Genomic DNA, 42,683 nt, shown 5'->3' with positions numbered 1-42,683 from the left:
AGCCCTTCGGGCATCAATAGGGAGAGTAATTTACGTTCGGCTTCTTGCAAGGGATATCTGTATTAAAGATGCTAAACTAAGAAATTTTTAACATTCCCCCCAAGAATTCAGCTTGGTCCATAGCTTTCAACTTTAAAGGGTTGGATAGATGTTTTGGGACCCTATTTTAGGGTTAAATACAAAAAAGGAGGCCTTTTGGACCTCCTTTAACCGGGTAAGTAATGGGGCTCGAACCCACGACCCCTAGAACCACAATCTAGTGCTCTAACCAACTGAGCTATACCTACCGTGATTTTGTGATACAAAAGTATAACTATATTCTATATCCTCCAAATGTTTTTGTGCTATTCATGGCTTTAATTATCGAAAAACCTCATTTCTAATAAGATATTTTTATTTATAGTTCTGATCAATGGAATAAATGGCCATATTATTAATGATTTTGTCAAATAATTGCTAGAATCCTTTAATACTTGATTCGGGAAACTCAGTGAAGAAATGGTATAAGGGTAATTTTTCGGTTGTATGGACTGTCAAGCATCTAGGATTCCAATAGACAATAAAAGGTTCATCTTGAGGAATGAAATTTAGGTGGCCTGACTCAATATTGTTGAATATTAATTAATCCTTATTTGATTTTCAAAAGATGTTTAAACTTTAATTTTTAATGTTTAAACGGGTAAATTTATTTTTATTTATGTAATTTATTTAATAAAAAGGAGTTGTGAGTTAAAAATTTCAATAAAGTATGCACGAAATTGCATCTGAATTGTTAATTTAATAAGGACTTACCAAAAGCCCTTGATCATTTAGTAGATAAACATAAGTTAGAAAGGAGAATCAAATGGATCAAAGTCAATTAGTAAAAGCATGTATTGAGGAGTGTAAGAGATGTGCAATCGCTTGTTTGGAATGTGCACATGCATGTTTGAACGAAAAGGACGTTTCTATGATGCGAGAATGCATACAAACTGATTTGGAATGTTCTGAAATTTGCCATACGACAGCCAAACTGCTGTTGTTTTCGAGTAAGTTTAGCAATGAAATTGTTAAACTATGTCAGTCAGTTTGTGAAGCATGTGCCGAGGAATGTGAAAAGCATGCACAACATGGAATGGAACATTGCCGCAAGTGTGCTGAAGCATGTAGGGATTGTGCTGAAGCATGTAAGAAATTAGTGGCTTAGATTTGTATTAAAATAAGATTTATCAGGGTTAGTGAAATTTCTGTTTAAAAAATTAATAAAGATATAATCTGGATTTCACTAACTCTGTTTGACCAAATTATTAAATTAAACCAATTAGTTTTTATGGAACATGTCATTTGCTTTTCCATAAAATGAGCGTATTAAGATCTTAAATTGTGAAACTATGATTAGCAAAAACATACTAGTAGATTCTGCGCTGGTAGGCACCATCCACTTTTATGCCTATGTATTCAATACAGATGATGGTGTTACAGGTTTCGGTTTTTTTCCAAACAACGGACCACGCCCCATATTTTTTCTGCTAAATTGTAGCGGAAATAAGATTTCCCTACATTTTGATGAAGAATTAATCATGATGATCTGTCAGCAGAGTAAATTCAGTACCCAGGAGAAAAGAATGTTGTTTACTGAGTTTTTGGAATATGCTTCTAGGATGGAACGAAAAGCAGCGCGTTTAGTTTTTAGAGATTCTAAAATGAATTATTTGGCGGATTCTCGAGAAATGGTCAAATATAAAAGAATGTATGTTCATTATAAAGATCCTTTACAAACAACGGAATCTAATCGAGTCTTTGCGGGATAGTTTCAATTTCTTGGATTGATTTTTTAAGGATTTTAATGATAGTTTCCATTTCAGAGAAATCCAAGTTTCCGAATCCGATTCGCATTGCTTGCATATTTTTTTGTTGGTATAATAGTGTCTTAGGTATAAAAAGATTATTTTTTGCAGCTTGATTGCTTAATCGCAGAAGATTGATTTCTTTTTTCCATTTTATCCAAAAAGCTAATCCACCATTTGGTACATGAAAGTCAATGAGAGACCCCAGCTCTTGAGTCAACAGATTGGCCATAACATCTCGTCTTTGTTTATATATTTTTATTGATTTTTTGAGGTGCCTATGGATAACTCCTTCTTCAAGCATTTCCCCTAAGGCTTGTTCCATTAAAATATCTCCTTGCCTATCTATAATTCCTAATAGTTTTTTCATTTCAACCATTAAATTATTTGGAGCAACAATAAACCCTGTTCTAAAACCAGGGGCTAAAGATTTCCCGAATGAACTAACATAAATAACCATTCCTTTCTGGTCGGTTGTGGCTAATGGTAGTAGTGGTTGTCTGTCATACTGAAAGTCGTAGTCATGGTCATCTTCTACGATAATAAATCCGAAACGCAGTGATAGTTGTTGTATTTGCATTCTTTTTTTTGCGGATAAGTTTGCCGTAGTGGGATAGTGATGCTGAGGAGTAATATATACCATCCGGATGGTTTGTTGTTGACAAAGATTTTCCAAAGCATCCACATCAATTCCATCATCCTCCAAGGGGACTGTTTTTATTTTGCTGCCAGACTTTTGAAAAATCATATTTGCCGCAAAATAGCTTAATTCAGCAACGACAATTGTATCACCTTCAGAAAGTAGAATTTCAGAAATTATGAAAAGGCTCATTTCTATGCTTCGACTGATCAGGAGATTAGACTTTTCGATTTGCAATCCTCTGGAGCTTTGAAGATAGTGTAGCATCTGCTCCTTAAAATATTCGCTGCCCTCTTGGTTATAATAACCCATTTTCGAACGATTAATCTTTCTTTTCATATTGGAACTATAAAACCGAGATTGGTCTTCAAGATGAGTCAATCGAATATCGGGGCTGCCGTCATTTAAGATATATTCACAGTTTGTATGTTCAAATGGGCTATCTAGCAGAATTGATTTATTGAAATGATAACCTGTTTCAGTGGGATACTGTTTCTTAGTGTTGGATGCATTTTCATGTTGTGTTGGAATTTGAGAAGAAACAAATGTTCCTTTATTCGGTAGTATTTCAACCCAGCCTTGAGCAAATAGCTCATCAAAAGCGGCAGAAATTGTATTTCGATGAACTGAAAGCAATTCACTTAAAGCCCTGCTGCCCAATATTTTGGTTTTTGGGGTTAATTTTCCAGTAGCAATAGCCTGGATGAATTGATTTGCTATCTGGAGGTAAATGGGAGTGGAAGAGTTTCTATCGATGTGAATGAAACTTTTAAAGGGAATATCGACCGGACTATTCATTTTATCAAAACTGGTACCTATTAACCATCCGACAAGGTAGTATTTTTGGATTTATTTTAAAAATATGGAAGAAATTATTGAGAAAATAGTGCTTAATAAAGATTTGCATGCAAAATGGCTAAACACATTATCCTTTATGGAAAATGCAGGTGCAAGAAAGATTTCTGCATGTGAAGATAAGATAGCTACCAGTCTCATTCAATTGAAGCATGCAGCTGAAGAACATAGACATGCATATTATTTAAAAAAGCAGATTTCCAAACTGGAGGTAACCGGCTTTGACTTTTATAAACCAGAAACGCTTTTGGGAGGACAAATTTCGCAACAGTACCTACATCGTTTGGATGTCTTAGCTAGTAAGTATCTAAAAAGTCAATTTAGCATAGTCGGACAGGATTTGAAATATGCAGCTTATTTATTCGTAACCTATGCTATTGAGGTCCGAGCAGATGAGCTATATCCGATTTATCAAAATATTCTTTCAAAGCATAATTCCAAGGTCATGGTCAAATCAATAATTCTAGAGGAGGAAGGTCATCTCGAAGAAATGATCTTGCAATTAAATGAATTCGATAAGAATTGGAAAGTGCATTCATCTATTGTCAATGGGATTGAAGAGGTTTTATTTCGGAATTGGATGGATGTAATTTCTGACGAGATAGGGTTGCATGAATTTGCTGAATAATCGATTGCTTCAGGAGCTGAAAAAGCGAGAAGAAGAGGGAAGATTGAGGAAGCTTTCTGTTGCAAATCAAGGAATTGATTTTTGGTCCAATGATTATTTGGGATTCGCTCGCAACATGGATCTTCAAAAACGCATTTTAGAGTTTGTGAATAGTCATTCTGAAGTATGTTCTGGATCAACAGGTTCACGATTGATTTCTGGAAATACGGCCTTTGTCATGGATGTTGAGGATTATATTGCAAGGAAACATCGAGTAGGTTCGGTATTATTATTTCCATCGGGTTATGTCTCGAATCTTTCATTTTTTTCCAGTATTCCTCAAAAATCAGACTGCGTGCTTTTAGATGAAAAGATTCATCGATCGGTGATAGATGGTTGTCGTTTATCAGGTGCAAAGCGATGGAAATTTAGACATAATGATTTAAATCATCTGGAGGACTTAATTCGAAGGAGTTCGGGGCAAGTTTGGGTTGCTGTGGAGAGTCTTTATTCTATGGATGGTGATTTTGCACCATTGAGAGAGTTGGTCGGATTATGCAAGAAGTATGAGGCTTCCTTAATTGTGGATGAAGCCCATGCCATCGGAACTTTTGGTTTAGGGCTGATTTCGAGCTATGGGTTGATGGATGATGTTTTTGCATGCATAGTAACTTATGGGAAAGCCATGGGACAATCCGGGGCAGCTATTTTGGGTTCCCATGAATTGAAATCCTATCTGGTCAATTTCGCTTCACCCTTTATCTATAGTACAGGCATGCCTGATTTTCATGCAGGAAGCATTAAGCTCAGCTATGAGTTTTTAGAGGAAAATGGGTCTTATGGACAGGCTTTGCAGCAAAATATTAATCGGTTTTTAAATGAAGGTGCAAAGGAAGGGAAACTAGAAAGTCCTATTAGGCCGATTCGTTTTGAAAATATATCCGATTTGGGAAAAGCGATGGAATTATTGTCGGAAAATAAGATTTTGAGTTATGCTGTCAAATCGCCCAGTGTAGCGAAACATGAAGAAATGATCCGAATTAATTTGCATTCATTTAATCATCCAGATGAAATAAATCTATTGAAGGAAATAATTAATGAGTTTAAGAATGAATAGGCGTTATTTTATTACGGGAATTGGGACATCAGTAGGAAAGACCATTGCTTCGGCGGCTTTAGCAAAGTTCTGGGGGGCAAGTTATTGGAAGCCAATACAATCAGGTGATTTAGAAAATAGTGATAGTCAAATTATAAGGATTTTAGTAGGCAGGGAAGTCGTCATTTACCCAGAACAGTTTAAATTAAATATTGCCGCTTCACCACATTATTCGGCAGAGATCGATGAGGTTCGGATAAATTTAAATGATTTCAAAATCCCACTTCAAAAAGGAGATTTAATTGTTGAAGGAGCAGGCGGAGTATTTGTACCGATCAATGAAAATGAATTTATTATTGATTTGATTGAATATCTAAATCTTCCGGTGATTTTGGTCTGTTCAGATTATTTAGGAAGCATCAACCATAGTTTAATGACATTTCAGGTTCTCCAACAAAGAGGAATTGAAGTTTCATATATTTTATTGAACGGGGATTTTAAAGATTCTACCAAAAGAATCTTATTAAAAAATAAACCAGAAGGCAGTCGGGTAATTATGTTGTCGAAGTTGGAGGAATTAAGTTCAAAGGGATTATCTGCGGCATTGGAAAATATAATAATTGAGAATTAAATAAGAAATGAAAGATTATAAAGAATTGAGACACGATTGGACTAAGGAAGAATTATTGGCCATATATAACAAGCCGCTCTTAGGGTTGGTATATGAAGCTGCAACGGTTCATCGGCATTGGCATAATTTCGAAGAGGTGCAAATATCGACTTTGTTATCTGTTAAAACAGGAGGATGTCCAGAGGACTGTTCATATTGTGGTCAGGCGGCAAGATATCATACGGACATCAAAGTTCAAGCATTGTTGCCAAAGGAAACGGTTTTAGCTCATGCTCAAAAGGCGAAAGATAATGGATCAACTAGGTTTTGTATGGCAGCGGCATGGCGCGAAGTTCGAGATAATCGGGATTTTGATAGAATCCTTGAGATGGTAAGCGGCGTGAATGCTATGGGATTAGAGGTTTGTTGTACCTTGGGTATGTTGACCGAGGATCAAGCAAAGAGGTTGCAGGAGGCGGGATTATATGCATACAACCATAACCTGGATACGTCCGAGGAATATTATAATGAGATAATTTCGACTCGAAAATTTGATAACCGGATAGAGACGATAAAGAATGTGCGTAAAGTAGGTATTACGGTATGTTCAGGAGGTATAATAGGATTAGGTGAAAATGTTTCTGATCGAATCTCGATGCTACGAACATTGGCAAATATGGAAACACATCCAGAGTCTGTACCCATTAATGCTTTGGCCAGAGTAGCAGGAACCCCATTGGAGGATTTACCAAAAGTTGATATTTGGGATATGGTTCGGATGATAGCTACGGCAAGGATTGTGATGCCGGGATCAATGGTTAGATTAAGTGCAGGTCGGATTGAAATGACAGAAGAGGAGCAGGCGTGGTGTTTTATGGCAGGGGCGAATTCAATATTTACTGGGGAAAGGCAAACTTTGTTGGTGACACCAAATCCTGGGGTTAGTGAGGATATGGAAATGTTAAAGAATTTAGGATTGCGAGCAATGGATAAGAAAAAGGAGGTGAATTGCAGCAGCAATGGATAGACCGTGATGTAGCCGTTAACTGGCATCCTTATTCTCAAATGAAGACAACACTTCACCTTCCCATAAAAAGTGCTAAAGATGCGTATTTATTTGATATGGAAGGAAAGCGTTATTTAGACATGATTAGTTCGTGGTGGGTGACACTGCATGGGCATTCAAATTCGTATATCGCAGATCGAGTATATGAACAACTGAATACCTTAGAACAGGTGATTTTTGCTGGTTTTACACATCAATCGGCCATTGAATTATCTGAAAGGTTATTAGCTTTGTTGCCTTCCAATCAAAAGAAAGTATTTTATTCTGATAATGGTTCAACGGCCATTGAAGTGGCATTAAAGATGTGTATTCAATTTTCTTTTAATCAGGGTAAGAAAAAAAATAAAATCATAGCATTTAAGAATGGGTACCATGGAGATACTTTTGGAGCGATGTCGGTCAGTGCTCGGGGACAATGGACATTGCCTTTTACAGACCTGTTGTTTGATGTCATTTTTATTGACCCTCCGACATCAGAAAACTTAGGAGAAAGTAAGCGTATAATATCAGAAAATGCGGAAGATATAGCCTGTTTTATTTATGAACCTTTGGTTCAGGGGGCAGGAGGGATGTTGATGCATGCTGCAGAAGATTTATCCGAATTGATGCGGTATTGTCGGACTTTAGGGATTAAGATGATACAAGATGAGGTTTTCGTAGGATTCGGTAGAACGGGGACCTTATTTGCTGCAGACCAATTATCCGAATCAGCTGACCTTATGTGTTTTTCAAAAGGACTTACAGGAGGTACCATGCCTATGGGAATTACAACATGTACAGATGAGTTGTATCAGGCCTTCTATTCAGAAGATAAAAAACTGGCATTATTTCACGGACATTCATTTACTGCTAATCCAATTGCATGTGCAGCAGCATTGGCAAGTCTTGATTTATTGATGTTGGATAGTACAAAGAAAAATATTTCTAGGATTGAAAGGTCGCATTCGGAATTTGTAAAAATTTTGAAAGGTACACTTAAAGTTGAAAAGGTTCGGCAGAAAGGTACTATTTTAGCGTTTGATTGGAACAATGGTCAAAAAACTTCCTATTTTAACCAAATTCAGGACAAGTTATTTCATGTTTTTATGAATAAAGGCATACTTTTGAGGCCTATGGGAAATGTAGTTTATTTATTGCCCCCATATTGTATAAAACAAGAGGATTTAGAATATACCTACAAAACTATTCTGGAAGTATTGGATCAAGATATTTAAAAAACTATTTGATAATAGTAGTGTGACTGAAAAGGCTTGCTGGGGAAACTCAAGCAAGCCATTTTCTTAAATCTAATTAATTTTCTTTTCTGCAATCATATTATAGGCATTACCATCAAACTTAAAGGTTTCTTGCTTTTTGGATACTTTAAATTTAATTTCATCTGCAGGATTATCGAGCTCATATTCTTCAGCTTCGCCTTCTTCTATGGTTTTGAGAATGATATCATTTCCTAATTTATGGTCTTTGGGAAAGATTAATTCTTCTACATAATAGAAAACTCCAGCATCAGAGACCCCTGTCAATTTTGGAAGGCTTCTAAACTGAGTTCCATCCCATGAAAAAAGATTGTTTTCAGTAGCTATTCCACAAGCTTCACCCATAAAATTTATGGCATATATATTTTTAGCATGATCAATCCCCATAGGTTCTAACACTTCCCCAGAAGTATAGGATTGTTCCCCGGGATAGTATGCAAATCCTTTATTTCCAATTAATTTGCGATGTTTGTCAAGTACCTTCGCTTCAACCCAATAGTAGTTAGATTCTTCAGGAGACTTCCATGCAAAACCATACATGAATGTTTGGCCTGTGCTTGGATCGATGGTATAATCAAGACTCAATAAACCGATCCATATATATCCAATTTTCTTTTCAGAATTAATATTGAATTCAACTTTATGCCAAGGAAGGTACATTCCACGCAGTGATGTTGGATTCAATCCTTCCTCCTCAATGAATTTTACTTCGGTACCTAAAGTTAGGGAATCAATCAATGAGCTTTTGGAAGATGGTTGGGAACGGATATAGGCTATATTTGAGAATATCAATGCCGTACTATCTTTAGTCGTATGATATAAATTAAAATCACTATTTACTAAATATGCAGCAGGTTCTTCTTGGGATTTTGCCTTCATGCTGAAAAGTAAAATCAGAATAAAAAGGGTTAAGAGGCGTGGAGTAAATTTCATATAATCTAAATGCTATTGATTACAAATTTAAGAACATAATTCATGTTAAAAAATGGCTGAAAACAGCTAAAGTTGAATTTAAATTTATTGTTTTAAAAATATTTGACAATTAGATGTATTTTGTATGTTGTTGATTAACAGTGAAATGCTTGGTGTTCAGTTTGAGAATTAAAAATGTCTATTAAAAAGATATAGTTTTTTATGCCGGATGTAGTCTACTAATTAGGTAGATTTTATATATTTGCAAAAGAATTTAAAGAACATGTATTACACTTTTATACAAATATCACAACGAATGTGCTTAGGGGATAGCTAAGATAAAAGGAACTATCTCCAATAATTCGCTTTTTCAATTTATTAATCCAACACAAATTATTTACATGAACAGGACGACATATTTATATCTCGTAGGGCTATTATTTGCTTTCGGAATTTCGCAGGCACAAGCTCAACATATTCAAAGGGGAAAGGTACTGGATGAGCTAAATAGGGCAGTATCTGGTGCAACGATTGTTGAAAAATCTTCACAAAAACAAGCACAGACAGATGGCCAAGGCCAATATACTATTGAGTCATCCAATCCACAAGCCCAGTTATTAATTAGATTTTTAGGATATAAAGATCAAAATGTAACAGCTACATCCGGACAGGAGCTGACAGTTATATTAGAACCAAGCAATGATGTACTCGATGAGGTAGTTGTTACAGCATTAGGTATTTCAAGAGAAAAGAAAGCATTAGGATATGCTGTTCAGGAGGTCAAGTCGACGGAATTGCAGACTAGACCAACAAATGCTATGGCAGCCTTGCAAGGAAAAGTTGCGGGTTTGCAGATTATTTCATCTGGTGGAAATATGGGAGGATCTACCCGTACATTATTACGAGGTATAAACTCAATTGCTGGAAGCAATCAACCATTATATGTGGTAGATGGTACTCCGATTGACAATTCAGATTTGAATTCGTCGGCTACGATTAATGGCTCCGCAGGGAAGGATGTCGGAAATATGATTCAGGATTTAAACCCTGATGATATTGAAAATATTTCAGTGTTAAAGGGGCCATCAGCAGCAGCATTGTACGGATCTAGAGCTTCGAATGGAGTAATTTTAATAACTACAAAACGTGCGGGAAAAGGTGAACAAGTAAGCATAGATTTAAATACAGGCTTGGAATTTGAAAATATTACAAGGCTTCCAAAACGTCAGCATTTATATGGACAGGGTTATTCTGAGACCTTTCAAACAGTTAATATTGATGGTAAAGATTATAAAATTGTGGACTATGCCGCAGATGAAAGTTGGGGTCCAAAATTGGATGGTACAGCAGTTTTACAATGGTATAACTTAAACCCGGAGGATGCTGCAGATTATTTAAATCCATCAGCATGGGTATATCCGGAACATGATGTTCAGTATTTTTTCAACACAGGATTGGCAAATACCAATAATGTTGCGATTTCAGGAAATTCAGGAAATACAAACTACCGTTTTTCGTATACGAATAAAAATGTCAAAGGAACTGTTCCGAATTCTACATTAGGAAGGAATACGCTGAATTTTTCTGGAGGGACCAAGCTTGGAAAATTAAGTATCAATTCTAGTATAAATTATATTCATAACAATTCACTAGGAAAACCATGGACAGGGGCATCAAACCGAAATATAATATTAGAGGCATTTCAATGGGGTGCTGTTCAGGTAGACTATAAACGTCTTGAAAATTACAAGCGCGCGGATGGAACCCCATTGGCATGGAATAGAACAGGCTGGCAAAATACTCCAGCCGCCGAAGCTACTCGCTTTATAGATAATCCGTATTGGTCAGCATATGAAAGTTATTTAGAAGAGAAGAGAGATAGGTTTTATGGGAATATTGGTGCGCAATATGAAGTTACTGATTGGTTGCAAATTGGAGCCAAAGTACATGGAGATATTTATCAATTCAATACCCAAGATCGTATTGCTGTATATTCAAGGAGTGCATCCCAATACGAGGAGAGTAGCAATAAATTGAATGAATATAATTATGAATTTTTAGCGACTGCCAAAAAGAATTGGGATAAGATTTCATTGGTTGCAAATGCAGGGGCAAACTTAAGAAACCAAAGTAGGAAAGTGGACTATGGAATTACACAAGGAGGCTTGATCGTTCCAAATTACTATAACTTAAAAAACGCTTCTACGGTCAAAGTTGAAAACTTCACATATAATCGAAGAATCGCATCCCTTTATGGAAGTGCTTCATTAGGATATAATGATATTTTATTTGTTGATGCTACAGTTAGAAATGATTGGTCATCAACATTGCCAACACACGCGAATTCTTTTATTTACCCATCATTCACAGGAAGTTTTGTCTTTTCTCAATTGCCTGCCGTCCAAAACTTAGGCTGGTTGTCATTTGGTAAAGTTAGATTAGGTTGGGCACAAGTAGGAAATGATACAGATCCATATCAATTGTATAAAGCTTACGATGTAGAACAGTCTTTCGATGGGAAGCCATCTAATAAATTGCCAGCAACCTTAAATAATGCTGACTTAAAGCCAGAAATTACCAGCTCCTGGGAAACAGGTTTAAGTTTACAATTCTTTAAGAACAGATTAGGATTAGATGTTACCTATTATAACAATACATCAAGAAATCAGATTTTGCCAATTCCAGTTTCTTCCGCATTTGGATATGAAGCTAAGGTGCTGAATGCAGGGAAAGTTGAGAATAAAGGGGTAGAAGTTATTTTAAATGGTACACCTGTTAGGAATGATAATTTTGAGTGGAACAGTAGTTTGAACTGGTCTAGAAACAGGAATAAAGTTTTGAAATTAGATGAGTTGGTAAATACGTTGACCTTGAGTTCTTCCTTAATCAATTTGGTTGCTAGAGAAGGTCAGCCATACGGGCAATTATTGGGTTATGACTTTGTCTATGCAGAAGGGGAAAAAGTAGTTAAGGAAGACGGTACATATATGAGAACATCACAATTAGTGCCATTAGGTTCTGTATTGCCAGATTATTTATTTGGATTCCAAAATAATTTCAGGTATAAAAATTTCAATTTTGGGTTTTTAATTGATGGACGTGTAGGAGGAAGCTTCTATTCACAAACGTATAATGTGGGAATGTATTCGGGGATATTGGAACGTACTGCGGAAAATAATGTCCGTGAGGAAGGGTTGATTTTAGATGGGGTGAAGGCGGATGTCGTATTCAATGCCGATGGAACCTACTCTACAAGCAATGTCCGTGAAAATGATACTAGAATTACAGCTCAACAATGGGGCAGAAATGAATCTACAGGTCCAACTACCTTTTCAATCTTCGATGGAACATTCATTAAGCTTAGAGAGGTGACATTCGGCTATACGATTCCATTGAATCAGCCAAAAGTTATCAAAGGAATTAGGTTATCCGCTTATGCGCGTAATGTTTGGAATATTTATACAAAGAGCAAATACATCGATCCTGAGTTTGCAAACAGCAGTGGAAATGTTCAAGGTATTGAAGGTGGAAATATCCCTACTCCATTGACCTATGGATTTAATGTTAACCTTAAATTTTAAGCTAGATACTTATGAAAATTAAACATATTCTATATACAACTCTTTTGGGCTTGAGCTTTGTATCTTGTTCTAAAGAAACATTCAATGAGATTAATACGGATCCTAATAGGCCGTCAAAGGTACCTACGCCAAGCTTGTTTTTATCCGCTGAGCGTCAGGTGGTCAATGCATTGAGAAGTGAAAATATTCATTTTAGAGGAGCGCAGTTATTTGCACAATATTTCAGCCAAAATATCTATACGGATCAATCAAGGTATTTAATATCAGCCAATTATTCAGATGATTATTGGACCAGTACGTATAAAGCATTGAACAACTTAAATGAAATTATTGTATTGAATGAAGATGCAAGTACCAAAGTTGAAGCTCAAGCAAATGCTGCGGGATTGAATTCTACTCAAATCGCTATTGCAAGGGTATTAAAGTCTTTTACATTTCATTCACTAACGGATGTCTTTGGGGATATTCCTTACGAGTCTTATGGTAATCAGGATGCAGATTTTGAGGCATTAAAACGTAATCCCGATATTTTGACACCTAAATATGCGTCACAAGAAAAGATTTATAAGGACATTTTGAATGAGCTCAAGATCGCTGCGGATACTTTAGGTAAATACAAATCGGGTGTGACTTTTGGAACATCGGATATTATATATCAAGGAAAGAATGAAAACTGGTTTAAGTTTGCAAATTCATTGCGTCTTCGATTAGCAACCCGTATTTTAAATAAAGATAAGGCATTGGCTACACAGCATATAGAAGATGCAATAAAGAAAGGTGTATTTACATCCAATGCAGATAATGCAGGATTTGTTTATTCTCAGTCTTCGCCATACGAGGCTCCACTTTTTAGAGCAACCGTTACAGCTAACAGAAAGGATTTTGCAGTATCTCATGTATTGATTGATGTTTTAAAAGGAGATCGTGGGCCATTTAAAATTGCGGATCCACGTTTGAGCAAATATGCTAAGCCAAATAGTAAAAATGTCTATAAAGGTCAGCCGTATGGACTTCCATTAGCGGCAGGGAATTTATTTCCTTTGGACAGTATTTCTCTACCGAGCGAGATCATCAACAAAGCGAATGCAAATGAAATTTTACAGGAATATGCTGAGGTGGAATTTTTAATATCAGAGTATAAAGGTTGGGATCAAGGGAACTATGAGAAAGGAGTTAAAGCAAGTTTAGAGCGTTGGGGAGCGAGTACGAATGAAGTTAGTTCATACCTAGATAAATTACCAAAGGCGAATAAGGAGAATGTTCTTTCGCAAAAATATTTAGCACTTTATGGTCAAGGGATTGAGTCTTGGACCGAGATTCGAAGAACAGGTTATCCACTGTTTTTGGTTAAGAAAGGAGATGTTGTTTGGAGTGGAAATGTCCAGGGTAAACCAGTTTCCTATACCTTTAATCCAGAAGTCGGAAATGTAATTCCAAGTCGCTTAGTTTATCCATTAAAGGAACAGAGTACCAATAAAGCAAATTATCAATCTGCATTATCTCAGCAAGGTGACGATGTACAGTTCACTAAGTTGTGGTGGAATAAATAAAGAATTGCTGATTAGCAGAAAAAAATAGTCCTTTTTAAAAGGACTATTTTTTTATTGCAGACAGTGCATAGACCATTGGAATAATTCCTTGTAATTCCTTGATCTGAAACTTTCCAGGTTCAAATTCTACGGTATTGTTAAAGCAGTTGTATGGAGAATAGTCGAATTCTTCAAAAGATTCAATAGAAAGTCCATTGTTTAATAGTGCTTTGAATACATCGGATAAGGGGTGGTTCCAAGAGATTTCTTTAGCTTTAATGGGAGCATTTCTGTCAGCATAAGTTCCTTCATTTGTTTCAATAATAGCTCCATCATTGAAATATGAATATTTGAATTTGCTGAAGTCATATTCAAACATCCAAATGACGGGGTGAAATTCAACAAAAATAAGTTTTCCATCAGGTTTAAGGCATCTTCTAATTACGGCAGCCCATTTATTCAAATCTGGGAGCCATCCAATAGTTCCGTAGCTAGTAAATACAATATCAAACTGTTCATTTAAGCTATTTGGAGCATCAAATACATCCGAGCAAATAAAAGTAGAATCCAGGTTTAATTGTGTGTTTAGTTGTTTTGCTACATCAATTGCTTTATCGGAAAGGTCGAGACCGGTAGTTTTTGCTCCCATTCTGGCTAGGGAAAGTGTATCCTGTCCGAAATGACATTGAAGGTGGAGGATCGATTTATCCTCGATATTACCTAATAGGTTCAATTCAATAGAATTTAAAGAGTTTTTACCTGCTAAAAATTCTTTATTATTATAAAAATCACTATCTACATGCGCTTCTGTTTTTTCATTCCAAAGTTGCTTGTTAATTGATTTATAGTCTTCTTGGTCGTTCATAATTAATTATCGGATGTGTTTGCATTTCTTTTTTCAGCAGCCATCTCTTTGTCGTCGGCTGTGGCATCTAACTGGTTGTTCTCTTGTTCGCTTTCGGCAGTTTTTTCAAACTGTATATGCACAAATATAGGATAATGATCAGAATCGTAATTGTCTAATTTTCTTAAATCTCTCAGTTTGAAGTCGGCAGAAATAAAAGCATGGTCTAAGGGGAACTGCAAAAGAGGCTGTTTGGCATGAAATGTATTGTAAAACCCTCTTCCACGACGAGGGTCAAGGAGTTCACTCATTTTGAGGAATAATTCGGTGGTATAACTCCAAGCGACATCATTCAGATCCCCGATGACAATTACCGGTAACTCACAATTTTTGGCTTTCTCTGCCACCATCAATAATTCCTTATCTCTTTCAGTTGATCGAGGGTTTTCGTTTGGTACGGGAGGTGTGGGGTGGACTGCATAGACTTGGATTAACTGACCGCTTGGGAGTTCAACTTTGCAGTCAATACTCGGGATCTCCGATTCAACTAAATATTTTACTTCCGCATTATGAATTGGGAATTTACAATATAGCAGCATACCATAGGTGTTATCTATTGGGATTTTAACATGGTTAGGATATTCTTTTTCAAGAGAAATCGTTTCCTGATCCCATTTATGGCTAGTTTCTAAAAGAAGTAACAAATCCGGATTGTTTGATTTTATAACATTTAAGCATCCTGTGTAATTCTTATTGTCTTCAAACACATTTGAGATCATTACTTTGATGCTGTTTTGGTCATCAATATTTGTTGCTTTGTATACTTGTTTTTTACCGATTGGTGTAAAAGGTAGAATTTGATAGAGTAGATAAACTGTATTTATTGATAATAAAATAAAATAAATCCAGAGGGTTACATTATTAAAATCAGCATGAATAGCCCAAAGGCAAATCCATAGAATGGATAGGACAAGTTTTTGAATCCTAGGGTATTCGAAAACTCTGAATGTCCAAAAGTCATTTCTAATGAAAGGTAAAATAGTAAAGATGATGAGAAAACTACCGAAAATAATAAGTGCAATATCCATTTCACTAAAATAACAGAAAATAATAATTTGTTTGAGCTGTGCATAAAAACTATTTTCAGTTGGAAACCCTTTTTCCTAAAATCATCAATCCTCTTTCGTTTTCATCTAAGGTTGCAATATTTGGTAAGTTTGCCCATTCTTCGAAACCGAAGTATTTAAAAAGTTTGAGACTAGGTTCATTATGGGAGAATATAAATCCTAATAAGGTTTTAATACCATAGGCAGGTGCTGTAGAAATTGCAAATTCTAGGGCAATCTTTCCTATTCCTTTTCCTCTTACATTTGGGTCTAAATAAATACTTATTTCGACGGTTGAATCATAAGCAGGTCTTCCATAAAAGGATTGATAGCTGATCCATCCAATTATTTCGTTTTTAGATTCAATGACCCATAGGGGCCTTTTATTTGGGTTGTGTTCGGCGAACCATTTTTCTCGGCTCTCAATAGATACAGGATCTAAATCGGCTGTTACCATTCTTGATGCAATAGTTGTATTGTATATTTCAACTATCCTTGGTAAATCTGCTAAAACTGCATCTCTAAAGATAAATTCAGACATCCTATTTTTATTTGATTGTAAATGTAAACTTTTCTTCGTTTAACATTGAGAATAATTACAAGAACGGGATTCTAGAGGAATGTATATGATTTGACCTAATTATGTTTATAGTTGTTAAAGATTTTATTAAATTTCATTCAATCAAAATAGAATCAATTATTTAGGCAATAAATCATTTTGTTATGGAACCAAGAAGTCGAAGAAGTTACGATACATTGAGTGAAGCAGTCAATGATCTACAGAAATCAGGTTATGTCGAAGATTTTCAAGTTCAAGAAGATGGAGAATGTTTGTTCTGTGTAGGACATTCTATGGAATTGTCTCCAGAAGAATTTGTCATAGATGAGATATTTAGATTTGAAGGTATGACAGATCCTGCTGATGAAAGCATCTTGTTTGCGATCTCATCAAAGGATAATTTGATTAAGGGATTAGTAGTAAATAGTTTTGGGGCAGAATTTAGTTTTAGGTCATCAAAATTAGTTGAAGAGCTTAATAAACGAAATAGGGAGATCTAAAATTTTCATCAATAAATTTTCGGAATTTTTAAAATATGCTGATTTGCAGGATGGTACAGGATGGATAAAATTTTGTTTCTTATTAGATTTGGTATAGGGCATTGGTACTGCTTTAAAAATAAAACCTAAACTCAACCTTAGTGAAGGGTTATAATTAGGCTAGGAAAAGCCTAACCTAGTTATAACCCCTAACTTTTAAAACATTCAAGGCGTATAAAATTATATATAACATAGATCATCATTAATTAAATTGGTTCATATGGGTTTTCAACACCCGTTTCTGTAAATTCCCCAAAGCCCTTTGGGGAATTTTTTTATTTAATATTATTTTAGAAGTAGTACATACTTGCTACATTTGAATATGTCATTAGAACAATTTTCAGCATTTACATTTAGAAAGGCGATAGCATCGGATGCTAATTCTATTTGGGGAATTATTAAAGAGGCCATTGATAAAAGGAAGTCGGAGGGAAGTAGTCAATGGCAGGATGGTTATCCAAATTTAGAAGTTGTAAAAACTGATATCGAAAAAGGAAATGGATATATTAGTTTAAACAATGAGGGTAAATTGACGGGATATCTGGCATTGATTTATGATGGTGAACCTGCTTATGAAGCGATTGCAGATCAATGGTTGACAAATAGGCCATTTTCTGTGGTTCATAGGATAGCTGTCAGTCAGGAAAATTATGCTAAGGGACAAGCTACCTGGATGTTAAAAAAGGCTGAAGAGCAAAGTTTACAAGATGGTTTCTTAAGCATAAAAGTAGATACGAATTTTGACAACACAGGTATGTTGCGCGTTTTAGAGAAGTTAGGCTACGTTTATTGTGGAGAAGTTTACTTTCGAGGTAGTGCCAGAAAAGCATTTGAAAAGAAACTAGATGCGTAAATAAAAACGTAAAACTTCTTTATATGTAAGATGTTTCATATTGATTTTTTATAATTTAACTAGGTAATTTTCCTACTCTCATAATTATTTTCCAGGTTACCTGTTTAGCCTCTTCCTCATCTTTCCAAAAGGCAGCTAACTCATCTTTTAGCTTGAATAGTGGATTTTTTTCTTCTTGCTGAATATATCGTTGAGTTGCGGACCAGCTTAAAAGGTGTCCTAGGAAGTCTTGAAGTTTATATTTTTTTCTGATATAAAACTCTGGGGGTTCAATTTCTCGAAAAGGAAATGGTATGGTAGTATATCCTTGTTGAAGGAGTTTAATTTCAGAAGGCCAATATGGTCCTACTATTTTATCGTGGAAATGTTGAGTTATTGGGTCAATATCTTTATTGACCATGGGTACAGCATACGCCCACACTGCAATTATTCCATCTTTTTTAAGCACCCTTTTTGCAGCTTGATAAAATTTATCGATGTCAAACCAATGAATAGCCTGTGCAACCGTGATAATATCGACGGAATGTTCAGTTAATTTAGGTTCTTCGGCTTTTTCAACGTGGTATTGGACTTTTTCATGTTCAAAAGCATTTTTGATTTGAGCTTCGCTCGGATCAGATGCATAGACCTGATTATAGAAATCAGCTAGATGAATGGCAGACTGACCATTTCCGGTTCCACAGTCCCAAGCTAAGTCATGTGCAGGAGTTAAGCCGCTAAGATAATCATACAATTCATGAGGGTATGATGGTCTAAACTGAGCATAAATAGATGCTTGTTTAGAGAAATTGTCGCTAAAATTTGCCATAGTACCTTATTTTACATCTATTTGTCTCTTAAATTTACAAATAATTGATGAGCAAAAGCTATTATAAAAATTAAATTTTATCGTGTTTTGATGAAATAGATTTGATTCGGTAAGATATTTTAAACCTCACAAACCTATCATTTCTCCACTTTGAGTTAATATTACGGCTAATCTTCCTGTTCCATTCGTACGATATTGATTTTGAATATGTCGAATTGCTTCGTCGATCTCAGTAATCTCTTTTACTGGATTATTGAAAATATATTGATGAACAAGAGGGTCAGAATCCATTTCGAACATGTCCAATCTATCAGAAGTGTGTATTTCACGGATTAACAGTTGTTTTGTTTCTAAAATTATATTCATTTGATTTTAATTGTTTTCATGAAATGTATGTATTTATTGATTAATAAATACAGAAAAGAAATTTTTATTTAGGATTACTGCGGTTAATACATCGATTAGTTAACATTAATTTAATATCGTTTTATGATAATTTTATGAAAGAATAAAATATTTTATATAAAATTTAATTTAAAATATTGACAGGGTTTTGTGGGAAAATGTGAAAAAAATATTTTTAAAGTGTTGAAATTAAAATAAATAAGCCAAACTATATAATTTTATGTATATTGAATTGCAATAAATCCTCGATTTTACTTTATTAAAAAAATAATAAAAAAAATATATTAATATTAAATTAATTAAAATATAGTTATTTTTGTAATGGTAATTCCTTTGGGTAATAAAAAGATTTTATTGCGGATTTAATTTGATTTAGCAATGGATTTGAGATTCTATCATTGATATGGATGGATTGGTAATACATTGTGCTAAGAGCAATTACAAACATGATTTGGGGAGGAGTAATAGGCTTTTAAAAATATCATAATTATTAAAATATGGAAATACCAAACAATACCTTGGAGGGGCAGGACCTTGAGAGGAGATTACAGGAAGTTACAGCTAGTTGTTTTACAACAAGTAGTAATCTTGAGAATTTAACAGAGGAGCAGCATGTTCAGATTGTTAAATTATATGATCGAATAAAATATAAAGATATTATCGATCAAGGATTTTGGAGTTTAGGAGGTGGACTTAATCACTACAAATTAAGTTTGAATGAGATCAAGTTAACATTGTTGGAGATTTTATCATCCTGTTCAGATGAGAAAGAGCGTTTAATATTAAAGGAAATATTTTTGTTTCTAAATATTCTTGAGGAACCAAGTTTCTATCAATTATTTGCCTTAAGACAATTGCTTCACTGTCCGGAAGAGATTTTTGACGACAAAGTAAGCGAAATTAAAGGCAATTATTTCAGTTAATCATTTAATATATCAAGACTTTTCGAAAGGCATAAGAAATAAGAGAATTTTCTTAAAATTTAATCTCTTAATTCCTATGTCTTTTGTGTCTTAATTTGCCTAGTTATACTAAAATTCCTAAATTTAGAATGGTAATTACATTGATAAAATCTTGAACAATGTATTGCTGTAGTGAACCAAATAAACTTATATGCTAATAACAAAATTGAGTCCTGAACATGAGGTTTTCAGGGAAAGTCTGCGTTTGTTTATTCAAAAAGAAATAATTCCTCATGTTGATTTGTGGGAAAAGAAGGGTGAGATCGACAAATCAATATGGAAAAAGATGGGTGATATGGGCTATCTAGGATTAATATTTCCAGAACAATATGGTGGATTAGATCTTGATTTTTTTTACTCTCAAATATTTTGCGAAGAGCTTTCACAATGTTTTTCAGGAGGATTTACGATTTCAGCCTTAGTTATTCAATATATGTCTGCACCGTATTTATTGAAATATGGATCAGATTTATTAAAGGAAAAGTATTTACCGAAGGTAATTGCAGGGGAATTGGTAAGTTCAGTTGCGATTACAGAACCAGGTGCTGGATCAGATGTTAAAAATATACAGACTACGGCTTTTGATCATGGGGATTATTTTTTAGTAAATGGATCGAAGACATTTATAACCAATGGCTATTACGGAGATTTTTTCATTACGGCGGTAAAAACTGACCCACAAGCAGGGGCGAAAGGAATTAGTTTATTGGTAATTGACAGAAATACAGAAGGGGTCAGTTCGAATAAAATTCAAAAAATGGGTTGGCTAGCATCGGATACAGCAGAATTGGCATTCGATCAAGTTAAAGTTCCGAAAGATAATTTAATTGGGGAATTAGGTGAAGGATTTAAATATCTGATGGGGGGACTTCAATTGGAGCGCCTAACAGCGGCAATACATAGCTTGTCAACTACTGAGTCGGCGGTTCAGTATACTTTAAAATACATTGAGGAAAGGTCGGCATTTAACAAACAATTGAAGGATTTTCAAGTTATTCGTCATAGAGTAGCTCAGATGATTGCGGATATTGAGGTACTTAAAGCATTTGTATCCCATTGTTGTTCAATGCAAAATCAGCATGTTTATGCGGTAAAGGAATGTTCCATTGCCAAGCTACAATGCAGTGAACTCGCAGTAAAGGTTGTTGGAGAATGTCTTCAATTATTTGGGGGCTATGGTTTTACTGAAGATTATAAGATTTCTAGGCTATATAGAGATGTCAAGGTTGGGACGATTATTGGTGGTACATCAGAGATTATGCTTGAAATCATATCTAAAATATGTATAGATGAATTAACATATAACACATGATTGGAAATCGATCTAAATTAATTGAGCATGAGTAAAATAAAGGAAAGAATTAAGGAACAGATCAGCGTTAGTAAGAATGCTGATGGTGTTTATCAATTAAGATGGATCAACGTCCGTAACAGCCCACATAGTCTTTCGGTAGATGAGTTTAAATTTTGTCTTGAACTCTTAATTTCGGTTTTGAAGAAAAAAGATTGTAAAAGTTTACAATTGATTTTGGAAGGGAAATTTGAAAGCGCTGACTATGAGGAATTAATTGAAGCAGCTAAGAAGGAAAGCTTTGGGAATAAGTTGAACCTCATTAACAAGCTAATTATTGAGTTATCGGAACTTAATAAGCCTACTGTAGTTTTATTTGATAAAAGGTGTACGGGATTAGCGGCAGCCTTTCTTTTGTTATTTGATCGTCGAATCGGGATAGGTCCTAAAGCAAAAATTGGATTTCCCGAAGGAGCATTGGGTATGCTGGCAGGAAACGGGAGTTTTACGAGGCTTATTAACATCATCGATGCTGAGTTAGTTTTTGATTATTTAAGTTCAGGACGAATGATAAAACCTGATGAAGCTGAAATTTCCGGTTTAATTGATGGAAGGATAACTTCATGGGAGCAGGTACAGTTATGGTTGTCTGAAGATTCGAGTAATGGAAATTCAATAAAAAAAATATGGAAAACTGATTCAAAAAATATAAGTTCTGCGCTAGAAAAATTAAATGCAAAGCAACATAAACCATCTTTATTGGTTGAGGTCCTATTAGGTCTACTCCAAAGTTCTTTGGCATTGAAATTTGATGAATTATTATCTAGAGAGCAAACTTCATTTTGTGCATTATTAACTGCAAAGGAAACAACAGCAAGGGTAAGAACCTTTTATTATGCGGTTCAAGATGCGATAGACAAGACCATAGATTTAGAGGATAAGAATAGTATTAGTAAAGTTGGGATCATTGGTGCTGGGATGATGGGTGCTGGCATAGCTTATGAGGTTGCAAAAGCAGGGATAGATGTTGTTCTAAAAGACGTAGAATTACAAAGGGCAGAGAAGGGACGAGCTTATTCAGAAAAAGTTTGTAATAAATTAATAAGCATTCATAAAATGAAGGAGGAGGATAAGCCCAAGATTTTGGAGCGAATTTTACCAACAGAACATATTGAGGATTTAGATGGTTCTGAAATCATTATTGAAGCTGTTTATGAAGATAGACGATTGAAATCTGAAGTTATTAAGGAGGGTAGAGATTATTTGCAGTTAAGTGGAGTTTTCGCATCAAATACAACCTCACTTCCTATAAGTAAATTAGCAAAGAACTTTACTGATCCGAAGCGATTTTTAGGTCTGCATTTCTTTTCTCCTGTCGATCGGATGTCCTTAGTTGAGGTCATTCGAGGGAAGGATACTTCTGAGGAAACCTTGGATAAGGCTCTACATTTTGTAGGCAGATTAAAGAAGATACCTATTATTGTAAATGATGGACATGCATTTTTCACATCTCGAATATTCTTTAATTATCTTTTGGAAGGGATAACGATGTTGTTAGAAGGGATTTCAATGGAAAGAATTGAAGAAGGATCAAGAAGTGCAGGATTTGGTATTGGACCTTTAGCTGTATTGGATGAGATTTCTTTACCGCTTATGGTACATGTATATGACCAATTGCCTGACATGAATTTCAGTCAGAGACGAGTTTATAACTATTTACAGCGAATGATTAAGAAGGGTAGAACTGGTCGTGCATCAAGTCGGGGATTCTACAATTATCCGGATAATAAGCCTAAACAATTTTACCAGGATCGAGAATTAAAATCATTAGATTCCCAGATTTCATCGAAGGATATTCAAGACCGATTGCTGTGTGTAATGGCACTGGATAGTTACCGATGTTTAGAGGAGGGGATAGTAAATAATCCTATTGATGCTGATTTGGGTTCCGTTATGGGTGTTGGCTATCCAGCGCAAACAGGCGGATCAATAAGTTATATTGATACTATCGGGCTGGATGAGTTTGTTAAGAACTGTACAAACTATGCGCAATATGGAGATGAGTGGGAATTACCTGAATCCTTGCTGAAGTTAAGGGATGAAGGCTATCGCTTTTATGATGGTTTTAAATCTAATTGGCCATTAGGATAATAGAGAAGGAAATCATTCTGCAATGCTTTGGAAAAATAAAAAATTTCTCGGCATTACAGAATGATTTCCTTTTTTTAATTATACCATTTCGTCCACAAGTTCATGTACTGGGATTTGAATGATAGTATCATAATCCAAAGTTTTTTGAAGGATATTCTTTTGCTGTTTTTCAGCAAACACCCTTGCAAGATTGATTTTATACTTTTCAATTAATTTGGGGATCCCTTCTTCTCTTCTTGTTCGATGACCAATCGGATACTCCACAATTACCTCATTTAAAATACTGCCATCATTGAGTTCTACTGTTAATGCATTTGCAATAGATCGTTTTTCAGGGTCATGATAATCCACTGTAAATTGAGGGTCTTCAAAGCAGGTTATTTTTTCTCTTAGCTTATCAATTCTTGGATCGGAAGCAATATTATCTTCATAATCTGCTGCGGTTAGGCGTCCAAAGATCAAGGGTACTGCGACCATATATTGAATAGCATGGTCCCGATCGGCAGGATTATGTAATGGACCTTTTTTGTCAATAATTCGAATTGCAGCTTCATGAGTACGAATCTTAATTGATTTTATATCTTCTGAAGACTTTCCTAATTCTTTTAATTTTTGATATAGGGTCATTGCAGCTTCAACAGCTGTTTGGGAATGGAATTCTGCTGGGAAAGAAATTTTGAATAATACATTTTCCATGACATAAGTTCCATAAGGTCTTTGAAATTTAAATTGGTTTCCTTTGAATGAAACATCATAGAAACCCCATACGGGGGCAGTTAATACGGAAGGATATCCCATTTCACCTTTTTGGGCAATCAATGCTAATCTAACTGCTCTAGAAGTAGCATCGCCAGCAGCCCATGATTTTCGGCTACCCGTATTTGGGGCATGTCTATAAGTTCTTAAGGATTGACCATCGACAAAGGCCAATGAAATTGCATTGATTAATTCTTCTTTATTTAATCCAAGAAGTTTACCTACTACGGCAGTAGAAGCAACTTTAACTAGGATTACATGGTCTAGACCTACTTTATTAAATGAATTTTCTAAAGCTAGAACTCCTTGAACTTCATGGGCCATAACCATTGCTTGTAGGACTTCAATCATTAAAAGAGGTTCTTTACCTTCAGAAACACGGTTTCTAGAGATCCAATCAGAAACCGCTAAAATTCCGCCTAAATTATCAGAAGGATGGCCCCATTCAGCTGCCAACCAGGTGTCATTAAAATCCAACCACCTTACCATTGCTCCAATATTGAAAGCAGCTTGGATGGGATCCAATTGATAGGAAGTACCTGGGACTTTCGCGCCATTTGGTACTTGAGTACCTGGAACAATAGGTCCTAATAATTTTGTGCAAGCAGGATAGGTTAAAGCTTCAAACCCACAACCAATTGTATCTAAAAAACAATAGTGAGCAGTTTTTAAAGCTAATTCGCTTTTTATTTCATATCCAAGGATATAATCTGCTATATCGATAAGTACTTGATCCGGATTAGGTCTGTTATTCGAAATATGTGAAGACATTTTAATATATAAATAATTTAATTTTTACGATCTTTTAAAGGTATAAATTCTCGGTTTTCAGGTCCGATATAATGTGCGCTAGGTCGAATGATTTTACCATCTTCCCTTTGCTCGATGATATGTGCCCCCCAACCTGATATTCGTGACATTACGAACAATGGAGTAAACATAGCTGTAGGAATTCCCATGATATGATAAGCAACGGCAGAGAACCAGTCTAAGTTAGGAAACATCCGTTTTTCATTCCACATTACGGTTTCGATTCGTTCAGCAATATCAAATAACCTCATATCACCGGCTTCCTCGGAGAGTTTTTTTGCTATTTTTTTGATTACTTGATTTCTTGGATCTGCTACAGTATAGACAGGATGGCCAAAACCAATGATTACTTCTTTATTTGCCAATCTTTTTTTAATATCAGCTTCAGCCTCATCTGCATTCTTATAACGTTCTTGAATTTCGTAGGCGACTTCATTTGCACCGCCATGTTTTGGTCCGCGCAATGCACCAATTGCTCCAGCAACGGATGAATATACATCAGAAGCAGTACCTGCGATAACACGTGCTGTAAATGTAGAGGCATTAAATTCATGTTCAGCATAAAGGTTTAAAGACACTTGCATGGCATGGACCCAGGATTGGGAGGGTTCTTTTCCATGTAATAGATGAAGAAACTGACCACCTAAGGTAGGGTCTTTGGTTTCAACAGAGATCTCTTTTTGGTTGTGACTATAATGGTACCAATATAATAGGGAGGATCCCATGCTTGCCATTAGTCTATCAATAATATTTCTAGTAACTTCAATATCATGATTTAGAGGTTCAGGTTCAAGGGTTCCAAAGACAGAGACAGAGGTTCTCAGCACATCCATTGGGTGTGCGAATTCAGGAATTAGCTTTAAGACCTCTTTCAATACGGATGGAATTCCGCGATCGGCGATAAGTTTCTTTTGATAATTTTTAAGTTGGCTTTCTGTAGGTAAATTTCCATGGATAAGCAGATAAGCAACTTCTTCAAAGGTTGCTTTTTCAGCAAGGTCCAAAATGTCATAGCCTCTATAATGAAGGTCATTACCGCTTTTGCCCACTGTGCATAAGCTGGTATTTCCTGCTGGTACACCGGAGAGTGCTACACTTTTTTTTGGTTTAAAACCTGATTCATTAGCTTCTTTCATATCATTTGTTTTTGAATAGTTGGTCTAATTCATCTTCATAACGGTAATAATCAATGCTTTTATAAAGCTCTTCCCGAGTCTGCATTGTATCTATGACATTCGCTTGAGTACCGTCATTTCGAATATGTTGATACACATTGAGTGCGGCTTTATTTGCGGCTCTAAATGCAGATAATGGATAAAGAACAATTGAAACGCGAGCTGATCTTAATTGATCTACTGAGTATAAGTCTGTTTTCCCAAATTCCGTGATATTCGCTAGGATAGGAAGGCCAGTAGCTTCAGCAAACCTTGTATAATCTTCTATGTGGGTAACGGCTTCAGCAAAAATAAAATCAGCCCCGGCAATTTGGTAGGCGACTGCTCTTTCTAAGGCTTTATCAAGACCTTCACTTGCAATTGCATCGGTTCTAGCTCCAATTAGAAAATCAGTATCAACTCTTGCATTGACAGCAGCTTTTATCCTGTCAACCATTTCGTCTATTGAAACAAGTTCCTTACCTGGTCGATGGCCACAGCGTTTTGCGCCTACCTGATCTTCCATGTGTATTCCAGCAGCACCAGCTTTTTCCAAAGATTTGATTGTTCTTGCAATATTGAAAGCAGAGGGCCCGAATCCGGTGTCAATATCTACAAGAAGCGGTAATGAACAAACATTGGTAATTCGTCCAACATCAATCAATACATCATCAAGAGTAGTTATTCCAAGGTCTGGAATTCCCAATGACCCAGCTGCTACACCACCTCCGGAAAGGTAGATGGCTTTAAAACCAGACTGTTCAGCTAATAATGCATGATTTGCATTAATAGCTCCAACAATTTGTAATGGAGATTCAGATTGAAGTGCCGACCGTAATTTTCTACCTGGAGAATCCTTCATATGAAAAGGGTTTTATGTTTATAATGCTTTTATAAGGACAGAATGGGGTAGGGATTTTCCCCTTTGCCTCTCTTTTAAAGGTAGGAAAATTTATGGTTTTATTGAATTTTTAAACCTGGAAATGTTGAATAAGATATTGACTGAAAAAGATACTTGTATAAAAGCCTTGGGACTCTTCAAAACGAGGAGTTTTATTGGTTTTATGGGGTGAAAGAAAATCTGTCATAAACAAAATTAAATATAATAAATAGTATTATAAGGAAATGAAAAACAATAAAATAGATGGTTTAACATATAATGAATTAGTAGTTATATAAAACTTTAATTTCATTCAAAATTTGTTAACACTTAATTTTTTTTTATTATTGGGTTAAATAAACCTATAATTCTAACTAAACCTATCTAACTGATGAAAAAACAGACTAGTTATTTTAGGACGTTGACCAAGATTTTATTGTTCAGCGGATCCCTCAGTATGGTTCCAATTTCACCGTTATTTGCGAAGGTTGCAGTTTATTCTGCTTACCAACAAAAGATCACAGGAACGATCAAAGATGCTAAAGGAGAAATACTTTCTGGAGCTACAGTAAGTGTTAAAGGAACACAAAACAGAACTCAAACAGATGTAAACGGAAATTTTGAATTGTCTGAAGTACCTAATGGTGCGACCTTGACGATTACGATGATTGGTTATCTCAACAAGGAGGTTCCCGTTACTGGAAGTACAGTTTCAATTACCTTGGAAGAAGATCCCCAAGGACTGGATGAAGTCGTAGTTGTGGGATATGGATCCTTGGACAAGAAGGAATTGACGAGTGCAGTAACAACGATCAAGCCTAAGGATTTTGTTCCTGGAACCGTTTCCCCAATTTTGGCTATGCAAGGAAAAGTTGCAGGATTAAACGTATCTTCTAATAATGGTACAGATCCCAATGCCGGAGTAAGCTTACAGCTGCGTGGAGTAAACTCCGTTAACGCATCACAAGGTCCTTTGGTTGTAATTGACGGAGTACCTGGGGGAGATGTCAATTCAGTAGCAAAAGAAGATATTGAGTCAATCAACGTATTAAGAGATGCGTCTGCTGCTGCCATTTATGGTACCCGTGCCTCAGGAGGGGTAATTTTAATTACTACTAAACGGCCTCAAATTGGAAAACCTTCTGTTAATTTTACCTCGGAATATTTTATGGAAACTGTTCGGAAACGACCTCAGGTCCTTTCAGCGGAAAAATTTGTAGAAGTTGGTCTAGGTGATGACTTGGGCTACAGAACAGATTGGTATGATGAAGTGACCAACAAGAATCCATTTAGTCACCGTCAAGTTATAAATGTAAGTGGCGGTTCTGAAGATGCGAATGTATATGCCACTTTTGTCAAACGAGATGCTAAAGGTATTGCTTTAGGGTCAAAACGAGGAGAAATTGGGGGCCGAATCAATACAAATTTCAGATTTTTTGATGGATTTGCTGAATTATCAACCAATGCAAGTTATAATCAAGTAGATGCAGATTTTACCAATAATGACATTTTTAATATGGCTATGGTACTTAATCCGACAGAAACTCCATATAATGCTGATGATATTACTGGTTATAATGTTTTGACGGGAGGCTATGATTATTGGAATCCTGTTGCGGAAGTAATGCTACGTGATGATCGGAGACAATATCGTTATTTATTGGCGAATTCAACTTTGAAACTAAATCTTACTGAGCATTTAAGTACAAGTGCGACTGTAGGAATCAAGAGCAATTCGGAGCATGGATCATTCTATCGATCGGCACAACATAGGCTATCACGTCAAGATGGAATTGACGGATACGCAAGTCAAGATATGAGACGCAATTTAGATCGTGTATTTGAGTGGACGGTAAATTATAATAAGCGTTGGGAAGACCATTCTGTAAATGCAGTAGGAGGCTATAGTTATCAAGATTTCAACGGACAGGGATTCAGTGGGAATAACTCGGACTTTCCTGTAGATGGGATAAAAGAAAATGATATGGGGACGGGAAGTTTTCTACCAGATGGCCGTTCGGGCTTAGGTTCATGGAAAAATCCATGGGTTAAATTGGCTGCATTTTTTGGACGTGTAAACTATTCTTATTTAGATAGATATATCGTAACAGCTACTGCACGATATGAGGGGTCATCAAAATTTGCTCCAGAAAATCGTTGGGGATTTTTTCCAGGAGTTTCGGTTGGATGGAGAATGTCACAGGAGCCATTTATGAAGGATGTTACTTTTATTAATGACTTGAAATTTAGGGCTGGATATGGTGAAACAGGGAATGAGGGTTTTGGAGCAGAAGTTTCAACACGGATGTATTCTGCCGATACATGGTTCCTTCAAAATGGGCAATGGTTCCGTACCTATGGTGTTAGACACAACCAGAATCCAGGGATTAAATGGGAAGTGAAAAAAGAGTATAACGTAGGTATGGACTTCACAATTTTGAATAATAAATTAGGCGGTCGCGTTGATTTTTATAAACGTGTTATTGATGATTTAATTTATGATATATCAGTTTCTCAGCCACCGGCAATCCATGATAAGACGACTATGAATGTGGGAAGTATGCAAAATACGGGTTATGAATTTGAGTTGAATTATAAAGCAGTTCAACAGGATAACTTTAGCTATACTACTTCCATAGTAGCATCACATAACAAAAGTAAATTGAATTCATTATGGGGAAGTCAAACATTCTCAGACCGTAAAGGATTTCCGGCACCAGGTTCTCCAGGCTCTGCAGTACGTTTATACCCGGGTGAAGAAATTGGAAGATTCTTCTTATGGCAATTTGCAGGATTTACAGATGATGGATATTGGCAGTTATATGATAAGGACGGGAATATATTCGATGTTCGAGATAAAAATAAAACAGTAGGAGACAAAAAATTTGTTGGACAGGCAATTCCAACCCTACAATTGTCATGGAACAATGAGTTTACCTATAAAAACTGGGATGCAAATATTTATATGAGAAGTTGGATTGGTCATGATGTTTTTAATATGATCAATATGTATTATAGCTTACCTAATGTGAAAGGACAGAATGTATTAGATGAGGCTTATGAAGATCACAAGAATATAGTAGGAGAGAAGGAGCTATCAGACTATTGGTTAGAGAAAGGTTCATTTTTAAAGGTTGATGCGATTAATATAGGATACACCTTTAATCGCGAAATGATTAAGCCATTTAAGAGTTTAAGGGTTTATGCAACAGGAAGGGACCTATTTGTATTTACAAAGTATAGTGGATTAGATCCGGAAGTAAATATAAACGGTTTAGAGCCTGGATTTGAGGAACGTAATGTTTATCCAAAAACGAGAACATTTATGTTTGGTTTACAACTTAATTTTTAATGAATACGACCATGAAAAAATATATCATATTTCTATGTGCAGGTCTAGGATTGTTGACAACAAATAGTTGTACGAAACTAGATCAAGAGTTTTACAGTTCAGTAACTCCGGAGACATTTTTTAAGAGTGAGAAAGATATTCAGGCGGCATTATTTCGTCCATTTACGCATGCTAAATGGTATGTTGGAGAAGATCGCTGGAGACTACAAGAATATACGGCTGATAATTTTGCTATTACCACAAAAGGTAGGCACTGGTATAATGGAGGTGAAAATGAGCGGTTCCACTATCACCGCTGGACACCCGATGACGGATGGATTTGGGGAAGTTGGAGAGGAACCCTTATGGGGGTTGCTTTAGCATTAGATGCAAAAAGTGATTTGGAAAAATTAGATTATTCAAAGTTTGCATTGACAGATGAGACTAAGGCTTCTCACTTAGCTCAATTAGATGCTTTGATTGCATATTTTTACTTAAGGGGATTGGACTTCTTTGGAGGGATGCCAGTATTTGAATCGTTAGATCAGGAAGCATTGCCTAGAAACACCGATGTTGAGTTGTTTAATCATATAGAGAAGTTATTGAAAGCTGCGCTAGAGAACATACCTGCAAAAGCCGCAGGCAAGGCGGAGGATGGAGCAATTACAAAAGGTGCTGTTGCAGCAATGTTGGCTCAATTGTATTTTAATGCTGAATCTTATATTAATAAACCGATGTATAATGAGGCTAAAACCTTAGCACAGGCAATTATTAATAATCAATATGGAACATACGCATTGGATAGTAAGTGGAACGGGCCACATAATTTTGTGAATGATAAATCGCCAGAATTAATATGGTCAATGCCATCTGAATTCAAAAAATTGGAATATAACTGGTTCTATGCTGATTTCTATCATTATAATACACGTCAATATTTCAATCAAGATATGGGAGCGAATAATGGTGCACACTTAACACCATCCCGTAAGCCAGACGGTAGTTTATATAGTACCGATTTTAAATTGGGATCACCATATGAAAAATTGTCGACTGGAGATTTAAGGAAAAAACCTTATAAATATTTAGGAAGTGGTAATTACGAAGGAATGTTTATTATAGGACCTCACCTTACACCTGATGGGAAAGCAATAGTTGGAGGTGAAGAGTACAAGGATAAGCCTTTGAACTTTGTTGATCAGGTTGCAAGATTTACAGAGGTAGGAGCAGGGAAGAAATATTCAAGTATTAGCCAATTGCCGTCAAAAATGTCGGAAGGAGAAGAAAATACAGGAATTCGTTTAGTAAAGGTTCCTATTCCAAATCTGAATGATAATACATTGAGATGGGGTGGGGATATGCCAATCATACGGTTAGCGGAAATATATTACATTTTAGCAGAGTGTAATTTTAGGTCAGGTAATTTGGCAGAGGCTTCAAATCTGATTAATCAGGTTCGCAAGCGTAACTTTGATGGAGGGAAGGATCCAAACCCTTTAACAACAGCAAATTTAGATAAATATAGGCTACTTGATGAGTGGAGTATTGAGTTTATTGGTGAAGGAAGGAGAAGGACTGATTTAGTACGTTGGAAAGCATTCACTACAGAAAAATGGTGGGATCATGCAGCAAGTAGCTCTGCACATTTAAACAGATTTCCTGTTCCCAATGAAGCGATCGCTGGGAATAATAATTTAAAGCAAAATCCGGGGTATGAATAATACCTAAGGAAAATTGAAAATTAGAGTGGTCATTTGGCCACTCTTTTTTTTGTTAGTTACCCAATTACAGGTATATAAAACCCTTTAATTCGGGTAATTTAAGAGCTATTAATTGTTGTTATTTTCGAAGGATGAAAAAATCGATACATATGAAAAAAAGTTTTGGAATACTTGCAGCAACGATAGCAACCTCCTTTTTTCTAATTTCCTGTGATAAGGAGGGGAATGAAATAGAAGATGAGAAGATTCAGACGGAACGTATAGAAGATATAATACCCCAACAATATTTAGATTCATTAGCAAAATTAGATTTCAAAATCAATAAAGGCATTAAACCACCTACAATTAATGGTAAATTCTCTGTTAAACCCCATAAATTAAGTAAGAGTAATATTCCTAATGATCCGATCGGACATGTTTTCTCAGATGCGGTTGTAAGTTTATTCGGACAAAACGATAAGGATTTTAGTATTAAATTACTAGGTGAGAATTTTATCAATCTTCGGGATACAAGCATTTCCACGGCAATTTCTGGAAGTGGTAATGACTTTACAATTTATGGAAAAGTTAAGTCGAATCGTGGAGAAGCATATGGAATTTCAGCCTTATTGATTTCAGGGAGTTTAGAAGGAGATCATTTGAAGAATGTGCAGACTGGAATTATTATGGTGGATGCTTCACATGGTGATGCATGGATGATCAAAGAAGGTCAGGCAAGAGTAGCTTTTGATTCTGATTTTATCAGCGAAAGAATGGGTGAAGTAGAATCGAAAGCTCAGCGTTTTCGCATAAATAAAAATACTAAAACTACATCAACTACTTTAGGACAGCAGATTAGTTCGTATTAAATAATCTTAGATGGATTGGATTAATTTGTACTATAAGTATTGATCAAAATAGAGCGGGATTAATTCCCGCTCTTATTATTTATAAATTCTAAATAGATCTTTTTTTGGAGATCTAATAACAGTTTTTTCTGAATAAAATAAGCTCTATTCGTGAGGTCGTAGAAGAGATGTATGGCATTAAAAAGTAGGGTTAGATTTTCGTCATTATATGCAGTTGCATAGAAATAGATTAAATCTTTTTCAACAAAATCATTTAGCATTTGAAGGGTCTCAGGATGCTGTTCATTTCTTAAGATATCATTTTTTAAAAGATCAGCTATTTCAGCTTTAAGCCTTTTCTCTTTAGGCTTATTATTACTTAAATTAATAACTATATCTGCATATTCTAACTGATGATAAATAAAAGCATAACTATTAGTGAGGTCTACATAGAATTCAATTTTTTCATCAAAATTGTTATCTAATTCTTTCATTTCATGATAAGAATTATGTAGATCGATTTCTTTGTTTGAAAATTTGGACATATGAAAAAAAGATTCATATATCTTAATGTTCAGTTGGTTAATTTGAGCTTTTTTATCATTTAGTTCATTATTTACAATGTTTAGGATATTTCCTGCTTCATTAGCCTTATATTTAACGCCATCATAATCAAATGTTTTTAATTTGATTGATCTATTCATTATATTTTCTAACACCTGTTTATCATTTAATAGGGAATTGATTTCCAAACTCAATTCCGAATTTCTGTCAGAAAATAATTCGTTGATATCGATATACTGTGGATTAAAATCTATCTTATCAAAATCAGAAATAACAGGATTATTATACATGTAAAAATCGTTATAGATTTCATCAAACTCGTTATTGTTAAAGTCAATTTCAAAATGTTTCAAGGATTGCTGTGAATCAAGTTCAATAATTTCTCCATTATGTTTTAAAGGACCAAAAATAAAATTTTGGACTTTGTTGAATAGTTCTTCTTTATTACGTAGAATTTCGATTGCAGGACTGATTTCGGGATCCTCGATATGAATATTTAATTTGTTAATTGCTTTAACACGGTCTTCAGTTGATGGGTGGGATGCCCATTGATTTTCAATCACGAGTTTGGATTTATTATATTTTGTTCCATCATCAATGGAGACATTTGGGAAACCATTAATCAAATTATATTTATTTTTTTCAGCTAAAAAAAGACTAACAGCATGTTGGTTTTGATAAATATCCAAAGGCAAGAAATTTTCTGCAGATTTTCTTTCGTAGAAAAATATTGCCCTGTCCATTGCATAATTTGCAAAGTTTAGTCTTAGAAGACCATCAGCCAATGCTTTTGAACCTGCAACATTTGCAGATATTTCATCTGCATGGAATTCCATTTCTCTTGAGAGAGCCATATAATTAATGTTAACATAGTCATATAGTTTTTGAAGGATCTTTTGAATTCCATTAATAGAGATAGATGATAGTCCTAAGGTTAAGGCCATGTACCCGCTAAGACCACTTAGGGTATTTTGAATTTTTGTCAAGGATTCGTTGTTATATAACATGTTGTAAATTACAGAGTTGACATTATAGACGTAACTTCCAACTTTCATGCTTCGCTGGGAAAAGTGACCAAATTCATGAGCAAGAATTGCTTTAAGCTCTTGCTTTGTCAATGAGTTAATTAATCCAATACCAATTTGAAGATTTTTTCGAATTGGAAAAAACATACTCCAAAAACTTGAATTATAAAACACGGATGCATTAACATTATGGGATAGAAATACCTTTTTTGGAAAGTCTGTTTTCACCTCTTTTACAAGTTCATCAATCATACTGAATAATTCAGGTTGATCTTCTTTTTTTACTTCAATTAAGTCACTTGTATCATTTTTGGATGATGCAAAAATAAATTTGATCATAAAATACAGAATAGTTAATGCAGATGCAATTAATCCTAATCCTAAACCAATAGTAAGAACATTTGGATAATTGATAATTGCCCATATTCCTATATAGGTACATATTCCAGCTAACGCTATGGTAGATAATAAAAGGATTAAATAAACGAGGATAAAAATAAAGATTGAAAAAAGAGTTTTTCTTACGTGTTTTTGAAAACTACTTGTTACTTGAACATTCATAATTGATTCGGATTTATAAACGAATATAAAAAATTAATTCAATAGAAAAATGTGTGTTTAATATTGTCAATTTATTTCAAAGAATATCAACTTGTATTATATCGTTTCCTTATTTCGGTTTTGGGATTACACCTATTAGTTTGGCCTTCGATATCACAAATGGCATTGCATGCAATCGATGGTTAAACTTTAAAAATTTAAAAAAATGGCAATTATTTCAAAAGGTATTTTAGGAGGCTTTCATGGGAAAGTTGGAGAAATTGTAGGATCAAGTTGGAGAGGAATTAACGTAATTAGATCTTTACCAAAACGGGTAAAGCGCGCCTCTACGGAAAAACAAATAATTCAGAGAGCTAAGTTTTCGCTAGTAATAGCATTTATCAAGCCTCTTCGTGAATTTTTATTAAAAAGTTATAATGACAGGAGTTTAAAACAGCTTACTTCGACAAATCTTATTTCAAGTGAAATATTAAGGGAAGCTGTAAAGGGAGAATACCCGAATTTGATTCTTGATTATTCCAAAATAACGATTAGTAAAGGTTCATTAACTCAATTGCCTGACCTAAATTATGTTAAAACTGAGAAAACGCTTGATTTAACATGGAAATCAAACGAAGGATTACTAGGTGAGACGAAAGCCTTGAATGTTTTCGGGATTATTTTTTCGGAAAAGAATAGGAATTTCAGTTTGATTAAAATTGGTACTTATAACCTTCTTAAAGGGTCGATTAATTTGGACACCTATAAAAAAGGAGAAAAGGTTGTGGTCTGGTTATTTAATTCTGACGAACCGAATGTAAAGTTCTCAGATAGTATTTTCCTTGGAGAATTTGTATTGTAATGATCGAGTTAATTCGCGTTTATGAAGGTGCAAATAGTACTTTATCGCATTTATATATCGATGGTTTGTTTGCGTGTTATGTCCTTGAAGATCGTATCAGAAACAAGAAGATTTTTGGCAAAACCTGTATTCCGGAGGGAGTTTATCCTTTAAAGGTGAATCTGAGTGCCGGAATGAATCAAAAGTATGCTCCTAAATTTGGGAAAAGACATATGGGAATGATAGAGATCAGTAAAATTCCAAACTTCTCATTAGTCTTTTTTCATATTGGAAACTTTCATAGTGATACAAATGGATGTCCGTTAATGGGAAGTTACTTCAAAAAGGAGGATAATGATTTTATGGTTCTACAATCCGCAATGGCCTATAAACTCTGGTATCCAGTAATAATGAAAAAATTATTGTCTGGTAACCCTAAAATTAAAATTGTTAATCGCTTAAAAAGATTTGTTAGTTAATAAATCTGAGGAGCAAAATCTAAAATTAAAATGAAAAGTCTTTTGAATTCTATATCTCAACTTTTGACTTTATTAAGGTCCTCACCGGGGAAATTACCGGTAAAAGTTATTTTATTAATTAGAAATCTAGGGTTTGTAATTGAAATTATAAAGCAATGGATTGAAATGAATAAGAAGAATGGCAAAGGTCCGCAGATTAATAAATTTGGTTTGGGATAGTAGATTATCTTAGTAGAAGGGGCATTCGTAAGAGTGCCCCTTTATTTTTTTAATTTAAGTGATAACTTTGATTTTGGAATTCCATGGAAGCATAGTAATTGTATTTTTCTTTATCCAGTGGGTAATCCCAGCATCCCATTCTATGGAAAATTTCACCACCAAAGCCCGTTTTAAATCTGTAGAGACCATATAAAGGGTGTGATTCTTCTGCATTTGGAGATATACCAAAGAAATCATATTCAGTACAGCCTTTTTCTTTAGCAATTTTCATAGCATTCCATTGTAAAGCATAGGTTGCCATATAGTTTCTGTTTTCAGTTGCTGAAGCACCGTATAAGTATGTTCCTCTATTTCCTGCTAAAACTAAAAACATAGCTGCTAAGGGTTGTGCATCTACTTCAGCAACTAAAAGAAAAACATCTGCAGGAGACTGGGTGTCATTCGCTCTTGCACTTAATATTACTTTGAAATAGTTAATGTCATGTAAAAAGAAATTATTTCTTTGAGCAGTTTGACGGTATAGTTCATACCAAATTTCTAGATTATCAATACCTAATGATTTAATTTGAACCCCTTTTCTTTGAGAAAGGTTGACATTATATCTTGTTTTGGATTTCATATTGGCTAATATTTCATCCTCATTATTTTTAAGGTCTATAAAAATAGTATTGGAGGGAAGAATATCCGTGTTTGCTTTTTTTAAATTCCAATTTTCGGTATTGAAATTAAGTCTTAATTCTTGTATTCTTTTCTCTGGCACGCCAATCCAATTTCCATGAATATCATAACAGTCATCTTCCTTAGCCCACAGAGATTCCCATGAAAGGTCAAATCTAATCATGATGCAAGTAGGAGGAAGGAAGTTTCTCAAGCTTTCGGATAATTGTTCAAGAAAGAAGCCTTGGTTTTCAGGGTCAGGTTCTACTTCTGGACCATAAGGTACATAAGCAATACAATTTTCAGCATCTAAATGCTGGATAATAATTAATAAATCACCAAACAAATAAGTTTCATCTGAAACATCTTGAAATAGATCGGCGTTTTTAACTTTAAAATTATAAGCAACGCTCTCTATTCCTTGTAATTTTTTTACTTCAGACCAATAAGCAGTCTGCTGGATTATGGAAGTTTTAAAAATTTCCTTAATCTTTTTGTCTTCTAAATCTGCGATCATGATTGTATCTCTTTCACAGACTTTGATGAAATTATTTCCATTGTCTGTGCTAAAAAGAGGCAAACATAGCCAATTAAAAGGGACTAAACGAATTACAATGTCACGTTGTTGTTAGAATGCTATTAATCTTCTTCTAAAATCTCAGCTACCCTACCAATCTGACCATCAGTAAGTCTAACTTTAATGCCTCGGCTATGGTATGGTGCTGAGGTAAGAATGTCTTTAACAATTCCTTCGGTAAGATTTCCAGATCTTTGGTCCTTTTTTAGGATAATATTGACAAGGATTCCAGCTTTAATATTTGCTCTTGAATTAGGGTCACTCATAAGTCTAAATTTGAAAACACGAATTTACGCTAATTTAATTGTAAAGGGTTGGTATTTGCCTGTTGATAATCTTTGAAAGATGTATTTGCGGTTATAAATGTATGTTTTCATTATGAAATACATCAGCAAAATTATAAAAGGTTTTATTAGCTATTTCAATTGCATTTGTATGATTTAAATGATTATTTGCGTGTTGATTTAGTACAGAAGTGAATGCATTCCACATATTTTGACTTTGTTCAGCATATCCTTCAAAAAAAGAGAAACCTCTTTGAATGCCTGCCTTTTTTAGCATTTGAATTATATAAGGTCCTCCCATTATTGATCCTTCTAATACATACATGGAGCTTAGTGCTTCAAGAACTGAATTGGGTTTAGGGGCATTCGCTGGGGGCAAATTATCAATCTCAAACCCTAAACTTTCGATGTCTTTTTTGATAAAAGTTGAATTTCTTCTATTTAATTTATCTGGTAATATTTCAGTGCTGATATAAGGTTCAGTTTCCGCTTCAACAGCAGAAAAAAAAGCATAAAAGCCTTTTAACAGATCTGCATATTCAGCTTCATTTTTAATCGCTTTAATTTGTCTTACTATCTTGGCTTCAACCTGTTGATGTGCAGTTTTAGTTTCTTCTTTAATGATTTTACTAAACATAATGGATGTGTTTAAGAGCTAATATTTAAACCTTTTGTATTTTATTTAACAGAAAGGTTTGTAAAATTTGGACTGATTATCAAAAATTATCAAAAACATTCATTAAAACTAATTTTATGATAGAATCTGATAAAGAGATTACAAATATAGATGAACCAGTAAATTGGAGAGTATTGTGAGTTATATAATATGCTTAAACTATTTAGCTTTTGAGTTTATTGAGCTATAACATATTGAATTAAATTATTAATTTGCAAATAATCAATTCCAAAACCTATGTTAAAGAATCTTTCATTTACAGGAGTATTAGGCGTTTTACTGTTTTTCATACAGATCTCAATAGGCAATTTATCTCAAGCACAGTCTAAGGCAAGTATCGCTGGAGATTATCCAGATCCGTCTATCATATACGCAAATGGAAAATATTACGCTGTTGGCACTTCAAGTGAATGGGCGCCCCATTTACCAATTTTCTCATCAAAAGATTTAAGAGAATGGAAGCAAGAAGGGTTTGTTTTCAATGAGACACCAGAATGGGTAGGATCTTCGTTTTGGGCACCGGAGTACTTTTACCACAACGGGTTATACTATATGTATTATTCGGCAAAGCGCAAAAGCGATGGTGTTTCCTGCATTGGAGTTGCTGTTTCTAAATATCCGGATAGAGAGTTTGTAGATAAAGGAATTGTAGTCGCCTATGGTACAGAGTCTATAGATGCCTATGTTATTCAGGAAGGTGAGGATCTATACATGACTTGGAAAGCTTATGGGTTGGATAAGCGACCGATCGAACTTTTAGGAAGTAAGTTGTCAAATGATGGATTGCAGTTGGAGGGAGAACCATTTAGTTTATTATTGGATACGGCTAGAATTGGGATCGAAGGACAGAGCTTTATAAAAAGGGATGGTTATTACTATATGTTTTATTCAGCAGGGGCATGCTGTGGTCCAGGTTGTGATTACCATGTTCAGGCAGTTCGCTCAAAGTCACTTCACGGTCCCTACGAAGATGTTGGTGAGACTGTTTTACTAGGAAATAATGAGGATTGGAAATGTATGGGGCATGGAACTTTCGTTCAAGATAAACAAGGAGAATATTATTATCTATTTCATGGGTATAGCAAAAAAGACCACGTTTATACAGGTAGGGAGGGACTCATAGCAAAATTGCTGTGGTCTGACCATGGTGATCCAGTTTTTGAATTTATTCCAAACCAATCAAATAATCGAGGAAATGGATTCTCTTTTGATTTTAGAAAAATGAATAAATCTGGAGTCTTTGCCCAATGGGATTTTAGATATTCAGACCCAAAGTGGGATCTCAATCAAAATGGATTGGTTCTGTCGGGGAAATTAATTGGTGACAATAAAATTGGAACTGTGTTAACTTGGAAACCTGAAAGCAAGAAATATGAAATAATAAGTAAAATTGATTTGGTAAAATCCGCCCCAAATGCTTTAAAAGGAATTGTAATTTATGGAGATGTTAATAAAGGAATTGGGGTTGGGGTTCAAAATAATCAGCTTCAAATTTGGCAGGCAGAAGAAGGTAAATTTAATATCTTAAACAAGATCGAACTTCCTAAAATATCTCAAATAGAACTTAAGGTAAAAACTGAAGAAGATTTTAGTGTTAAGGTTTATTACAGATTTGGATCAACTGATTGGAAATTGATTACGGGTTATGACAACGTTTCTTTTAGCATAAAAAACTTAGCACCATGGGATAGGAGCCCACGACCAGGAATTCATGTTAAAGGAGAAGAGCAGGAAAAGGCAGTTTTTCAAACTTTTGAAATAAAATATTAATTGTTGCAATAATAATTAGGCATAATTATTACGATTCTATCAAGCGTTTGATATTAAATCATTTCGGGCTCATTTTCAGAAATTTTCGCTATATTGAGATAGCTTAAACGTTTAATTTTTTTAAAACACCAATCTAAATCCAAGTTTATGATTAGAATAAAACCTTTATCAATTGCTTTAACCATTTTCTTCGGTTTAATATTTTCTATAGGAGCGGTTGCCCAAAAGTCAAGCTATAGTTTTACAACAGAATTGGAAAATTTAATTCGGGCAGATTTATTGCCAAATTTTCGAACTGGGGAATATCTAGAACAGATTTCAAGTTATGATAGAACGGGAAAGAATGATGACGGGTTTGGAGGGGCATATTCGTTTATTAGAAAGGAGGGGAAAGATTTGGTCATAGCTGATTTTTCAGGACCGGGAGTTGTCAATAGAATTTGGACTCCTACACCTACAGATGATACTGTTTCATTTTATTTTGATGGAGAGAAGAAAGCAAGATTGAGATTGCGTTTTTCAGATTTGTTCTCAGGGAATGTATTCCCTTTTGTAAAGGGGATATCTGGGAATGAGGTAGGAGGCTATTTTACCTATATGCCGATTTTATATAAAAAATCTTTAAAGATTGTTTTTGAAGGGGAGAAGATATTATTTCTTCAAATCCAAAATCGGAAACTAAATCATAAGAATGTGGATTCATACACTGGGAATTTTACTCCGGAAGAAAAGCTAAAAATTGAGGAGGTATCCAAAATATATACGGATGTAAATCCAAATTCAGCATTATTTTCAAAAGGGAAATCTACAGGTTTGGAAATTGAGGAGAAGAATTTTGTTATAAATCCTGGGGAGGAATTAAGTTTTTTTAAAGCAGCAAATGGAGGTAGAATTTTAGGGATTGAATTGGATGGAGGATCCTCTTTTGAGGGAATGCACAAGGATATTATTTTGTCAGGGACATGGGATTCTGAAGGAACGGAAGCTATTTATGCTCCGTTGGCAGATTTTTTTGGTTATGCATTTGGAAAAAGGGCAATGCGGAGTTTATTAATGGGAAGTAAAGGTAGTTTGAATTACAGTTATATTCCTATGCCATTTGATGAATCTGCAGAATTGAAGTTGATTTATAAAAAAAGGGAAGGGTCTTTACAGCCTGCGATATCGGTAAAAGCCAAAGTATTTTATAATACGGAGAGTAGGGATAAGTCCAAGGAAGGGAAATTCTATTCCGTATGGCATCGAAATAAACCAGCAGAAGGACATTACTATGAATTTTTAAAAACCAAAGGAAAAGGGCATTATATAGGTACTATTCATTTGGCTCAAGCGCTTCGGCCAGGGATGACTTTGTTTTTTGAGGGAGACGATGTAACCCACATTGACGGAAAACAAAGGATGCATGGAACTGGGTCAGAAGATTATTATAATGGGGGTTGGTATGCATTACTAGATAGATGGGATAGAGGCATTAGTTTACCTATTCATGGATCGTTAGATTACAGTTTACCAATGGGCAGGACCGGCGGCTATCGTTTCTTTATGTTGGATAAAATGCCATTTGAAGAGGAGATTAATCATGTTATAGAGCATGGACCAGAAGGAAATGAATTTCCGGTAGACTATACATCAATTGCAATGTATTATGGATCAGAACCGCTGCAATCAAAGACTGAACCTACAGAAGAGCTCAGGGAAGTTTATTTGCCAAAGGAACATGAGTATTTTCCTCAATTAATGGATATTACCTTAGGTGGGGGAGCTGTTGTGAAACATGATCGAGGTTTGAGAATGCAGCCGGATGGACACCATATTGTTCGTGTGATGCTGAATGATATTCCTGAAGGCGTATATAAGTTATCTATATCCTATTTTGAAAAAAATAACGGAGCTGAATTTGCAATTTGGCAAAGACAAAAAATGATTTCTGATTGGAAGTCTAGCCAAGGAGCGGAAGAAAAATTGAATCAAAAAATTGAAATGGGAACCATAAAAATTAGTAAACAAACAAATTCGGTTACATTCCATATTCGTAAGCAGGGAGAGAAAGGAAATGAATTTGAATTGGATAGAATTTTC

General features: G+C 35.0%; 35 protein-coding genes and 1 tRNA gene (1 of these 36 only partly in view). 21 read left to right on the top strand and 15 right to left on the bottom strand.

Annotated elements, in window-relative coordinates:
* Positions 1 to 213: 213 nt before the first annotated feature.
* Positions 214 to 287: transfer RNA gene (locus tag E0Y80_RS16980), tRNA-His, on the bottom strand.
* Positions 288 to 844: 557 nt separating this feature from the next.
* Between E0Y80_RS16980 and E0Y80_RS16975 the strand changes: the two genes are divergently transcribed.
* On the top strand, positions 845 to 1,186 hold the full coding sequence (locus tag E0Y80_RS16975; protein ID WP_156308873.1) for a four-helix bundle copper-binding protein: 342 nt from the start codon (positions 845 to 847) through the stop codon (positions 1,184 to 1,186).
* A gap of 184 nt (positions 1,187 to 1,370) precedes the next feature.
* Positions 1,371 to 1,790: a hypothetical protein gene (locus E0Y80_RS16970; RefSeq protein WP_156308872.1), complete on the top strand. Its 420-nt coding sequence runs from the start codon at positions 1,371 to 1,373 to the stop codon at positions 1,788 to 1,790.
* On the opposite strand, the gene E0Y80_RS16965 is transcribed toward E0Y80_RS16970, so the two are convergent.
* The gene (locus tag E0Y80_RS16965; RefSeq protein WP_156308871.1) at positions 1,768 to 3,264 is read right to left on the bottom strand and encodes an aminotransferase-like domain-containing protein; all 1,497 of its coding nucleotides are present in this window, start codon (positions 3,262 to 3,264) and stop codon (positions 1,768 to 1,770) included. The two genes, E0Y80_RS16970 and E0Y80_RS16965, sit on opposite strands and share 23 nt — an antisense overlap.
* Before the next feature lie 64 nt (positions 3,265 to 3,328).
* Here E0Y80_RS16965 and E0Y80_RS16960 point away from each other — a divergent pair, with 64 nt between their 5' ends.
* From E0Y80_RS16960 to bioA, 5 genes are read left to right on the top strand one after another with little or no spacing between them, the layout of a single operon-like run.
* A complete protein-coding gene (locus E0Y80_RS16960) occupies positions 3,329 to 3,949 on the top strand; it encodes a hypothetical protein (protein ID WP_156308870.1) in 621 nt (206 codons plus the stop codon).
* The gene (locus E0Y80_RS16955) at positions 3,933 to 5,045 is read left to right on the top strand and encodes an aminotransferase class I/II-fold pyridoxal phosphate-dependent enzyme (protein ID WP_156308869.1); all 1,113 of its coding nucleotides are present in this window, start codon (positions 3,933 to 3,935) and stop codon (positions 5,043 to 5,045) included. Before E0Y80_RS16960 ends, E0Y80_RS16955 begins: the two co-directional genes overlap by 17 nt.
* Positions 5,038 to 5,655: a dethiobiotin synthase gene (bioD, locus tag E0Y80_RS16950; protein ID WP_156308868.1), complete on the top strand. Its 618-nt coding sequence runs from the start codon at positions 5,038 to 5,040 to the stop codon at positions 5,653 to 5,655. The genes E0Y80_RS16955 and bioD overlap by 8 nt, the downstream gene beginning before the upstream one ends.
* A gap of 7 nt (positions 5,656 to 5,662) precedes the next feature.
* Positions 5,663 to 6,661 carry a biotin synthase BioB gene (gene bioB / locus E0Y80_RS16945; protein ID WP_156308867.1) on the top strand — a complete coding sequence of 333 codons (999 nt, stop codon included), beginning with the start codon at positions 5,663 to 5,665 and terminating at the stop codon, positions 6,659 to 6,661.
* Positions 6,643 to 7,914, top strand: a complete 1,272-nt coding sequence (bioA, locus tag E0Y80_RS16940; RefSeq protein WP_156308866.1) for an adenosylmethionine--8-amino-7-oxononanoate transaminase — start codon at positions 6,643 to 6,645, stop codon at positions 7,912 to 7,914. Before bioB ends, bioA begins: the two co-directional genes overlap by 19 nt.
* Positions 7,915 to 7,986: 72 nt before the next feature.
* Here the strand turns inward: bioA and E0Y80_RS16935 are convergent, their stop codons facing one another.
* The gene (locus E0Y80_RS16935; RefSeq protein WP_197091640.1) at positions 7,987 to 8,832 is read right to left on the bottom strand and encodes an SH3 domain-containing protein; all 846 of its coding nucleotides are present in this window, start codon (positions 8,830 to 8,832) and stop codon (positions 7,987 to 7,989) included.
* Between the two features lie 434 nt (positions 8,833 to 9,266).
* On the opposite strand from E0Y80_RS16935, the gene E0Y80_RS16930 reads away from it, so the two are divergent.
* Together E0Y80_RS16930 and E0Y80_RS16925 are read left to right on the top strand one after the other, a co-directional pair.
* Positions 9,267 to 12,446: a SusC/RagA family TonB-linked outer membrane protein gene (locus E0Y80_RS16930; protein WP_156308864.1), complete on the top strand. Its 3,180-nt coding sequence runs from the start codon at positions 9,267 to 9,269 to the stop codon at positions 12,444 to 12,446.
* An 11-nt stretch (positions 12,447 to 12,457) separates the two neighbouring features.
* Positions 12,458 to 13,996 carry a SusD/RagB family nutrient-binding outer membrane lipoprotein gene (locus E0Y80_RS16925; protein ID WP_156308863.1) on the top strand — a complete coding sequence of 513 codons (1,539 nt, stop codon included), beginning with the start codon at positions 12,458 to 12,460 and terminating at the stop codon, positions 13,994 to 13,996.
* A 43-nt stretch (positions 13,997 to 14,039) separates the two neighbouring features.
* On the opposite strand, the gene E0Y80_RS16920 is transcribed toward E0Y80_RS16925, so the two are convergent.
* Genes E0Y80_RS16920 through E0Y80_RS16910 form a run of 3 tightly spaced genes read right to left on the bottom strand, consistent with a single transcriptional unit; the run spans position 14,040 to position 16,466 of the window.
* Entirely contained in the window at positions 14,040 to 14,840 is an 801-nt protein-coding gene (locus E0Y80_RS16920) for a class I SAM-dependent methyltransferase (RefSeq protein ID WP_156308862.1), read from the bottom strand.
* A 2-nt stretch (positions 14,841 to 14,842) separates the two neighbouring features.
* A complete protein-coding gene (locus tag E0Y80_RS16915; RefSeq protein WP_156308861.1) occupies positions 14,843 to 15,907 on the bottom strand; it encodes an endonuclease/exonuclease/phosphatase family protein in 1,065 nt (354 codons plus the stop codon).
* 55 nt (positions 15,908 to 15,962) lie between these two features.
* Positions 15,963 to 16,466 carry a GNAT family N-acetyltransferase gene (locus E0Y80_RS16910; RefSeq protein ID WP_156308860.1) on the bottom strand — a complete coding sequence of 168 codons (504 nt, stop codon included), beginning with the start codon at positions 16,464 to 16,466 and terminating at the stop codon, positions 15,963 to 15,965.
* A gap of 182 nt (positions 16,467 to 16,648) precedes the next feature.
* On the opposite strand from E0Y80_RS16910, the gene E0Y80_RS16905 reads away from it, so the two are divergent.
* On the top strand, positions 16,649 to 16,984 hold the full coding sequence (locus E0Y80_RS16905; protein WP_156308859.1) for a phosphoribosylpyrophosphate synthetase: 336 nt from the start codon (positions 16,649 to 16,651) through the stop codon (positions 16,982 to 16,984).
* A gap of 361 nt (positions 16,985 to 17,345) precedes the next feature.
* The gene (locus E0Y80_RS16900) at positions 17,346 to 17,876 is read left to right on the top strand and encodes a GNAT family N-acetyltransferase (RefSeq protein ID WP_156308858.1); all 531 of its coding nucleotides are present in this window, start codon (positions 17,346 to 17,348) and stop codon (positions 17,874 to 17,876) included.
* Positions 17,877 to 17,931: 55 nt separating this feature from the next.
* On the opposite strand, the gene E0Y80_RS16895 is transcribed toward E0Y80_RS16900, so the two are convergent.
* Positions 17,932 to 18,684 (bottom strand): class I SAM-dependent methyltransferase, encoded by a 753-nt coding sequence (locus tag E0Y80_RS16895; RefSeq protein ID WP_156308857.1) that lies wholly within the window; start codon positions 18,682 to 18,684, stop codon positions 17,932 to 17,934.
* 126 nt (positions 18,685 to 18,810) lie between these two features.
* On the bottom strand, positions 18,811 to 19,050 hold the full coding sequence (locus E0Y80_RS16890) for a GNAT family N-acetyltransferase (protein ID WP_156308856.1): 240 nt from the start codon (positions 19,048 to 19,050) through the stop codon (positions 18,811 to 18,813).
* 536 nt (positions 19,051 to 19,586) lie between these two features.
* On the opposite strand from E0Y80_RS16890, the gene E0Y80_RS16885 reads away from it, so the two are divergent.
* The 3 genes from E0Y80_RS16885 to E0Y80_RS16875 all read left to right on the top strand — a co-directional run bounded on the left by E0Y80_RS16885 (position 19,587) and on the right by E0Y80_RS16875 (position 23,493).
* Positions 19,587 to 20,012 carry a hypothetical protein gene (locus E0Y80_RS16885; RefSeq protein WP_156308855.1) on the top strand — a complete coding sequence of 142 codons (426 nt, stop codon included), beginning with the start codon at positions 19,587 to 19,589 and terminating at the stop codon, positions 20,010 to 20,012.
* A 190-nt stretch (positions 20,013 to 20,202) separates the two neighbouring features.
* Entirely contained in the window at positions 20,203 to 21,363 is a 1,161-nt protein-coding gene (locus E0Y80_RS16880; RefSeq protein WP_156308854.1) for an acyl-CoA dehydrogenase family protein, read from the top strand.
* 27 nt (positions 21,364 to 21,390) lie between these two features.
* Complete coding sequence (locus E0Y80_RS16875) at positions 21,391 to 23,493, top strand: 3-hydroxyacyl-CoA dehydrogenase NAD-binding domain-containing protein (RefSeq protein WP_156308853.1); 2,103 nt, start codon at positions 21,391 to 21,393, stop codon at positions 23,491 to 23,493.
* Between the two features lie 78 nt (positions 23,494 to 23,571).
* Here E0Y80_RS16875 and E0Y80_RS16870 read toward each other — a convergent pair whose 3' ends face one another.
* The 3 genes from E0Y80_RS16870 to prpB are packed head-to-tail and all read right to left on the bottom strand — an operon-like array spanning position 23,572 to position 27,075.
* Positions 23,572 to 25,020: a bifunctional 2-methylcitrate dehydratase/aconitate hydratase gene (locus E0Y80_RS16870; protein WP_156308852.1), complete on the bottom strand. Its 1,449-nt coding sequence runs from the start codon at positions 25,018 to 25,020 to the stop codon at positions 23,572 to 23,574.
* 17 nt (positions 25,021 to 25,037) lie between these two features.
* Entirely contained in the window at positions 25,038 to 26,195 is a 1,158-nt protein-coding gene (gene prpC, locus E0Y80_RS16865; RefSeq protein WP_156308851.1) for a bifunctional 2-methylcitrate synthase/citrate synthase, read from the bottom strand.
* 1 nt (position 26,196) lies between these two features.
* Positions 26,197 to 27,075: a methylisocitrate lyase gene (gene prpB, locus E0Y80_RS16860; protein ID WP_156308850.1), complete on the bottom strand. Its 879-nt coding sequence runs from the start codon at positions 27,073 to 27,075 to the stop codon at positions 26,197 to 26,199.
* A gap of 409 nt (positions 27,076 to 27,484) precedes the next feature.
* On the opposite strand from prpB, the gene E0Y80_RS16855 reads away from it, so the two are divergent.
* The 3 genes from E0Y80_RS16855 to E0Y80_RS16845 all read left to right on the top strand — a co-directional run bounded on the left by E0Y80_RS16855 (position 27,485) and on the right by E0Y80_RS16845 (position 32,993).
* Positions 27,485 to 30,445 (top strand): SusC/RagA family TonB-linked outer membrane protein, encoded by a 2,961-nt coding sequence (locus E0Y80_RS16855; protein WP_156308849.1) that lies wholly within the window; start codon positions 27,485 to 27,487, stop codon positions 30,443 to 30,445.
* Between the two features lie 11 nt (positions 30,446 to 30,456).
* Positions 30,457 to 32,145: a RagB/SusD family nutrient uptake outer membrane protein gene (locus E0Y80_RS16850; protein ID WP_156308848.1), complete on the top strand. Its 1,689-nt coding sequence runs from the start codon at positions 30,457 to 30,459 to the stop codon at positions 32,143 to 32,145.
* Positions 32,146 to 32,294: 149 nt separating this feature from the next.
* A complete protein-coding gene (locus tag E0Y80_RS16845) occupies positions 32,295 to 32,993 on the top strand; it encodes a hypothetical protein (RefSeq protein WP_156308847.1) in 699 nt (232 codons plus the stop codon).
* Positions 32,994 to 33,052: 59 nt separating this feature from the next.
* Here the strand turns inward: E0Y80_RS16845 and E0Y80_RS16840 are convergent, their stop codons facing one another.
* Positions 33,053 to 35,122 (bottom strand): M48 family metalloprotease, encoded by a 2,070-nt coding sequence (locus E0Y80_RS16840; protein WP_156308846.1) that lies wholly within the window; start codon positions 35,120 to 35,122, stop codon positions 33,053 to 33,055.
* A gap of 205 nt (positions 35,123 to 35,327) precedes the next feature.
* Between E0Y80_RS16840 and E0Y80_RS16835 the strand changes: the two genes are divergently transcribed.
* Together E0Y80_RS16835 and E0Y80_RS16830 are read left to right on the top strand one after the other, a co-directional pair.
* On the top strand, positions 35,328 to 35,963 hold the full coding sequence (locus E0Y80_RS16835; protein WP_156308845.1) for a DUF6266 family protein: 636 nt from the start codon (positions 35,328 to 35,330) through the stop codon (positions 35,961 to 35,963).
* Positions 35,963 to 36,421, top strand: coding sequence for a DUF5675 family protein (locus E0Y80_RS16830; RefSeq protein ID WP_156308844.1), 459 nt, complete (start codon positions 35,963 to 35,965; stop codon positions 36,419 to 36,421). Before E0Y80_RS16835 ends, E0Y80_RS16830 begins: the two co-directional genes overlap by 1 nt.
* 268 nt (positions 36,422 to 36,689) lie before the next feature.
* Here E0Y80_RS16830 and E0Y80_RS16825 read toward each other — a convergent pair whose 3' ends face one another.
* The 3 genes from E0Y80_RS16825 to E0Y80_RS16815 form a co-directional block, all read right to left on the bottom strand.
* Positions 36,690 to 37,814, bottom strand: a complete 1,125-nt coding sequence (locus E0Y80_RS16825; protein ID WP_156308878.1) for a lipid II:glycine glycyltransferase FemX — start codon at positions 37,812 to 37,814, stop codon at positions 36,690 to 36,692.
* A 122-nt stretch (positions 37,815 to 37,936) separates the two neighbouring features.
* A complete protein-coding gene (locus tag E0Y80_RS16820) occupies positions 37,937 to 38,140 on the bottom strand; it encodes a YwbE family protein (RefSeq protein ID WP_156308843.1) in 204 nt (67 codons plus the stop codon).
* 91 nt (positions 38,141 to 38,231) lie between these two features.
* On the bottom strand, positions 38,232 to 38,795 hold the full coding sequence (locus E0Y80_RS16815; RefSeq protein WP_156308842.1) for a biliverdin-producing heme oxygenase: 564 nt from the start codon (positions 38,793 to 38,795) through the stop codon (positions 38,232 to 38,234).
* 276 nt (positions 38,796 to 39,071) lie between these two features.
* On the opposite strand from E0Y80_RS16815, the gene E0Y80_RS16810 reads away from it, so the two are divergent.
* Together E0Y80_RS16810 and E0Y80_RS16805 are read left to right on the top strand one after the other, a co-directional pair.
* Entirely contained in the window at positions 39,072 to 40,604 is a 1,533-nt protein-coding gene (locus tag E0Y80_RS16810) for a glycoside hydrolase family 43 protein (RefSeq protein WP_156308841.1), read from the top strand.
* 147 nt (positions 40,605 to 40,751) lie between these two features.
* Positions 40,752 to 42,683, top strand: the 5' portion of a protein-coding gene (locus tag E0Y80_RS16805) for a glycoside hydrolase family 172 protein (RefSeq protein ID WP_156308840.1). It continues 24 nt past the right edge of the window; 1,932 of the gene's 1,956 nt are visible here — the first part of the coding sequence; the start codon lies at positions 40,752 to 40,754; the stop codon falls past the right edge of the window.

This window comes from Sphingobacterium endophyticum (assembly GCF_009733535.1).
Taxonomy (GTDB): domain Bacteria; phylum Bacteroidota; class Bacteroidia; order Sphingobacteriales; family Sphingobacteriaceae; genus Sphingobacterium; species Sphingobacterium endophyticum.
Note: the sequence above shows the minus strand (reverse complement) of the source record. Positions and strands in the feature narration are given on the sequence as shown.

What these genes read in the sequence shown, in the direction of transcription:
- E0Y80_RS16975 (WP_156308873.1), top strand. Translation starts at nt 845, where the DNA reads ATGGATCAAAGTCAATTAGTAAAAGCATGTATTGAGGAGTGTAAGAGA.
- E0Y80_RS16970 (WP_156308872.1), top strand. Translation starts at nt 1,371, where the DNA reads ATGATTAGCAAAAACATACTAGTAGATTCTGCGCTGGTAGGCACCATC.
- E0Y80_RS16965 (WP_156308871.1), bottom strand. Translation starts at nt 3,264, where the DNA reads ATGAATAGTCCGGTCGATATTCCCTTTAAAAGTTTCATTCACATCGAT.
- E0Y80_RS16960 (WP_156308870.1), top strand. Translation starts at nt 3,329, where the DNA reads ATGGAAGAAATTATTGAGAAAATAGTGCTTAATAAAGATTTGCATGCA.
- E0Y80_RS16955 (WP_156308869.1), top strand. Translation starts at nt 3,933, where the DNA reads ATGAATTTGCTGAATAATCGATTGCTTCAGGAGCTGAAAAAGCGAGAA.
- bioD (WP_156308868.1), top strand. Translation starts at nt 5,038, where the DNA reads ATGAATAGGCGTTATTTTATTACGGGAATTGGGACATCAGTAGGAAAG.
- bioB (WP_156308867.1), top strand. Translation starts at nt 5,663, where the DNA reads ATGAAAGATTATAAAGAATTGAGACACGATTGGACTAAGGAAGAATTA.
- E0Y80_RS16935 (WP_197091640.1), bottom strand. Translation starts at nt 8,832, where the DNA reads ATGAAGGCAAAATCCCAAGAAGAACCTGCTGCATATTTAGTAAATAGT.
- E0Y80_RS16930 (WP_156308864.1), top strand. Translation starts at nt 9,267, where the DNA reads ATGAACAGGACGACATATTTATATCTCGTAGGGCTATTATTTGCTTTC.
- E0Y80_RS16925 (WP_156308863.1), top strand. Translation starts at nt 12,458, where the DNA reads ATGAAAATTAAACATATTCTATATACAACTCTTTTGGGCTTGAGCTTT.
- E0Y80_RS16920 (WP_156308862.1), bottom strand. Translation starts at nt 14,840, where the DNA reads ATGAACGACCAAGAAGACTATAAATCAATTAACAAGCAACTTTGGAAT.
- E0Y80_RS16915 (WP_156308861.1), bottom strand. Translation starts at nt 15,907, where the DNA reads ATGGATATTGCACTTATTATTTTCGGTAGTTTTCTCATCATCTTTACT.
- E0Y80_RS16910 (WP_156308860.1), bottom strand. Translation starts at nt 16,466, where the DNA reads ATGTCTGAATTTATCTTTAGAGATGCAGTTTTAGCAGATTTACCAAGG.
- E0Y80_RS16905 (WP_156308859.1), top strand. Translation starts at nt 16,649, where the DNA reads ATGGAACCAAGAAGTCGAAGAAGTTACGATACATTGAGTGAAGCAGTC.
- E0Y80_RS16900 (WP_156308858.1), top strand. Translation starts at nt 17,346, where the DNA reads ATGTCATTAGAACAATTTTCAGCATTTACATTTAGAAAGGCGATAGCA.
- E0Y80_RS16895 (WP_156308857.1), bottom strand. Translation starts at nt 18,684, where the DNA reads ATGGCAAATTTTAGCGACAATTTCTCTAAACAAGCATCTATTTATGCT.
- E0Y80_RS16890 (WP_156308856.1), bottom strand. Translation starts at nt 19,050, where the DNA reads ATGAATATAATTTTAGAAACAAAACAACTGTTAATCCGTGAAATACAC.
- E0Y80_RS16885 (WP_156308855.1), top strand. Translation starts at nt 19,587, where the DNA reads ATGGAAATACCAAACAATACCTTGGAGGGGCAGGACCTTGAGAGGAGA.
- E0Y80_RS16880 (WP_156308854.1), top strand. Translation starts at nt 20,203, where the DNA reads ATGCTAATAACAAAATTGAGTCCTGAACATGAGGTTTTCAGGGAAAGT.
- E0Y80_RS16875 (WP_156308853.1), top strand. Translation starts at nt 21,391, where the DNA reads ATGAGTAAAATAAAGGAAAGAATTAAGGAACAGATCAGCGTTAGTAAG.
- E0Y80_RS16870 (WP_156308852.1), bottom strand. Translation starts at nt 25,020, where the DNA reads ATGTCTTCACATATTTCGAATAACAGACCTAATCCGGATCAAGTACTT.
- prpC (WP_156308851.1), bottom strand. Translation starts at nt 26,195, where the DNA reads ATGAAAGAAGCTAATGAATCAGGTTTTAAACCAAAAAAAAGTGTAGCA.
- prpB (WP_156308850.1), bottom strand. Translation starts at nt 27,075, where the DNA reads ATGAAGGATTCTCCAGGTAGAAAATTACGGTCGGCACTTCAATCTGAA.
- E0Y80_RS16855 (WP_156308849.1), top strand. Translation starts at nt 27,485, where the DNA reads ATGAAAAAACAGACTAGTTATTTTAGGACGTTGACCAAGATTTTATTG.
- E0Y80_RS16850 (WP_156308848.1), top strand. Translation starts at nt 30,457, where the DNA reads ATGAAAAAATATATCATATTTCTATGTGCAGGTCTAGGATTGTTGACA.
- E0Y80_RS16845 (WP_156308847.1), top strand. Translation starts at nt 32,295, where the DNA reads ATGAAAAAAAGTTTTGGAATACTTGCAGCAACGATAGCAACCTCCTTT.
- E0Y80_RS16840 (WP_156308846.1), bottom strand. Translation starts at nt 35,122, where the DNA reads ATGAATGTTCAAGTAACAAGTAGTTTTCAAAAACACGTAAGAAAAACT.
- E0Y80_RS16835 (WP_156308845.1), top strand. Translation starts at nt 35,328, where the DNA reads ATGGCAATTATTTCAAAAGGTATTTTAGGAGGCTTTCATGGGAAAGTT.
- E0Y80_RS16830 (WP_156308844.1), top strand. Translation starts at nt 35,963, where the DNA reads ATGATCGAGTTAATTCGCGTTTATGAAGGTGCAAATAGTACTTTATCG.
- E0Y80_RS16825 (WP_156308878.1), bottom strand. Translation starts at nt 37,814, where the DNA reads ATGATCGCAGATTTAGAAGACAAAAAGATTAAGGAAATTTTTAAAACT.
- E0Y80_RS16820 (WP_156308843.1), bottom strand. Translation starts at nt 38,140, where the DNA reads ATGAGTGACCCTAATTCAAGAGCAAATATTAAAGCTGGAATCCTTGTC.
- E0Y80_RS16815 (WP_156308842.1), bottom strand. Translation starts at nt 38,795, where the DNA reads ATGTTTAGTAAAATCATTAAAGAAGAAACTAAAACTGCACATCAACAG.
- E0Y80_RS16810 (WP_156308841.1), top strand. Translation starts at nt 39,072, where the DNA reads ATGTTAAAGAATCTTTCATTTACAGGAGTATTAGGCGTTTTACTGTTT.